The organism is Candidatus Eremiobacterota bacterium, from assembly GCA_031082125.1.
Taxonomy (GTDB): Bacteria; Vulcanimicrobiota; CADAWZ01; order CADAWZ01; family Ess09-12; genus Ess09-12.
The window spans coordinates 57,672-109,810 of sequence record JAVHLM010000029.1 but is presented as its reverse complement, the minus strand read 5'-3'; the positions used below and the strand labels follow the sequence as shown (position 1 = coordinate 109,810).

General features: G+C 56.9%; 42 protein-coding genes and 1 pseudogene (1 of these 43 only partly in view). 18 read left to right on the top strand and 25 right to left on the bottom strand.

All coding sequences use genetic code 11. The features are described 5' to 3' along the window. Nucleotides 1-130: 130 nt before the first annotated feature. From RDV48_25155 to RDV48_25135, 5 genes are read left to right on the top strand one after another with little or no spacing between them, the layout of a single operon-like run. Nucleotides 131-1,813, top strand: coding sequence for a hypothetical protein (locus tag RDV48_25155; protein MDQ7826115.1), 1,683 nt, complete (start codon nt 131-133; stop codon nt 1,811-1,813). Between the two features lie 2 nt (nt 1,814-1,815). Then, entirely contained in the window at nt 1,816-2,235 is a 420-nt protein-coding gene (locus RDV48_25150) for a prepilin-type N-terminal cleavage/methylation domain-containing protein (protein ID MDQ7826114.1), read from the top strand. Further along, nucleotides 2,213-2,875 carry a hypothetical protein gene (locus tag RDV48_25145; GenBank protein MDQ7826113.1) on the top strand — a complete coding sequence of 221 codons (663 nt, stop codon included), beginning with the start codon at nt 2,213-2,215 and terminating at the stop codon, nt 2,873-2,875. The genes RDV48_25150 and RDV48_25145 overlap by 23 nt, the downstream gene beginning before the upstream one ends. 6 nt (nt 2,876-2,881) lie before the next feature. Continuing rightward, the gene (locus RDV48_25140; protein MDQ7826112.1) at nt 2,882-4,573 is read left to right on the top strand and encodes a serine/threonine-protein kinase; all 1,692 of its coding nucleotides are present in this window, start codon (nt 2,882-2,884) and stop codon (nt 4,571-4,573) included. After that, complete coding sequence (locus tag RDV48_25135; protein MDQ7826111.1) at nt 4,570-5,652, top strand: type II secretion system F family protein; 1,083 nt, start codon at nt 4,570-4,572, stop codon at nt 5,650-5,652. The genes RDV48_25140 and RDV48_25135 overlap by 4 nt, the downstream gene beginning before the upstream one ends. A 3-nt stretch (nt 5,653-5,655) precedes the next feature. On the opposite strand, the gene RDV48_25130 is transcribed toward RDV48_25135, so the two are convergent. Next, entirely contained in the window at nt 5,656-6,042 is a 387-nt protein-coding gene (locus tag RDV48_25130) for a hypothetical protein (GenBank protein ID MDQ7826110.1), read from the bottom strand. Between the two features lie 240 nt (nt 6,043-6,282). On the opposite strand from RDV48_25130, the gene RDV48_25125 reads away from it, so the two are divergent. Further along, on the top strand, nt 6,283-7,206 hold the full coding sequence (locus RDV48_25125; GenBank protein MDQ7826109.1) for a DUF3592 domain-containing protein: 924 nt from the start codon (nt 6,283-6,285) through the stop codon (nt 7,204-7,206). On the opposite strand, the gene RDV48_25120 is transcribed toward RDV48_25125, so the two are convergent. Beyond that, nucleotides 7,203-7,904: an ElyC/SanA/YdcF family protein gene (locus RDV48_25120; GenBank protein MDQ7826108.1), complete on the bottom strand. Its 702-nt coding sequence runs from the start codon at nt 7,902-7,904 to the stop codon at nt 7,203-7,205. The two genes, RDV48_25125 and RDV48_25120, sit on opposite strands and share 4 nt — an antisense overlap. 24 nt (nt 7,905-7,928) lie before the next feature. Continuing rightward, nucleotides 7,929-8,822, bottom strand: coding sequence for a hypothetical protein (locus RDV48_25115; GenBank protein MDQ7826107.1), 894 nt, complete (start codon nt 8,820-8,822; stop codon nt 7,929-7,931). A gap of 246 nt (nt 8,823-9,068) precedes the next feature. Between RDV48_25115 and RDV48_25110 the strand changes: the two genes are divergently transcribed. Then, nucleotides 9,069-9,635: a flavin reductase family protein gene (locus tag RDV48_25110; protein ID MDQ7826106.1), complete on the top strand. Its 567-nt coding sequence runs from the start codon at nt 9,069-9,071 to the stop codon at nt 9,633-9,635. Between the two features lie 13 nt (nt 9,636-9,648). Here the strand turns inward: RDV48_25110 and RDV48_25105 are convergent, their stop codons facing one another. The 10 genes and pseudogenes from RDV48_25105 to RDV48_25060 all read right to left on the bottom strand — a co-directional run bounded on the left by RDV48_25105 (nt 9,649) and on the right by RDV48_25060 (nt 18,334). After that, a complete protein-coding gene (locus RDV48_25105) occupies nt 9,649-10,764 on the bottom strand; it encodes a cyanophycinase (GenBank protein ID MDQ7826105.1) in 1,116 nt (371 codons plus the stop codon). 91 nt (nt 10,765-10,855) lie between these two features. Then, the gene (gene era, locus RDV48_25100; protein MDQ7826104.1) at nt 10,856-11,779 is read right to left on the bottom strand and encodes a GTPase Era; all 924 of its coding nucleotides are present in this window, start codon (nt 11,777-11,779) and stop codon (nt 10,856-10,858) included. Between the two features lie 2 nt (nt 11,780-11,781). Further along, nucleotides 11,782-13,188 carry a TROVE domain-containing protein gene (locus RDV48_25095; GenBank protein MDQ7826103.1) on the bottom strand — a complete coding sequence of 469 codons (1,407 nt, stop codon included), beginning with the start codon at nt 13,186-13,188 and terminating at the stop codon, nt 11,782-11,784. Nucleotides 13,189-13,357: 169 nt separating this feature from the next. Further along, nucleotides 13,358-13,741, bottom strand: a complete 384-nt coding sequence (locus RDV48_25090; GenBank protein ID MDQ7826102.1) for a PilZ domain-containing protein — start codon at nt 13,739-13,741, stop codon at nt 13,358-13,360. Between the two features lie 131 nt (nt 13,742-13,872). After that, nucleotides 13,873-14,943 (bottom strand): DUF362 domain-containing protein, encoded by a 1,071-nt coding sequence (locus RDV48_25085; protein MDQ7826101.1) that lies wholly within the window; start codon nt 14,941-14,943, stop codon nt 13,873-13,875. Between the two features lie 216 nt (nt 14,944-15,159). Continuing rightward, nucleotides 15,160-15,384 (bottom strand): annotated as a pseudogene (locus RDV48_25080) (thioredoxin domain-containing protein). A 15-nt stretch (nt 15,385-15,399) separates the two neighbouring features. After that, nucleotides 15,400-15,711 (bottom strand): hypothetical protein, encoded by a 312-nt coding sequence (locus tag RDV48_25075; GenBank protein ID MDQ7826100.1) that lies wholly within the window; start codon nt 15,709-15,711, stop codon nt 15,400-15,402. Between the two features lie 35 nt (nt 15,712-15,746). Next, nucleotides 15,747-16,694 (bottom strand): DUF1848 domain-containing protein, encoded by a 948-nt coding sequence (locus RDV48_25070; protein MDQ7826099.1) that lies wholly within the window; start codon nt 16,692-16,694, stop codon nt 15,747-15,749. 19 nt (nt 16,695-16,713) lie between these two features. Then, complete coding sequence (locus tag RDV48_25065) at nt 16,714-17,391, bottom strand: HAD family acid phosphatase (GenBank protein MDQ7826098.1); 678 nt, start codon at nt 17,389-17,391, stop codon at nt 16,714-16,716. A gap of 25 nt (nt 17,392-17,416) precedes the next feature. Beyond that, complete coding sequence (locus RDV48_25060; GenBank protein ID MDQ7826097.1) at nt 17,417-18,334, bottom strand: exopolyphosphatase; 918 nt, start codon at nt 18,332-18,334, stop codon at nt 17,417-17,419. Nucleotides 18,335-18,608: 274 nt separating this feature from the next. Between RDV48_25060 and RDV48_25055 the strand changes: the two genes are divergently transcribed. The 3 genes from RDV48_25055 (at nt 18,609) to RDV48_25045 (ending at nt 23,740) form a co-directional block, all read left to right on the top strand. Continuing rightward, nucleotides 18,609-20,672, top strand: coding sequence for a PocR ligand-binding domain-containing protein (locus tag RDV48_25055; protein MDQ7826096.1), 2,064 nt, complete (start codon nt 18,609-18,611; stop codon nt 20,670-20,672). A gap of 30 nt (nt 20,673-20,702) precedes the next feature. After that, nucleotides 20,703-23,090 (top strand): HD domain-containing protein, encoded by a 2,388-nt coding sequence (locus tag RDV48_25050; protein ID MDQ7826095.1) that lies wholly within the window; start codon nt 20,703-20,705, stop codon nt 23,088-23,090. Nucleotides 23,091-23,263: 173 nt separating this feature from the next. Beyond that, a complete protein-coding gene (locus RDV48_25045; protein MDQ7826094.1) occupies nt 23,264-23,740 on the top strand; it encodes a hypothetical protein in 477 nt (158 codons plus the stop codon). 6 nt (nt 23,741-23,746) lie between these two features. On the opposite strand, the gene RDV48_25040 is transcribed toward RDV48_25045, so the two are convergent. Continuing rightward, on the bottom strand, nt 23,747-24,718 hold the full coding sequence (locus RDV48_25040; GenBank protein ID MDQ7826093.1) for a radical SAM protein: 972 nt from the start codon (nt 24,716-24,718) through the stop codon (nt 23,747-23,749). A gap of 396 nt (nt 24,719-25,114) precedes the next feature. Here RDV48_25040 and RDV48_25035 point away from each other — a divergent pair, with 396 nt between their 5' ends. Next, a complete protein-coding gene (locus RDV48_25035) occupies nt 25,115-27,175 on the top strand; it encodes a hypothetical protein (protein MDQ7826092.1) in 2,061 nt (686 codons plus the stop codon). Nucleotides 27,176-27,218: 43 nt separating this feature from the next. On the opposite strand, the gene RDV48_25030 is transcribed toward RDV48_25035, so the two are convergent. The 4 genes from RDV48_25030 to RDV48_25015 all read right to left on the bottom strand — a co-directional run bounded on the left by RDV48_25030 (nt 27,219) and on the right by RDV48_25015 (nt 32,362). After that, entirely contained in the window at nt 27,219-28,565 is a 1,347-nt protein-coding gene (locus RDV48_25030) for a clostripain-related cysteine peptidase (protein ID MDQ7826091.1), read from the bottom strand. Nucleotides 28,566-28,674: 109 nt separating this feature from the next. Continuing rightward, nucleotides 28,675-29,622 carry a hypothetical protein gene (locus tag RDV48_25025; GenBank protein ID MDQ7826090.1) on the bottom strand — a complete coding sequence of 316 codons (948 nt, stop codon included), beginning with the start codon at nt 29,620-29,622 and terminating at the stop codon, nt 28,675-28,677. Nucleotides 29,623-29,751: 129 nt separating this feature from the next. Then, nucleotides 29,752-31,212 carry a DHA2 family efflux MFS transporter permease subunit gene (locus tag RDV48_25020; protein ID MDQ7826089.1) on the bottom strand — a complete coding sequence of 487 codons (1,461 nt, stop codon included), beginning with the start codon at nt 31,210-31,212 and terminating at the stop codon, nt 29,752-29,754. A gap of 13 nt (nt 31,213-31,225) precedes the next feature. Then, a complete protein-coding gene (locus RDV48_25015; GenBank protein MDQ7826088.1) occupies nt 31,226-32,362 on the bottom strand; it encodes a hypothetical protein in 1,137 nt (378 codons plus the stop codon). 123 nt (nt 32,363-32,485) lie between these two features. Here RDV48_25015 and RDV48_25010 point away from each other — a divergent pair, with 123 nt between their 5' ends. From RDV48_25010 to RDV48_24980, 7 genes are all read left to right on the top strand, one after another. Continuing rightward, the gene (locus RDV48_25010; protein MDQ7826087.1) at nt 32,486-33,058 is read left to right on the top strand and encodes a hypothetical protein; all 573 of its coding nucleotides are present in this window, start codon (nt 32,486-32,488) and stop codon (nt 33,056-33,058) included. A gap of 124 nt (nt 33,059-33,182) precedes the next feature. Then, on the top strand, nt 33,183-33,341 hold the full coding sequence (locus tag RDV48_25005; GenBank protein MDQ7826086.1) for a hypothetical protein: 159 nt from the start codon (nt 33,183-33,185) through the stop codon (nt 33,339-33,341). A gap of 135 nt (nt 33,342-33,476) precedes the next feature. Continuing rightward, nucleotides 33,477-34,487 carry a response regulator gene (locus RDV48_25000; protein ID MDQ7826085.1) on the top strand — a complete coding sequence of 337 codons (1,011 nt, stop codon included), beginning with the start codon at nt 33,477-33,479 and terminating at the stop codon, nt 34,485-34,487. A gap of 73 nt (nt 34,488-34,560) precedes the next feature. Beyond that, nucleotides 34,561-35,808, top strand: coding sequence for a hybrid sensor histidine kinase/response regulator (locus RDV48_24995; GenBank protein ID MDQ7826084.1), 1,248 nt, complete (start codon nt 34,561-34,563; stop codon nt 35,806-35,808). A gap of 106 nt (nt 35,809-35,914) precedes the next feature. Then, the gene (locus tag RDV48_24990; protein MDQ7826083.1) at nt 35,915-37,375 is read left to right on the top strand and encodes a hypothetical protein; all 1,461 of its coding nucleotides are present in this window, start codon (nt 35,915-35,917) and stop codon (nt 37,373-37,375) included. Nucleotides 37,376-37,403: 28 nt separating this feature from the next. Continuing rightward, entirely contained in the window at nt 37,404-37,631 is a 228-nt protein-coding gene (locus tag RDV48_24985; GenBank protein ID MDQ7826082.1) for a hypothetical protein, read from the top strand. Next, entirely contained in the window at nt 37,621-37,881 is a 261-nt protein-coding gene (locus RDV48_24980) for a hypothetical protein (protein MDQ7826081.1), read from the top strand. The genes RDV48_24985 and RDV48_24980 overlap by 11 nt, the downstream gene beginning before the upstream one ends. Nucleotides 37,882-37,899: 18 nt before the next feature. On the opposite strand, the gene RDV48_24975 is transcribed toward RDV48_24980, so the two are convergent. The 7 genes in view from RDV48_24975 to RDV48_24945 are tightly spaced (at most 14 nt apart) and all read right to left on the bottom strand, a layout consistent with a single transcriptional unit that may run on beyond the window. After that, nucleotides 37,900-38,583 carry a 4'-phosphopantetheinyl transferase superfamily protein gene (locus tag RDV48_24975; protein MDQ7826080.1) on the bottom strand — a complete coding sequence of 228 codons (684 nt, stop codon included), beginning with the start codon at nt 38,581-38,583 and terminating at the stop codon, nt 37,900-37,902. Continuing rightward, entirely contained in the window at nt 38,570-39,568 is a 999-nt protein-coding gene (locus tag RDV48_24970) for an NAD-dependent epimerase/dehydratase family protein (GenBank protein ID MDQ7826079.1), read from the bottom strand. The genes RDV48_24975 and RDV48_24970 overlap by 14 nt, the downstream gene beginning before the upstream one ends. Then, on the bottom strand, nt 39,565-41,232 hold the full coding sequence (locus RDV48_24965) for a fatty acid CoA ligase family protein (GenBank protein ID MDQ7826078.1): 1,668 nt from the start codon (nt 41,230-41,232) through the stop codon (nt 39,565-39,567). Before RDV48_24965 ends, RDV48_24970 begins: the two co-directional genes overlap by 4 nt. Before the next feature lie 3 nt (nt 41,233-41,235). Continuing rightward, nucleotides 41,236-42,120, bottom strand: a complete 885-nt coding sequence (locus RDV48_24960) for an alpha/beta fold hydrolase (GenBank protein ID MDQ7826077.1) — start codon at nt 42,118-42,120, stop codon at nt 41,236-41,238. Further along, nucleotides 42,117-43,160, bottom strand: coding sequence for a 3-oxoacyl-ACP synthase III (locus RDV48_24955; GenBank protein ID MDQ7826076.1), 1,044 nt, complete (start codon nt 43,158-43,160; stop codon nt 42,117-42,119). Before RDV48_24955 ends, RDV48_24960 begins: the two co-directional genes overlap by 4 nt. Then, nucleotides 43,148-50,104, bottom strand: a complete 6,957-nt coding sequence (locus RDV48_24950) for a beta-ketoacyl synthase N-terminal-like domain-containing protein (protein ID MDQ7826075.1) — start codon at nt 50,102-50,104, stop codon at nt 43,148-43,150. Before RDV48_24950 ends, RDV48_24955 begins: the two co-directional genes overlap by 13 nt. Nucleotides 50,105-50,118: 14 nt before the next feature. Next, nucleotides 50,119-52,139, bottom strand: partial view of an SDR family NAD(P)-dependent oxidoreductase gene (locus tag RDV48_24945; protein ID MDQ7826074.1) — the final stretch only. 4,429 nt of this gene lie beyond the right edge of the window; only the last 2,021 of its 6,450 coding nucleotides appear in the window; its start codon lies off the right edge, out of view; the stop codon is at nt 50,119-50,121.

The window sequence follows — 52,139 nt, the reverse complement described above, 5'->3', positions numbered from 1 at the left end:
TTGTGTCCACAATCTCCCACAGGCATTTTCATTGCGAGTTATGCAGGGCTCTCTTCCCTCCGCTTTGAAATTCTGCCCTTTTTCCGCTATAATGGTAATGACCATATCTGTCAAGGGGGAGGCCGAACTGATGCCCGAAGTGAAGCGACTTCGCGCTGCGAGGGGAGCCGCGCTGGCCACGGTGCTCATGGTGGTGGCAGTAGCCCTTGTGCTTGTATTTGTTCTCGCCGGCGTGGGAATCTTTCACCTCAACGTGGCGAAGCGCCTTGAGAACCAGATCCATTCCCGGAACTGCGCTGATGCGGCAATACAGCTCGCCCTGGAAAAGATCCTTACCGCCGATGCCACAGGCGTGAGCGTCCCTGACGTGGTAGTAGTGCCGGAAACCCTGGAAGGCGCCACGGCGGTGCTCACCTTCAGCCAGTCCGAGGCAGCGACCCGCAAGATCCCTTATTCAACAAATAATATCTCCAATAAGGATTCATCGGTATTCGGGTGGAATAACACCGTGGTTCCGAGGAGCGGCATTCACCTCGTGGGCGCAGGCACATGCAGGGGCGTCACGAAGACTGTAGAGGCCGTTATTTCCGCGCCTCCCTTTACATTCTGCGTGGCCTCCTCGGGCAAGTTCAAATCCGAGGGTGATTTTCTCGTCGCTTCCACTGAGAGAGGAGCAGATCTGAGCCATGGCCTCGATCTTAACAACCTGGGCCCCGCCCACATGGTGGCAAACAGCACTGCTGATGACGCCATATCCCTTTTCGGCAAGGGGAAAATAACCGGCGATGTGAAGACCTCGGGCAACATCTCCATTGATTCAAGAGCGGAAGTGCAGGTCCTCGGCGCAGTGAGGGTCCATGAGGATCCCTATGATATCCCGTGCCTCGATTTCACCAAGTATGATCCCTCATCAAGAAGTGAGCTCCAGAACATTTCCAGCTATCTCTCAAGCCCGACGCTCGAAGGCTTCTGCAAGGTAAATGACACCCTCAATGTGAGCGGCGACCTGGGCCTGAACGGCGCCCTTCTCTACGTGACGGGAAACCTCAACGTGGCAGGGGGGATCAAGGGCTCGGGAGCCGTGGTATGCGACGGGAGGGTGACAGTAAGCAGGGGTTCCGACGTGGCGACCGATAATCTGGCCGTCACGCTGTCGAAGGGAGATATGACCATAGGCGGCGCCGGCTCAAAGGACTATTCCTATTTCCAGGGAGTGGTGTACACCGAGGGGAGCTTCAAGGCTGAGCAGGTAAATATCACGGGCGTGCTGATTTGCAGCAGGCCCGCCGGAACCTCCCCTTCAACGGACAAAACGGTGACCATCTCCAACAGCAACCTTATCGTGATGCCAAATTACGTGGTGCCCGACAATGCTCCCGGTGCGGGAATGATCACGACGGCCCAGCTTCTTGAGGCAACCATGCCCAGGATGCAGCCGGCACCGCCGCCGGAAATCACAGACTGGTTTCGCAGCGGTGATCCCTCCCTGCAGAAGCTCTTCACCATAAGGGAAAACGCTGACGGAACGATATATTACGAGATATGGAACGATACCGGGGGCGCAAGCAAGACCATCTCATCCTTCACGGATATCAACTGCTTCATTGAAGGGATCTGCACCGACGGCACGAGGACCCCCTGGTATCACAAGTTTCCTCCCATACCGCAGATAAGCGCCCCGGTGAGGGCTTTTGCCGAGAAGTACCTTGAAGGCCCTCCGGCGCCTGCCTATGTGAACCTCATCAAGAAAGATCTCTGCTCGTTCGTGAGCCTCAAGGATCGCATGAGGGTCATAGTCTGGAGGGAGCTGTGAGCATGGCGGACGCTCGCGGCGCCTTGGCGGGAAAAAAGCCCCGGGAAAAAGGCCTGAGCCTCCTCGAGGTCCTCTTTACCTTTGCACTGCTGAGCCTTATCATGATGGCCCTCTTCAATGTCTTTCCCGGCACTCTCATGGCGGTCCGCCATGCTGAGCACCGCCTCGTGGCAGCCACCTTCGCCCAGTCCATGCTTGAGGGGAAAAGGGTGCTCTCCTTCAGCACGATTGATGATCCCCCTCTTTCCGAGGACAGGCCCGGTGACGACGGCACCATATATCATCTCGTCTTCGAGGTTTTTGACGTCACAGGCGCCAACACTCTCTATCTCAAGGGGATAAGGGCAGCTGCCACCTGGCAGGAAAAAGACAAATCCTATACCATCACCGAGGAGCAGTATGTATCGGCTGTTGAGCATTAGGCGCAGGGCTTTCACCCTGCCGGAGATCATAGTCTCACTGTTCCTCACTCTGCTGCTCCTCACGCTGCTGGTGTCCTTCCTGGTGCCCTGCCTTCGCGCCACCCAGACAGGCACAATCCGCGTGGAGCTCCAGCAGGAGAGCCTTCTTGCCCTTGGCAGGGTGATGGCTGACCTGGAATCCACGGTGACAGCCGCCATCACCGTCCAGGCGTCGGGCTCAAGCCCCGAGACAGGCCCGGTGTATCTCGCCGTCATCCCTGTTGAAAGCGTAAACAGCGACGGTCTCCAGGTCTGGAAGCAGTCAATAGTGCTCTACTACTGGAAAGAGGCAGGAAGCCCCCTTATCAGAAAGGAGTGGACGCCCTCGTCGCCACCTTCCCTGGGCCTTGTATCGGGCGATATAAAGCCCACGGTGGTGACCAACGCCATGATGAGCCAGATTGCCAGCGAGACAGCCCTCAGGGGAAAAATCCTGGCCCGTGACGTAAAGGAGTTCAGGGTAAAGAGCCTCACCACTTCCCTTTCCCTCTCTTCCCCCATTGAAGTCTTCATTTCTCTCGAGAGGAGAGGGGGGACAGGAAAAAAAGATGCGGAAAAGTTCTCCCTCGCCAGGAATGTGACTCTCAGGAATGAATTATAGAAGACCATGAGGGCTCGTACCTGCCTTTTTGTCATCCCGTTCATAATGATCATCTTTGTCCTGGCCCTGTGGCACTGCCCTGGCACCCCGGCCTTCACAGCGCCTCAGGGAAGCGCTTTTTCCCTCACCGTGAATACCAGTCCTCAAGGCGCACCCCTTTTCGTGAGCTATGAAAAAGCCGGCAGCCAGATCCCCCTGGGCCTGTCAGGCGCGCCTGTGCTGCTTGATGCCGCCGCAGTAAGAGCCAGTGGTTCTGCCACCATCTCCATAAGGCACCGTGATTTCCTTGTGAAAAGCATTGAGCTTGACGCTTCCTATCTCGATACCCATGCAGTCTATCCGCCTGAGGGCGCCGAAGTGCTTGATAAGGGCATCCGCAGTGTGACTTTCCTCACAAGCCCCTCCGGGGCCCGTGTCTTCCAGCACGTTTACGGCAGCGGCGAATCCAGGCAGGCCATCGGCGTATCGGGGCATCCCCTTCCATGGGAGCTGAAGAAATACCGCGAGGGGCAGAATGTCACCATCGGTTTTGACCTCTGGGGCTACCGATATATGGAAAAGCCTGTTCCTGCCTTTGCCTTCAACGATCCCGGCCATGGGGATGCTTACCTGTACCCGAAGGACGGAGTCCCCATGAAGCTTGAGCCCAAAGTTCCCCTTCTCATCGATGCTTATTACGGTGCAGGAAAGCATCCTGTTGCCGCGGTGCTCATCGCCGCGTCGGTTGCGCTTGCGGTCTTCGGCATCATCCTCCCGTGGCGCCGCTCAGTGAAAAACAGGCTTGAAAAGGCAGCGCTGTGGGAAGCCATAGCCTCAAGGTCCCAGGTGGACGATCCCCTTTTCGGCCGGCGCCTTGGGAGATACAGGCTCGTTGAGAAAATAGGCTCGGGGGGGATGGCAGCCGTTTACAGGGCCGTGCCCGAGGGAACCCTCCGGGAGGAAGAGAGCGTGGCAATCAAGGTCATTCATGAAGAAGCCAACAGTGATGAGGAGTTCTGCGAGCGCTTCAAAAGGGAGATGCACATCACGGCAGCGATGAATCACCCCTGCATTCTCCGCGTGCTTGACTATGGCGATGAAAAGGGCACCCTTTACCTTGTCATGGATCTCCTCAGGGGCAAGGCGCTCTCGGCGTCGATCCCGGAAAAGGGGATGGACCTCGCCACCTTCGGCTCAGTGTTTGTTCCCCTTCTTGAAGCGGTGCACTATGCCCATGGGAAGGGCATCGTGCACCGCGATCTCAAGCCTGAGAATATATGGCTCGAAGATGACGGGAGAGTCATTGTCATGGATTTCGGCATCGCAAGGAGCAGAAAATTCAGCACCATCACGGTAAAGGGAAAGGTCATGGGGACACCGACCTATATGGCTCCGGAGCAGATCACGGGGAAAAAGCTTGATGCCAGGGCCGACCAGTATTCCCTCGGCATCATCGCCTACCAGCTTCTCTGCGGCAAGCCTCCCTTTGTCGATGATGAGCTTATCAACATTATCTATATGCATGTGACGGACGATCCAGTGCCAATTGCGAGCCTCTGCCCTGATCTCCCGCTCGAGGTGGCCGCTGTCGTGATGAGAATGCTGGAGAAAGACAGGGATAAGCGTTTCGAGGACCTGCAGTCTGCCGCCGATTCCCTCAGAAGAGCCCTCGGGGAGCCTGCCGGGCCTGTGCCTGAAGGGAAGAGGGCGCCTTCATGAGCAGGATAATGGAGTTCATAGATGAGTTCGCCGCTCCGGCCACTTCATCGGCAGATCTTGTAATAGCCTTCCGCGAGCTTGCCGCCCTTCACAAAGCTTCAATAAACATACAAAGGAGCTTCCAGATTCTTGCCGATCAGGGTGAGAACAGGATGCTCCGAAGGGCTTTTAACGGCTGCGCCCGCCTCGTGCAGTCCGGCCAGGGTATTGCCCGCGCAATGTCCTCGTTCCCGCTGGTCTTCCCCGAGCTCTATGTGAAAATGATCGATATCGGCGAGCGGTCTGGGAAGCTTGAGCTTATGCTGGAAAGAGTCGCGATCCACGCGGAAAAGGAGCGCGAGCTTACCATGAAAGTCCAGTCTGCCCTCATCTATCCCCTTTTTGTGGGCTTTCTCTTCCTGCTCTTCCTTGTTGTCGGGCCTGCCTTCATGTTCAAGGGGATTTATGAGTTCCTTGAGTCCCTCAAGATTCCCCTTCCTTTCCCCACAAGGCTCCTTATCATGGCCTCGTCGCTGATACGCTCCCCGGTGGTGATGATACTTTTTCCCATACTTGCCGCGGGAGCCGCAGTGTTGTTGAAGACCTTGTGGCAGGATGACCTCTGGCGCGGAAGGCTCCAGGCATTCTTTTACAGGGTTCCTGGCGTGGGCACGGCTCTGCGCACCGCCGAGACAGCCCACTTCGCCCGGACGCTTGCCATAATATTTGATGCGGGGATTCCCCTCATCAAGGGAGTCGAGATCGCGAGGCAGGGCACCACCACGGTGGCTCTTCAGCAGAGGCTTGAGATCATGAGGACAAGCCTCGTTGAGGGCGAGTCGGTCAGGGAAGCTCTCGAAAAAACGGAATTCTTCTCCCCTCTGATGCTGAACCTTGTCGAGGTGGGAGAGCAGTCGGGGAAAATGGGGCAGATGTGCACTAAAATCGCTCTCATAAGCGAGCAGAACCTGGAGCAGGCTCTTGATGTCGCCATATCGGTGATGCAGCCCTTTTTTCTGCTCGTCATGGGACTTGTGGTGGGATTTGTCGTGATTGCCACGATGGCCCCGATGGTGAAAGTCGTGGAAAGCATCCTCTGAAGGCTATATTTCCGGATCAGTCCTGGAGCGGGTCCACTCCTTGCCTCCACCCCAACCGCCGGTCTGTTTCACCAGGACCAGCCTGTCGGGATATTTTATCTCAATCACGAGAGTCCCTTTTGAGTAGGCCGTGCCCTTGGGGATATCTATCCAGTCAAGGAATACCGTCTTGTCCTGCACTTTTCCGTGGGCAATGTTGGCCCAGGTGGGCGCGATAGGGTCGTCCTCGGCATACCAGAAGAGTTCGTCATTGATCTGCCTTATGTAGAAGGTGCCGATATTTCCTGTCTCCCAGTATCCTGTGAGATCAAAGGGAGTATCGGCTGGTGCAGGCTGCGGGGCCAGGGCAGCCAGCATGATCAGGAGCGCGGCAAGAGCGGTTTTTTTCATGATATCCCTCCATTCCCTTGATTGACCTGATAGATTCACGGCTTCTGCAGTGAATACCTTCTTCTTCCTACGCCGCCTGTCTTCCCTGCGGCACACAGAGAGGGAAAATCCCTCTCTCCACGAAGTTTCATTATACTGACGCATATCATACTCTCAGGTATAATGATGCCGTCTGGTATGCTCTGTGAATATAAGCTGCTCAATGCGTTTTTGACAAGAAAGCCACCGGAGGGAGGCAGTATGGGCAAGATAGACACCTATGAGCTCGCCAGGCCGCCACGGTCTGTGCCGCTCACCATCTTCATCAAGCTGCTTTTCGGCGGCTCATTGAATATAGTCGCATGGATCATCTTCGGCTTCTCAATGATATTCTACTGGGGCCTCGTGATGAATGCCGATCTTACAAGCCTCATATATCCCTCAGGCAGCTTCAGGACGGCCAGGGGCCAGATCATGGCCATCAGGGACACAAGCTTTTCCGAGGGAGGAAGCGAATCCCATTCGGGGACTCCAATCGTGGCTTACCATTTCCGCTTCAGCGGGCCCGATGGGAAAGCCCATGAGGGCGTCTCCTATTCCCTGGGGGGACATGTCCCTCACATGGCGGAGAATCCTTCGGAAGGGAACGAGGTGACGGTTCTCTTCCAAGAGAGGAACCCTGCGGTATCGAGAATTGAGGGGCTCCGCCACAGGCCTTTCACCTGGCCCGTGGTGTTTGTGGCGCTTTTCCCTTCCCTTGGCCTTGGCCTGGTCACTTTCGGCTTTCTCAGCGGCTTGAAAGCCAACCGCCTGATGGTGGGAGGCTTCCCGGCGCTGGGAGCGCTGGTGTCAAATGAGCCTACCAATATGACAGTGAACAACAGGCCTGTCTATGCCCTTACCTTTGAATTCGAGGCGAGAAACGGCAGGAAGTACCGCGTCAACGAGAAGACCAACGAGCCTGAAAAGCTCGAGGATGACCCGTCGGAGCGGCTCCTTTACGACGGGGAGAATCCTTCATATGCCGTGATGTTTGACAGCCTGCCGGGATCACCGGCCATAGATGCCAGGGGAAATTTCGTGGACCGCAGCCCTCTCGGCGCCCTGGCGGTCCTGATCGCTCCGGGAATCACCATTGCAGGCCATGGCCTTTACGCCCTTCATGCTTGTTTTCACCTGTTTTAATCTTTCCTGTCATGGGTTACGGAGCCATCGCCCTCGATGGGGATGGGATTCCCCAGAAAGCGGGGTCTGGGCTTCACGAGGTGCACATTAAGAAAATCCTTTATCCGCGCTACCGATTCCCTCATCTGGAGTCCCTGAAGCTCCGCAGATGGATACTTTCGCCTGTCAGCCTTCACGCCATGGGCGTCAATTCCCAGCATGCGGGCATTATAAATGCTGCGGGCAAGGTGAAACTCCTGGGTCACTATAAGGGCCGTCTTGATGCCGAAGACATCCCTCGCCCTGTACATGCTGTCATAAGTGCAGAAACCCGCGTGGTCCATGAAAATATCGCGGGGAGGCACACCCAGGTCCTCAGCCATGCGGCGCATGGAGTTCACCTCGTCATAGTCATCGAGGCCATGGTCACCTGACATGACAAGCTTTTTCACCTTGCCTTTCCCGTAAAGCTCCACTCCCGTGATTATCCGGTCCTCGAGCATGGGGCAGGGCACTCCCCCGGGATCGACGTAAGCTCCCAGCACAATTGCCGCCTGGGCTGCCGGCGCACTGTCGGCGTCACAGGTGTGGTGGAGGCCCAGGCGCTTCACGCGGAAGTTTATTGCCAGGAAGGCAATGACACCGGAAAGAAGGAGAGCTCCCGTCACAAATATCCATTTCCTGTGGACAGGGATCAGTGCAATGGCTTTTTTTATCATAGTTTTTCAATGAGGCGCCGTTGATCAATAGAGAGAATCGATTATCTCCTTCTGGTCTGTTGACTCCAGCTTCCTGTACCAGGAGTTGGTGATTGTCTTGTCGCTGTTTGAGCTTTTCCATGTCACCTTGATGACATAGGTACTTCCGATGGCGGCACCGCTGCAGTAAAGCTCCTTGTAAGGGTCGCCTGTGTCGGTGTACCACTGATTCCACCAGTACTTGCTGGTATATCCCCACTCGTTCACATCGACCCGGGAGACCCAGTACCGGTGGCTTCCATTTACCACCGTATAAGCATTCACTCTCATGGTGCCCCTTCTGATATTCTGGACATTTTCCTTCGGGGGGGGCTTACTCTCAGGGGCGGCCTTTACGGCCACGGCCTGGGGCGAAGAGCATTTCCGGGCATCCTTTGTCCCTGCCTGCGGTGGCAGGTCGCTTTTCGCTTCCACAATTGATGATGAAGGCTCACTCACGGTGGGACGCACCTTGCAGGCCTGTACGGCAGTTTCGCAGGACGCGGCTGATGAGGGTGAGGGGGGAGTGGTTTCAGTGGTCCTGGAAGAAATTTCCTGTGTCTTTGCCGAGGTGAGTGATATCGTCGAAAGGGCGGCTTCCCCGGGAGGCGGCGGTGTGGATCTGACCTTTATGCTCACCAGGTCCCGTGCATTCCTGGCCGGGGCCGTTGATGAGAGCGTATCAGTAATCGCCTGCGCCGCAATTCGTGCCTTGAGCTCCCGGCTCTTCATTGAACGGTTGCCAGCATGGGAGCCGGGCATAAGGATATGGTTCACTGACGTCACCATCAGGCCCAGGAGGGCGGCAACGAGCAGTACGAGGGCTATCAAATCGTTGGATATGGTCATTTCCCCACTTGTCCGGGCTCTTCTCGCGGAGCCTTTTGTCTTCGTGTTCATCTCTCTATCCCCCATGCAGTTTTATAATGACGCACAGTATACTCTTGAGTATGGCACAGAGGTGCCTTGCCGTCCGCTTCCATGATAGGGGCGGGAGAGGCAGGAGTCATCATCATGCCGGCAAGTGGTTCCATGAGGGCCCTGAGATGATAATGGGGCCTGCAAGATGCGCTCCTGGGCCTTCCAGGGGAATTACTGGATGAGATGGAATACTGATCCCCATATTTCAAGAAAGGGGGATCTTCTGTGGACAAGATAAAACTGGGTAAGCATGCCTTTCCTTATCCTATGCCCATGGTGGTGCTTGGCACCATGGTGGGGGGGAAAGTGAACTATATGGCCGTGGGCTGGGTTTCAAGGGTGAACTACAGCCCCCCCATGATCGGCGTGGCCCTGGGCAAGGTCCATCACACCAACAAGGGCATAAAGGAGCACCGACAGTTCGGACTGAGCATTCCATCCCTCGATCTCATAAGGGAAGTGGATTACACTGGCATTGTATCAGGCGCCAAGACTGACAAGTCCGGCATGTTTCAGACATTTTTCGGTGACCTTCCTTTTGCACCCATGGTAAAGGAATGCCCCCTGGCCATGGAATGCAAGGTCGTGGAAGTGGTCGAGCTTCCCTCAAATGAGCTTTTCATCGCTGAGATCACGGAATCTTACTCCGAGGAGCGTTTTCTGTCAGAGGGGAAGCCTGATGTGAAGAAAATCAACCCCTTTGTGCTCACCATGCCAGACAATGGCTACTGGCAGGTCGGTGAATACGCGGGGAAAGCCTGGTCAATAGGCAAGGAGCTTAAAAAGCTGTAGCATGCCGGGCGGTTCAGTAAGGGTCTTTCTCGAAAAGGCCGTTCTTTATGTTGACGGGGTGGGCGCCGCCGCCCTCAAAGTCCCCGAGGGAGCCGTCATCCAGGACCCTGAAATGGCCCTGGCCCTCCTTGCTTCCCCTTATCTTATAGACCTCCAGCCTGTTCTCGCTGAAGGTGAGAGGAGTATTTTCCCTGAGGACCTGGGGCCTTCCGTGGGCGCTCAGGAAGTAGGCGCAGCCCTCCTTGTCGTTTTCGGAGCCTGACCAGATTTTTCCCGTCCCGTCGGCCTCGACGGTGACGGCAGCCTTCTCGTCAAGGGCTATCACCCTGGGCTTTTCAGGATCCTGCGGGTAACGCTCTTCAATCATCCTTGCAAGGAAAGTGGCTGACCTTCCCATCCGGTCCCTCTTGTGAAAATGAGAGTCCGTGATGACGTGGGTCATCCCGGGCATGGCGAGAAAATCCGCCCTGAGCGTCACTTTCTCGTGAAAGGGGTTCTGGAGGGCCTCGCATGAAGTGACGCCGTCGTTCTCGGCGGAGTAAAAAAGGCCGGCCATGCTGTGGCAGCCGGCGCTCGTGCCTCCTATGGGCACCTTTTTCTCCCCGGCGAGGTGGTTTATGGCATCTTCAACCTTGGTGCCGTTCCAGTACTTGTAATAGTTCCACTGGTCGCCGCCGGCGATGAACAGGGCTTCGGCATTTCTGATGGTCTCAGCCGTATAGGCAGAGTCAGCCTTTTCACGGCTGTCGATTACCAGGGTCTCTACGGAGTCCACACCGCCCAGCTCGCGGTAGATGTAATCGTTGTAGTCGCTTGAATCGGTGGCTCTTATGACCACAAAGTCGCCGCCGCCGGATTTCTTTATCATCCATCTCATTGCGCCGTCCACTTCGGTGCTCCCGCCCATCAGGCAGAGGCCCGGTTCTGCCGGCGTGGTGACGTCCTTCCTGCTCCCCGTGAGGTAAGTAGTGATGCCGTCAATCACTTTTTTTTCAGCGGGAGCCCTGGCCGAATTCTTGATCTCGACGGTATCTTTTCCCGCGAGAAGCTCATCGCCGCCGCCTGGCTGCGGGGTGGAAGCCCCTGCCTGATGCCATTGAATGCTCTGCTCTACCCTTGATATCTCCATGACTGCCTGTGTCCTCTCCGGGTCTCCCTTCAGTATACCTCCCCCTGCGGGTCCAATCAATAAAAAAATTGTTAATATACTGACGGCAGATCTATTCATAGCCCCATGATCTCAGAAGATCCCTGCGATCCTTCCATTTCTCCTTGATCTTGACCCAGAGGTCGAGATAGACTTCCTTCCCCGTGTGTTTCTCAAGCTCAGCGCGGGCAAGCGTTCCTATCACCTTGAGGAGCCTCCCCCCTTTGCCGATGATGATGCCTTTGTGGCTTTCCTTTTCAACATAGATGATGATCCGGAAATAGAGACTGCCCGCTGCTTTGCCTTCGCGGAATTCCTCGGTGTGCACAAAGACTCCATGGGGCACTTCCTGGCGGGTTTTTAAAAGAATTTTCTCCCGGGTGAGCTCTGCGGCGAAGAGCTCCATGGACTGGTCCGTCGAGGTGCCTTCGGGGAAATAGCAGGGGCCTTCGGGGAGGTGCGTGAGCAGCACTTTCTCAAGCTCCTCGAGGCCTGTTCCGGTGAGGGCGGAAACGGCGAAAGACTCCATGAAAGAGGCAAGCTCATTATATTTCTCACGGCACGCGGTGATTGCCTCGGCAGCTACCAGATCCACTTTGTTAAGCAGGAGAAAAAGCTTTTTTCCCCCTGCGGTGATGGCCTTCAGGATTCGTTTCGCCTGCCCGTCCTCATCATCGCAGGGTTTTGAGGCGTCAGCCATAAAGAGGATCACGTCGGCTTCATAGCTCTCCTGGCGGTAGATTCTCTCCATGAAGGAATCAAGCTCGCTCCTGGGCTTCCTTACGCCAGGGGTGTCCACGAAGACCATCTGCCAGCCCTTCCCGTTTTTTATCCCCATTATCCTGTGCCGTGTGGTCTGTGGCAGGGGAGAGGTGATGGCCACCTTCTGCTGGACCAGGGCGTTCACAAGCGTTGATTTCCCCACGTTGGGCTTTCCCACTACGGCGATGAAGCCCGAGTGAAAGCCTCCATAGTCAAGTCCTGCTGAAAGGTCCAAGGTTACTTTTTCTCCTTCCGGAAGCTCTCCTGCTCTCCGAGGGGAAGCTTCTCGAATTCGCCTATGTAGCGGAGCACCGCGTCGGACCAGCCATCAATGTGGTGCCATGTGCCGTAAGCTATGCCGTTCTTGTAAGAGGCTACATTGATCAGGTAGTTGCGCCTGCCGAAAGCCCTTGCTCCCGCCGGCTCATCGCCCTTGGCTATGCCGCAGTCCTGCTCGTCGGTAATCACGATTATCCTGTCGGCGTCCTTTTCTTTCTCATAGACATAGTCCATGACCTGCTTCAGAAAAATCCCGCCGCCTCCAAGGGGCTTCGTGAGGCTATAAATGGCGTCAGAGAGTGAGAAACCGCGCCTTTCAGGAACGCGCTCTGTCGCATGCACCCTTCTGCCGTCATCTCCCGCCGTGGCATAGATAACGGGCTTTTCGCAGAGCTCCCGCACAAGCACGGCAAGTGCGCAGGCAACCTTTGCCCTGTCCATTTCGGAGTGCGCCGACACCCTGCCGTAGTACATGCTTCCTGAGACATCTACGATAAGGATTGTCTTCCCAGGCAGCTTTTCGGCCCCCTCCAGGCTCCTGAGCATGGCTTTCTCGATGGAGCCCTCCCACTGGGGAGCGTGGCGCGCTGCCGAGACGAACCTGAAGGGGAGCACTCTCTCCCCATGGATATGCTCCAGGGCATCCTTCACAAGCTCTTCGTCAACTTTCGCCTCAAGCATATTCCTCAGGTTCCTGAGAAGCGCCATGGCGCCGAGCTTTTTTTCCCTGAGAAGGCGCTCCCAGCTCTCCTTTTTGTCCTTGCCTGCCGAAAGGTTCACCTCCCACGTATCAGGCGCTTCCAGGGTTTTCCCTGCCAGGCGCTTCCATATCTCCGCCTGTTCGTCATTCCGGGGCTTGGGGTGCACCAGGAACATCACGTCGCGGAGGGTCACCAGGCCGCCGCGGTTGTACTTGGCAAGCTGGTAGGCGTCAAACCTGGGGAAGGCCAGGGCGAGCCCTTTCTTTACCTGTTTTGAAAGAGGCTTTTTCCCCTCATTCCAGTAAAGGGCAAGAAACTCGCCAAGCTCATCGGCGCGCTGGATTATCTCCCCGAGGACCTTGGCGACGAAGGGCCTGTGGCGCTCGGAACGGGCCATCTCCCTCGCTATCAGGAGGGGCATATGGCGGAGCTTCATCTGAATGCGGGCTTCAATGGCAAGCGCCGCGACCTTTTCGGGCTCCACCCTGCTCACGAGGGACTGTACGCGGCTCGCGATGCTCTCGCCCTCTTCGTAGAACTGGTCTTCCCAGAGCATTGTGGCGAGGACCGAGCGGCGGAGCTCAAGTTCGGGGGAGATTTTTACCGCCCTGGCCCCTTCATGGGTCCTGGGAGGAGCGGGATCTTTCCTGTTCATCCTTGCCATTGTCCCACCTTCTTTCCCCTGAAAAGCACAGGGATATCTATATACTGATGCCGGGGAACAGGCGGAGCAGGCCGTTTTTCCGACGAAGTATCCCGCTCCTTCACCACCGGCAGCCCAATTATAACCGCCACCGGAAGCGCTGTCAATAGAGAGGGGGAAGCGGAAGGCCTCAGCTTTTCACCACTGATTTGATGTAGTTCTGTATGTGGGCCCGCTGCTTGGGGTCATTCCCGGCGAACTCGCCGCCGTAGGTGTAGCCTGCCAGGTCCTTGCGCTCCCACAATACGGTGATGATGGATTTGACGACTATGCCGCCGGCGTAAAGAGCGAGCTCAAGCTTTGAACCCGGTTTGAAGGGCTCCCGCGCTTCGAATCTCACGCCGCTCATGCTGATCTCGGTGAGCCTTATCTGGGCGGGAGGGCGGCCGGCAGAGTAAATGAAGGTGGATTCACTTATGGAAGTGCGAGGGGCCTTTCTCTTCTCGGTAAAAGCAGGCTTTTTCTCCTCTACGGCAACCTCTTTTTTCCTGAAGAGGGCATCAAGCAGTCCCATTGTGGCTCCTTCCGCGACCAGTTCTTCTTCTCGTGCTCTTTATAGGGTTTTTACCTGCACCATTGATAGTTATTTTTCAGCCCCATTATACCATATGGGCATGGCCGCGTCCATCGGCCCCCGGAGTGATATCATGAGATCTTGATGAGCTCGTAGCTCATTGAGCCCAGGCCGATTTTTTCCCCATGGGCTATCTGAATCAAGGCGTCCTGCTTGGGATGGGAGAGCTCAGCCACGCTTTTCCCGAAGGCCCTGGCGGTGAGGTCAAGCGTTGCTTTGTCTATGGCCACGGCATCTGTTGAGGCAAGTACGCCTATATCAGCGACGAATCTTTCGTCGGTGTTCATGCAGTCGCATTCCGGTGTCATACCTGTCAGGAGGTTGATGAAAAGGCACTTCTCTCTCTTGTTCAGTATGACACCCAGGGCATATTCGGCCATGCTTTTCTGCATGAAGCCCGCCTCCTTGCCCCAGTCGTACTTGATGGCGTCATAACGGCAGACGGCAAGGCATTCTCCGCAGCCGATGCAGCGGCTGAGGGCAATGAAAGCCTTTCCCCCCTTTTCGCTTACCGCCTGCCGGGGGCACCAGCGCAGGCACTTGCGGCAGAAGCGGCAGAGCTCTCTGTTGACTTCAGGCTTCATTGCCGAGTGCTGCCTCATTTTCCCCTTTCTGCTCGCCAGGCCCATTCCCAGAGTCTTGATGCAGGCGCCCAGCCCCGAGACAAGATGGCCCGTCACGTGGGCCACGGCAATGAGGCCGTCAGCACTTATAATCTCGCCGGCAATCTTCACCCTGTCAAATAGCTCGCCATTGATGGCAACCTCGGCTTCCGTGTTTCCCAGGAGCCCGTCGGCCATGATGAAGGGTGCCCCGGTCTTCTCGATACCGAAGCCATGCCGGTGGGCCAGGAGAAGGTGCTTCACGGCATTCTCGCGCTCGCCTTTGTAAAGTGTTGAGGTCTCGGTGATGAAGGGGTTTCCCTTGCACTCCCTGACCTTGTCCACCAGTTTCTTTATGATCTGGGGCCTCATGTAAGTCTTGGACATCTTTTCGCTCACATGGACCTTGATTGCCACAAAATCCCTTTCATGGAGAGCCCTGCCGAAACCTGATGCATCATAGACTTTCGCCGTGGCCTTTGCCTGCTGCACCGCCGATGCGCCATCACTGAGCGGGGCAAAATATACTTCTGAAGCCATTTCTGCACCTCACATTCCATAAGCCTGCTTGATCAATTCCAGGATTCTTTGGAGCAATGCCATAATTCTTTATACAGCAACAGTCCTTTCTCCTTTTTCCTTATGGCCCATGGCCGGTTGCCGGCAGGGGAGGGCCATGGATTCAAGGCAAAGAAAAAAGAAGCAGATATGCTTCTTTTAGAATTCTTTGATCGCCTGCTTATGAAAAAGTGAGGGTCAGCCTCTTCCCGCGAGGAACTCATCGGTGACCTTCTTAAGCTCTTCATATTTCACATAGCCGGAGAAGCGCTTCACTTCCTTTCCGTCCCTGAAAAAGAGCGTCGTGGGGGAGTGCTCCACCTGGAACTCCCCGGCCGTGGCGGGATTACCAGGCCTGTCCATCTTCCCGGCCATCAGCTTCCCTTCGTACTGCGCTGCAAGCTTTGACACCACCGGTGCGTATGCCCAGCAGTTTTTTCAGGTGGGGTGATAGAAGTTTACCACCACGGGGAGCGGCGCATTTTTTATGAAGTCCTTGAAATTCATGTCGTTGAGATCGGTCACATGCTCGTCAGGATCGGCAGGGCCTCCGGCTTTTGCCACCTTGCCTGCTTCCGAGGCATCGCGGGCTCGGGGCGATGGAATGAGCTGAGGCTCACTGGCGCCAGGTCCCATGATCTCTGCCCTGTCAATGACGGAGGGAAGCCCTCCTTCCCCTTCCTTCAGGGGGACGTGGCCATTGGGCCTGGAATGGATTCCCGCGCTTTGTTTTACTGAGATTTGTTCCATTGTGCTTCCCTCTTGCTGGTAATGGTCTTCTCCTATTATAGCCGATTGCCCTCTTCACTGCAAGGAGGCCCCGTTCTTGAAAAATCGGTATCGCCGGCACTCGCATAGCAATAGAGGCATTTATGTCCGCATGTGGAGGCGGTACCTATATCCCTGCTCACCGTACAGAGGCAGAGCTCCCGCTGACCCGGATCCTTCCTGTATATCCGCGCCCCCTTTTGATTCTCCGGGCCGTCATTATCTGCAGGGCTCCTCATGATGCTGCTTATGAGCCTGTCGTCAATGCATTTCCCAGGATCGATCCCGCACCCCTCAAGATCAAAGGATTCGCTGCAGCTTGTCATCGCTATCCCCTCACGGCGCGCCATCTCGTTAAGCTCTCTGATGAATGGAAGAAACTCAGCTTCTCTTTTCAGGCGCTCCTTGGTGAAGACCTTTATGGCAGAAGTCTTTTCCAGCATGGAGAAGCGGCGGCCCACCGTCCTGTAATGATCGACAATGCTCACTATCACCCTTTCCGTGAAGCCTGAAAGCCTCTTTGCAAGGGAGAGGAAATTCCTGCGGTGAAAATCGTATCCGGTGACAGTGCTGATGATTATGGGATCGTAGCGCCAGATGACACGGTGGCTCCCGTAGCGTCTGGAGAGCTCCGTGAAGGCCCCGGTGATCTCCTCTCTCCGGCGGGCCAGAGCGGGCTCAAAAACCTCAGGGTAGCCGTTGAGGGTGAAAAGGAAATAAAAAGAGTAACGGCTCTCGAGGAGGGGTAAAAGCTCTTTATGAGCAAGGAGAGGAAGGGGGTTCTTGGTCCAGAAGACAATGGCCTCCACCTCCGCCGGAGAGAGCGAGATCCGAAAAACCTGGCTCTTCCTGAAGGGGTTAGCCACAGTGCAGTATCCCTCTTTGAGCCTGCCGGTGAGCCATTCAGCAAAGAATGCAGGGATATCGGTCCGCCTGCTGGCGCTTATGATGGCCTTTTCGCCCATGGGTACTCCATCGGGGAAATCAGGGAATGTAATACATGGGATTGGGGAGCTTTACGTGGTGCTCTGCAAAGCCTCCTGCCAGGTCGCTCTGCTGGTCGCCTATGTTTACCACAATCGTGTAGCCCTTTTCCGCCAGTTTCTTCCTTTCGCTGGCCTTGAAGCCTGCCGCAGAGGTGCCAGAGTAATCGGGAGGGCACATGATAAGGCTCTCATAGCCGGCGTATCCCGCCTTTTCAAGGTTTCTCTCCGTATCGGCCCGCCATGCCTCGTCCCTCCCGGTGATGAAGAAGACCGCAAAGCCGCTTTCCTTCGCTTTCCTGAAGAACATGAGCGTTGCCTTCAGTGCCGGCGCCTCCGCTTTCCTCACCCAGTCAAGCCATGAGGGCTCATCGGGCAGGAAGGCGAAGTCCATGCCCGACAGATAAGGGTAATTTGTAAGGCAGGTGTCGTCAATATCAAAAACTACGGCTGGCTTTTTGCCCTTGAATGAAGCGAGGTGCTTCAGGGCCTCCGAGAGAGCTTTCTCGCTGTCCCGGTCCCATTGTCCCGAGTCATGATACAGCTTTATCTCATGTTTCAGCAGCGAGAGGTTGGGGATATCGGTCTTTACCGCCTCTGCAAAGAGGGGCTCCCCCTGGAGGATCAGCATTATTGCTGCCATGGCAAGAAAGCGATAGAAGGAGTGAAGTGTTTTCATGGGTTCTTCCCTGCGGGGCTTCTCCCTAGCCGTCGCGGACAATCTTGAGAAGGAGGTCGGCACGGACTTCTTCGCATCTGTCTGCAGGGACCTGGCACGTGCCTACCTGGTGGTGCCCTCCTCCGCCGTATTCCCTTGCAATGGCTCCCACGTCTGTCTTTGATGACCTGTTGAGAACGCTGTGCCCTATGGCAAAGGCCACGGTGTCCCTCGTCTTTCCCCATATGACCCTCATGGAGATGTTCACTTCGGGGAAGAGGGCATACTCGACGAAACGGTTCCCCACGAGAATCTTTTCCACTTCTCTCAGGTCGATGACCAGGCAGTTCCGATGAACCGTGGCGTTTTTCTTGATCATTGCCTCGTATTTCTTCTGGTGCTTCTTGTACCTGTCAATGCGCTCCTTCACGTCGGGGAGCTCGAGTATCTCTTCGATGGGCTTGTTGCGGCAGTATTCGATGAGGTCTTCCATGAGCTTGTAATTGCTGATAGTGTAATCCTTGTATCTCCCCAGCCCTGTCCGGGGGTCCATGACAAAGGAGAGGAGCATCCACCGCTGGGGGTCCAGAATATCCTCGATGGTGAGGTCACCGGAGTCGCTCTTGTCCACTGATACAAGCATCTCCTCGTACTGGGGATACTTTGCCTTGCCTCCGTAAAATTCATAAATGATCCTGGCGCAGCTTTTCTCAGGCCTGCTTTCCCCCTTGAATTCAGCGCCGAAAAGATCCATCACGTCATTTTCACTGGAGTGGTGATCAAACCACATTCCGCACCCGGGCCAGTAAGGAATATTGGCGATGACGTCATTCTCCGTGATTGCCACCTTCCCGTCCTGGACGTCCTTGGGATGGACAAACTGATAGGAGTCTATTACCCCCGACTCTTTAAGGATCACGGCGCATATGAGCCCGTCGAAGTCTGACCGCGTTACAAGTCTCATAAGGCACTCCTTTACCTCGCAAAGATACTTCACCTGGCACGTACCGACTGTGTCAGTGCCTGAAGCATGATATTTTCACCGCCGGAATCAATTTTCCTTTTCCCCGGGATCACCCTTAAAAGGCCGGGGGGCCTGAAAGTATTGATGATAAAGGATATTTCATTGAGAAAATGAATCATAAAGTGAAAAGGATGCCTTACCGGGAAACAAGAGAGGCCCTGGATCCTCCAGAGAGCCAGGCACCCGATTTATCCATTGTTCAGGGAAGATGCCTATGAAATTCAAGTTTGCCGAGCTTGTGAGCGTGGAAGAGCTTCAGCATCTGATGGAGCTTCTGCTGGAAGCGGCGGGAATCAGGATTGGCCTTCTGGATGCCGAGAATAATATCCTTGTGGCCACGGGATGGAGCGATATCTGCACGAAATTTCACCGCATCGATCCCCGCACGGAGGCGAGGTGCAGGGAGAGCGACGAGTATATCAAGGCTCATCTTATGGAAAAACCTTACATCGCCTACCGCTGCAGGAACGGCCTGTGGGACGTGGCTTTTCCCCTCATTATCAACAGCGAGCACATGGCCACCATGTTCACGGGCCAGTTCTTCTATGACGATGACCTTCCCGACAGGGAATACTTTATAGGCCAGGCAGGCGAGTTCGGCTTCGACAGGGAGGCTTACCTTGAAGCCCTTTCCAGGGTTCCTGTCTATTCCCATGAGCAGATAAAGCGGAACATTGAGTTTCTGAGCGCCTTTGTCGATCACCTTTCCCTCGAAGGCCTTGCAAACTACCGCCTCAGGGAGGACATCGCCCTCAGGAAAAAGGCCGAGGAAGCCCTCAAGGAAAGCGAGGGCAGGCTGAAGGCAATCCTGGACAGCATCACCGACTTCGCCTGGCTCAAGGATACCAAGGGCAGGATGGTCGCCGTCAACGAGGTGATGCTGAAGTTTTACGGCAAGAAAGCCGGGGACATGGTGGGGAAGAGCGATTTTCAGATTTTTCTGCCCGAGATAGCAAAACAGTTTGTCGCCGACGACGCGAAAGTCATCTCATCGCAGTCCGTTCTGGAGACAGAGGAGACATTCACCGATAATGAGGGGAAAACCCACTATTTCAGCACTATCAAGGCGCCGGTGTTTGACCACGATGGCAATATCAACGGCATTGCCGGCGTTGCCCGCGACGTGACCTCTCACAGGGCGGCAGAGGAAATAGTGGCAATGCAGCGGGATCTCGCCGTGGATCTCAGCGCCGTTGCTGATTTTGACTCTGCCTCTCTGCGCATTCTCGAAGCCGCGCTCAAGCTTGAGGGAATCGACGGCGCTGCCCTCTACCTTCACCAGGAGGATACCGGCGGTCTTGTGCTTGCCTGCCACCGCGGCTTTTCCAAAAACTTTATCCAGGCCATTTCCCAGTTTACCGGCAAAAATCCCGATCATTCATTGCTCCGCAGGGCGCAGCCTTACTACGCCAGTATTGGAGAGCCCTCATTGGATCCTTTTATGAAAAGTCTCTGTAAAGACGAAAAGCTCAGGGTGATGGCAATAATCCCGATAATTCACGAAGAGAAGCTCCAGGGCTCTTTCAATATAGGCTCAAGAAGCTCAAGGGAAATTCCCGCTCTCACCCGCGGCGCCCTTGAAGCCATCGCGGCAATGGTGGGTGGCATAATAGCGAGGATAAAAACGCAGACGCTTCTTCAAGCATCGCTCCTTGAAAAGGAAGTCCTTTTCAAGGAGATACATCACCGGGTCAAGAACAATCTCCAGCTTATCTCAAGCCTTCTGAACATTCAGGCTCTCCATGTTGACGATCCTCAGCTCCGCCAGGCTTTTAACGAGAGCAGGCATCGGGTGCGCTCCATGGCCCTGGTTCATGAAAGGCTCTACCAATCGGGCAATCTGTCCCATATTGATTTTGGCGAGTATCTCAAGAAGCTTGTCGCCAATCTTTCCAGGGCATACGAGAAGGCAAATGTCATATGTTCCGTAGATGCAGAGGCTGTCGAGCTCGGAATAGATACAGCCATCCCCTGCGGCCTCATCGTGAGCGAACTCATGACCAATGCCCTTAAGTACGCTTTCCCGGGCGACTCCGGGGGGGCTGTGACTGTCTCGTTGAAAAGGGGCCAGGGGGAAAGTCTGAAGCTTGCAGTGAAGGACGACGGCGTAGGCTTTTCCGGCGAAAAGGACTTTTCCAGAATTTCCTCCATGGGGCTCCAGCTCGTGAACGATCTCGTGCAGCAGCTTGAGGGCTCCCTGGAGCTGAAAAAGGGGAAGGGAACGGAGATTACCATCGTTTTTCCCCGCGATACTGCTGATGCTCCCCTGATCAAATAACGCTCAAGACTCATTGCAAGGGAGGAGAGTATGGACTATTTTAGCACAGGAAAGGCCCGGGTAGCGGTAATTATGTGGCTTGCCTTGCTGCTGGCAGGCCTTCCCGCTTTTCTGACCGAAGGAGGGCGGCAGAACGTTACCCTCCTGGCCTTTCTCCTTACGATTGCCCTGGCCATCTGCGTTATCCTGACCACCGCGAAGACCCGCGACAAGGTGGAGCCTTCGGTATTTTTCATAAGTATCCTCATCTTTGTGATGGATCTCTCCTGGATCTCTTCTTTTTCTCCTGTCAGGGAGCTGATGGTATTCATGATGATAGTGCTGCTCATAGGCACGGCCTTCTGCCTGCCGACTGCCGAGGTTATCGTTCTTGCCTGTGTCATGGCCGTTATGGAAGGGGTTTCCGCCTGGCTCCCTTCCAGGTCTTTTGCCTTTCTCCAGAATCCCTTCTTTATAGTGAGCGCAGCTTCATATCTTGCCGTAGGGATAGTGACGAGCATCTTTTCCCGCGTGTGCCGTCATGAACTCAGCCAGGAGCTCCGTCAGGAACTCCATCAGAAGCTCAGTCAGGAGCTCCGCCAAGAGCTCAACAAGGAGCTCCTGATAATCGACGGAGAGACGAAAATGCTCAAGAAGGCTCTCACGGAAACGGGTACAAAAAAGGAAAAGGTTGAAAAGGAGAAGCAAGAAATCGAGAAAATCAGGGAGAAGCTTAAGGAAGAGGTCGCCTTGAGGGAAACCCTTCATAAAATCACCCTCGATCTGACACAAACGCTTGACAGCAGCGTCATCGGCTTTCAGCTCATAGAGCACCTCGGGGATTCTCTCGCCTTCGAGACCGGCGGAGTTTTTCTGCTTAACAAGGAGAGGAACAGGATTTCCTGCGTGGCGGCCAAGGGGCCCTATGAAAGAGAGATGGAGGAGCAGCTCAATGACCTTGCCGGCTCTATTCCCTCCATTGTGATAACGAAGAACGAGAGTGTTATCGTTCATAATCTTGCAGGTGACCCGCGCTTTTCTGCCCTGAGCTCTTCCACCGAGGTGAAGTCCGCTCTCTATGCCCCCATTACCCTTGACGAAGAGGTCTATGGCGCTCTGTGCCTCTGGAGCTGCGAGAGGATGGCTTTCGCCGAGGAGAAGCTCGGCATATTCAAGTCTGTCATCTATGAGGCGGCGAGGGCTTTCAAGAATGCCGAGGTTTACCGCGTGCTTGATACGAGGTTCAACTTCATCGTCACCATCTGGAGTGCTACGAAGAAACTGGCCTCGGTGATAGATCTCTCCCTCTCGAGCAAGAATGTGCTCAGGCAGGTTCTTGAGACCATAAGGGTGCTTTTTGACGTGGACGGCGTGATGCATTACTTTTACGAGCCTACAAAGAAGGCCTTTATCCCTTTTGTCGTCACGTCGCAGGGAATCATCCACAACCCGGATCTTATGGCATCGGCAGGAATCGCGGCCGAGCATTTCGGGCAGCTTGTCATGAACGTGAAGAAAGTTGAGGAAGGGTGTCTCCTGGAAGCCCCGCTCCATGTGCCCGATGTGAGCTTCTCCACGCCAAAGGGTAAGGTATTCTCGACGGTGGCGAAGATTTTTGATGTCACCTCTCTTTACTGGTACCCCCTCAAGGGCAGGGAGAACGTGCTGGGCGCCCTGGTATTCCTGTTCAAGACCGCCAGGGAATGGACAAAGGAAGAGTCCCAGTGGGTTGATATCTTTTACAACCTTTATACGCTGAGCATAGAGAACCTCGAGCTTGTCCAGGACCTCGAGGGGAAGGTGAGGGACAGGACCAGGGACCTTGACAACGCTCTCAGGCAGGTCCAGAAAGCGTCGCTTGAGACAATCTACCGCCTTGCAAGGGCCTCGGAGTTCAAGGACGAGGACACGGGATTTCATGTGCTCCGCGTCGGCCACTATTCCTACACGGTGGCGCAGGCCCTGGGCCTGGACAGGGAGTTCATGGAGAAGCTTCTCCATGCCGCTCCCATGCATGACGTGGGGAAAATAGGCGTGCCTGACAGTATTCTCCTCAAGCAGGGCCCCCTGGACGAAGAGGAATGGAAGATCATGAAGGCCCATGTGACAATCGGTGCAGAGATACTTGAGGGCTCCGACTCAGATGTGATCTCCATGGCATCCATAATAGCCATGAGCCATCATGAGAAATGGAATGGTAACGGCTATCCCAAGGGGCTCAAGGGAGAGGAGATCCCTCTTGAGGGGCGTATCACTGCCATTGCCGACGTCTTTGATGCCCTTGTGTCAGTAAGACCCTATAAGAAGTCAATGCCTGTCGAAAAGGCCGTGGAGATCATAAAGAAAGACAGTGGAACCCATTTCGATCCCACCGTCGTCGAGGCTTTCATGAAATCCTTCGATACAATCCTGGAAGTACGGGAAAAGTTCAAGGACTGATGGTTTCCGCCATATGAACGGGCTCGCCCGATTATTTACAATTTTTTAGCATCTGTTACAAAATAGTCACTCACAAGCCCTTGACCAGGTGCTATAATCTTTTCAAGGGAACTGGCGAGGTACTTCAAAGTCCATGTTCCCGATGTTTTTCCCCGTGAAAGGAGAGCCACAGAATGAATATTTCCGCACAGCCGGTGCAGGTGACTTCTGGAACTGCGCAGCCTCTTCCCGCGAGAGGGGAAGAGCCGTCAAATCCCGCAGCCGCTCAGCCGAAGGACTCCTTTGAGCCTTCGCATGAGGAATCAACCCTCCACAAGGTAGGGAAGAACGTGCTCTGGGGCCTTGGCAAGACCGCCGAACTCGGTTTCAAGGGGGGAGTGCTTCTCGCCAAGGGCATCGGGATAGGCTCATACCGGCTTGCCAAGGGCTTTGTCAAAGGCGTGGCCAATGTCCAGGACAATCTTTACGGCAAGATGGCAGGAATTGCCGGCGTGACTGCGATACCCTTCGGCGTGGCAGGTGCTGTTTTCGGCGGAACAGCGCTGGGAGTGCCCGGCGCCATTGCGGGAGGGCTTGCATGCGGCTTATGGTGCCACACGGCAGGCGGTGTATACGGCGCAATGAAAGAGCTTGTGGCTCCGGGAAAATAAGCTTTATCATGCCCGATCAGGAGAGAGGGGAGAGCCGGCGGCCTCCCTCTCTTCTTCGCTTTCAAAAGGGTTGGTCTTCGTGAAGTCAGGTATAAAGAGGCGGCCTGTATTCCTCCCCTGGACATAGAGATTGGAAAACCCCATGGAAAGGGCCTTTTTTATGATCTCCCCCTTTCTTCGCCTCTCCAGGGGTTTTCCCATCAGAGGGTTCCCCCGGGCTTTGAAAAGGGGGAGATACTGGCTCATGAGGGAGAGGGGCACCTCAGTTCCCAGCTCATCCCTTATCCAGGCAAGAGTCTCTTCGGCGCCTTCAAGACGGGAGGGAAGGAGAAGAATTCTCACGAGAAGCCCTCTGGCGGCTGTGCCCCTTGCTGTGGATACAAGCGGGCCTCTCTGGCGGTACATTGCTGTTACCGCCAGCCTGTTATGAAAAATATAGTCCGCTGTGCCTGAAAGCTCCTGCGCCTGCAAGCCGCATGCATATTTCATATCGGGAAGGTACACATCCACAATACCTTCAAGGAGTTCAAGGCTCTCCGCGGAGAGATAGCCGTTGGTGTTGTAGACCACGGGCAGGCTGAGTCCCATGCCACGGGCTTCTGCAAGCGCTTCAATGAGGGCGGGGATATGGGGCGTGGGGCTCACCCATTCGATACAGTGGCATCCCTGCCCCTCGAGGTCAAGAAAACCGGCGGCAAGGTCACGGGGAGGCATTTCGTGGCAGGTCCCGCCGTAATGGCTTATCTGATAATTCTGGCAGAAGATGCACGCCATGGTGCATCCTCCCAGAAATACCGTCCCCGCCCCGCCGCTTCCCGAAAGGGGCGGCTCTTCACCGCGATGGGCCACAATCGCCGCAACCGCCGCTTTTTCACTCTGCCGGCAGAACCCCCTTTCGCCGGAAAGCCTGTTCTTTCCGCACCTTCTCGGGCAGAGCCGGCAGGAGCGAAGTATTTCCTTTGCCCCCGAGATTTTCAAGGAGAAATCTTCGGCCGAAAGGCCTAGATATGAAGGCCTCTGCAAGAGCCTCACTCTGAGAGATTGAAAACGCCTGCGCATCGCCTTTCCTTCTTTGTCAGAAGAGATAAGCATCAAGCCATGGTGAAGAGTTACGGGGGGCTCGATTGCTCCAAAGGTGATTCTTTTATGCCATAGTCTCTTCTCCCTCTTTTTCTTGGAAAGGGAAGGCTATCCATGAACGCTCCTCATTGCGGGATGAGGGGACGTGGAGGAAAATGGCCTTCAGTGGAAAAGCATGTGATCCTTGATATTTCTCCAGCAGTGCAGAGATGAAGGGATTCTCGGCAGAAGGGTCCGGGGGGCTTATGAGAGTGCCGGCATCAATGCCCATCAAAAGATTGTGAGGTTCGTTCCATGAATCAGAGAGCTTCGTTCAGGCAATTGAGAGGGACTCTTGCCGCATTTGCCGCTTTTTTTTGCATGCTTGCGCCTCCGGGATGGTGCAGTGACTCGCAGGCTTTCATCACTCAGCCTGTCATCGAGAGTACCGTGAAGAGCCTTGCCGCCAAGGCGGAAGGCGAATCGCCGCGCGTGAGGAAAGGCGTTGCTGCCGCTGCCCGTCTCTGGCGCCATGATGACGGCGATTCCGGTGCTTTCACGCAGTTCTGCCTGGATAATTTCGTGACCGATGAAAAGGAGAGAGAGCGTTTCCTGGCCCGCTGCGAGCAGAACCTTGAAACCCTTGACGGCTGTCTTCATGAGATCTCAAGGCAGTTCAACGAGGCCGTGCAGCTCGACAAGGGCCCTATCATGGCCATAGACAGGCTTTTTTCCTCCTATTCCACGACGGCACACCTGAGTGATGACTTTTTTTCCACGAAGACAGCCTTTTCCATTCTCCTCAACTTCCCGCCGGTGGCCTTTGAAGAGCTGCAGCGCGAGGGGCCGCGGTGGTCAAGGCGGCAGTGGGCGGAGGCGAGGCTCTCTGACCGTTATATGACCCGCGTGCCGGCGTCGGTGAGCGCCAAGGTAAGCCTTGCTTATACCAAGGCTCAGGATTATGTCTACAATTACAAGATTTATATGGGGAAGCTCAGGATGCCGGGGGGAAGCCATCCCTTCCCTGAAGACCTCAGGCTTATAAGCCACTGGGGCCTCCGCGACGAGCTGAAGTCGCTTTACGGCGATAAAGACGGCATGGCGCGCCAGGAGCTCATCGTGAAAGTGATGGAGCGCATCATAAGACAGGAGATCCCCGGGGCCATCGTCAACAGCGAAGCCTTCGAATGGGATCCTTACGGCAATATCCTTTACAAGGACGGCCGGGCAGTTGAGGGAAAACCCGAAGCGAAAGGGAGGTATCACCACCTGCGTGAAATCTTCAAGTCCGCAGAGCTCGTGGATCCCTTCGTGCCGGAAAGGCCCACCCTCATCAAGAGAACTTTCGAGGTGGAGATGGAGATCCCCGAGAGCGTTGTGGAGTCTTACCTGGTGCAGGTCCTCTCATCGCCTCAGGTAAAGAGAACGGCCCGTCTTATAGAAAAGCGCCTTGGGAGGAAGCTCAGGCCTTTCGACATATGGTATCCCGGCCTGAGGCCCGTGAGCTCCACAGGGGCCGAAGAGCTCGACGGGATTGTCGAGGCACGCTATCCCACGGTGGCCTCATTCCAGGCCGATCTTCCCCACCTGCTCCGTAAGCTGGGCTTCACCAGGGACAAGGCCGAGTTTCTGGCCTCCCATATCGTGGTGGACCCGGCCCGCGGGGCGGGCCACTCCTCGGGGGCCGAAAGGCGCTCCGACTGCGCCCACCTTCGCACGCCCTTTGTCGCGGGGAAGATGAACTACGAGGGTTTCAACACGGCCATGCATGAACTGGGCCACTCTGTCGAACAGGTCTTTTCCCTCAACGGGATAGATCACACGCTCCTTGCGGGCGTGCCGAACACCGCCTTCACCGAGGCCTTTGCCTTTCTGTTCGAAACCCATGACCGCGAGCTGCTGGGGCAGGCTCCCCCGCCGGCGGGAGCGGGAGCCCTTGCCACCCTCGACACGCTGTGGTCCACCTATGAGATAGCAGGCGTCTCCCTGGTCTCGATGAAGGCCTGGCACTGGATGTACGACCATCCCTCGGCAACGGAGGCCGAGATCGGCGAAGCCGTCATTGCCATAGCAAGGGAAGTATGGAACACCTATTTTGCCCCTGTGCTGGGCGAGAGGGATTCAATCCTGCTTGCCGTCTATTCCCACATGATATACAGGGATCTCTATCTTCCCAACTACCCCATAGGCTACCTGATCCAGTTCCAGCTCGGGCAGTATCTCGAAGGGAAAGACCTTGCCGCCGAGATGGAGCGCATGTGCATCCAGGGCTGCCTCACGCCCGATCTCTGGATGCGCCTGGCCGTGGGGGCGCCCATTTCGCCTGAGCCTCTCCTCTCAGCCTCGGAGAAAGCCCTGCATGAGCTGGGGGAATAAAAAAAGAGGGCTTTTGCCCTCTTTTTTTATGTCGTGCACCTGGTTACTTGTTGTGGGGTCTCATTGAGCCGTCAGGCCAGATGGTGACCTCTTCGGGCTGCTGCATGGCCCCGGTGTCGCCCTTGAGCGACGAGAGCATCTCGTCCCACTTGGTGTCCTTGGCGAATCCGAGGTTCTTGTATCCGTAGCCCGGGCCGGAGGCGCCTACCGTGGTGGGCGTGTAGATTGATATGCCGTGGGAATCGGGGTAACTCTGGGGGTTGCTCTCGTTGGCAATGACCATGGTATTTACCGCTTCCATCATCCCCTTGGCGGCGTTCTTGACGTTTTCATCGGTGATGGACTTGGATTTCACAATTTTGTCGGCCATATCGTAGGCATCGCGGAGATCCTTATAGGGAGTGTAGCCGCTCCCGTAGTTCTCAGCGGTCTTGATTGCGCTCTTGATGGCGGTCTTGTCCTTGGAGGCGATGATGGCCTCGGCAAGGGTGTTGGCCGAGCCTGTGAACTCGTTCATTTTGGTGAGATCGAGGGCAGAGAACGTCGGGATGTCATCGTTGTGCTGCTTATTCACATCGACAACGATCTTCGCGAACTCTGCGGGTGTGGCATCGAGCTTCATCAGGCGCATCCTCTCGAGGGCCTCGGTGAGGGTCTTGCCGCCGAGCATGGGGCTGTAGGTCCAGCCCGGGCCCGATTCGCTCTCTTCCGATGCAAGGAGGATGTTGGCATTGTCCTTGAGCTCGTGGGCTACCTCGGCCTCGGCCATCAGGCACGCGTCAAAGCCCACGATGTCAATCTTCTTGCCGGTGATCGCCTCGGCATCTGCAAGGGCCTGCTTGAGCTGAGGCGTGCTCATGAATCCGCCGTCGCTGTCGTCGGCCATGGCTCCCGTGAAGCCGCCGCCATGATCGTTCAGAATAAGGGCCACGTTCTGGGCGGGGTAGTTTTTCACGCCCCACACGATAAAATCGGTAAGGGTCTTGGGGTTGGACATGTCAACGGCGCCCATGTCCTGGAGCGTTTTGGAGCCGAGCTGATCAGGCACCTCGTCCTTGGTGACATAGAGCCGGCGGCAGTTTGCCCATCCCCCGTCTATGTCGCTGGGATTGCGGCCCCTGTCCAGCTGCGTGAGGATATGCGTGGTGGGATCGGAGCCTGCAAGCTCCATGTTGTCCACATTGCGCACCTGGTAAGGCTCCAGGTTGCAGTCGGCGGCGACATAGTTCATGATGAGCCATTTCGCCTTGGGCTGCTCATTCTGCCGGGACTTGCCGAGCTGTACGCTGTCCCCTGCCTGAGCCGGCTGCTCTTCCTTCTTTTCCACCTGAGACGGGGTCCCCAGATTCACCATTGGCTGACTTGCTGCTGCTCTTTGAATGCTGTCCATACTATTCCTCCTTGTAATTATACCCCTGTACCTCTATGAAATATTATACCAGAACAGGAGCCCCTGGAGATATTGCCAAATTGTTAACAAATGGTGAAAGCAGGTCTTCCTACCCTGTTTTCAAGATCGTCCTGAGGCTCCTGATGAAGCCCTTTCTGAAGAAAAACCTCACGAGAGCCTCAATCCCCCTCAAGTGCATCCTCATTTCAAAGTTGAGATGCTTCAGGCGTCTTGTCCGGCCCCACTGGCGCTCCAGTTCCTTGATCATCCCCTCAAAATGCCGAAAATGTGCTCCATGCTCCTCCTCGACAGCCAGGAGGGCCTCTTCTGCCGCTTCCGGGTGAGCGCCCCTGAAGGGCATGGCAGCAGCCGCGTCCTTCCTGAAGTAATAATCAGGGTTCTCGAAGACTCCGGAACCTCCCTGATCACCCAGGACGGCATAGAGTGACCATTTGCCCATGATCTCTCCGGGGTCGGCAAGGTAGCCATAATGGAAGTAGCGGTAGGGCAGGGCGAGGCGCGTCCCCCGGAGGTTCACTGGCTTTTCATGGACCTTTCCCTCCCATGTGATGTCGGTATTGAAGCGGAAAAGCATGTTATGGCGGCGGTCAAGTGACAGATAATGGCGGGGGGTGAGGTAGAACTGGTAGAAATAGCCGTCCACGATGCCTATGTGGCGGGGAAGGGCGGGGAGGATGCCCCTGGTGAGGGCTTCAATAGAGGGCGGGTGCACCTCGTCGGAATCAAGGTACAGCACCCATGTCCCCTCAGGATGGTGCTCCCTCAGGTAGTCAAGGCAGAGGGTCCTGCAGGGGCCGAATCCAAGGAACTCCGAGGGGATCACCCGGACCCTGTTCTCGCTGAAGAGCATTGAGCGGCGCACCGTCTCCATGTTGGGGGAGTCCCCGAGAGCGCTGTTGTCGTTGAGCACGAGCAGATCGATGCCCTTCGAGACGCTCTCCATGCATGCACCCAGGAAGGGCTCGGTTTTTTTCCCTATTATCATCACCGCGGCGACAAAGGGCCTGTCTATCGGCGGAGTCACTTCAACCTCCACAGGAATATGCCTCATAAGCCTGAATGGCACTCTGCTCCAGTGAAGCATCTTCATCGCCGCAGGGGCATTTTCCTCTGCATGGGCCTCCGGCTGAGGTAAGGCCGCCTGCCTGCCTCTGCCTGGAAGGCTTCACGGGGCGGGCTCCTGCAAAGGCTTCACTTCCTCGGGTTCGTCCCTGACCGTAAGGAACGTGGTGAGAAAGGCGAGGGCGACGACGAGCATCCCCCATGTATAAGCGTTCCTGATGCCGTCCAGAAGGTATTCCCTGGGGATCTGCAGATGCTTGAGGGATTCCCCGTTTTTCATGAGAGCACCGGGGATGGAGAGGGCGAAGAGAGTCTCAAAGAGGCACACGCCTATTGCAGAGCCAAGGTTGGTGACGGTTTTCATCAGTGCCGAGGCGGTGCCCTGTTTGTCAAGGGGGGCGGCGCTCATGATCTGGTTGTTGTTCGGCGAGGTGAAGAGCCCCATGGAGGCACCGAGCCACAGCAGAAAGAGTATGGCGGGGAAGAGGCTCTCCTGCCCCAGGCTCCGTGAAAAGTAGAAGAAAGCCGAGAATGCCAGCAGCATTCCCGCGCTGCAGAGGATACGCGGCGAGATGGTGTCGGAGGCCTTTCCTGCCAGCGGGGCCACTATCATCATAGTCACGGAGCTGCACATGATGATGAGCCCCGCCTTGTCGGGATGGAGGCCTTTCACCAGCACGAGGTAGAAGGGAATGAGGAAAGAATTTCCCGCCATGAACACGAACAGGAAGAAATTGGCAAGATTGCCGAGGGTGTAGTTTCTCACAGCGAAGATTCTGAGGTCCAGAAGGGGATCGGCGCACCTGGTCTCCCAGACCGCAAAGGAGACAAGCATGACGAGCGAAAAAGCGAAGCACGCAATGATTGGAAGCGAGTTCCATCCCATCTCCTGGCCCATGTTGAGGCTGTAAAGAAGGGCCGCGATTCCGGAAAAAGAGAGAAGCACGCCCGGGATATCAAAGTAATGAGAGGTGGTTCCTGCCGGTGATTCCCAGGGGAAGTGCCTCCTCACCATAATGATGGCGGCTATTCCTACGGGGATGTTGATGAGAAAGATGCCCTGCCACGATAGATGGGTCGTTATCAGGCCTCCAACAGGGGCCCCCAGGCTCAGCCCGAGGGCAGCGGCTGTCGTAAGGGCTCCGAAAGAAGCGCCTCTTATATTATGGGGCAGGAAGCGCGGAATGAGGGCCGGCGGCACCGAGTAGAGCATGGCTCCCCCCAGGCCCTGGATGATTCTTGAAAAAACAAGCATGGGTATGGAGCTTGAGATTCCGCAGAGAAGAGATCCTGCAGTAAAGCAGATGAAGCCCCAGAAAAAGACCCTGGTGAGCCCCAGCCTGTCTCCCAGTTTCCCAAAAAGAGGTATGGTGCTCGTGAGCACGAGGAGGTAGACGATGACAATCCGGGCTACGATGCTGGTGCTCACGTTGAATGAGTGGGCGATGACGGGCAGCGAGATATTCACGATGGTGCTGTCAAGGACGCACATGAAGGCGGCAAAGGTGGTAGTGAAGATTATCCAGCGCTGCCTGGTCCTGTCCTGAACGATGAGATCTTCCATCGGGTGGGCTCCTTCAGTGCGTCTTCTGGAATTCTTCACTGAGACGCTTCCGGGCCAGCTGTTCCAGGTGGAGGCCAAGGCCCAGGCTCTTGCCTGGAATCAGGCCATAGGGGTAATTCATAAGGCTGTTCTTTGTGGAGCGGTAGATGTGCTTCTCTCTGCCCCTTCCCCCTTCAAAGATGCCTATCTCCAGGTCCATCAAGGGCTCATGGCTTCCCCTGGGGATGAATTTCCTCCCGGTGCGGTAAGCCTCCTCGTCAATGCTGTCCATCACGCCGGGTGCGCCGTAGCCGTTTCCCATAAGGTGCCTCCAGGGGCAGTTGCGTTTTACGTAATCATACTGGGCGGCGGGGGAGAGCCTGATGAATCTCTCTTTTGTAATGCCTCCCCTGTCGCCCGCGCTTCCAGGAATAAAGAACTGTCCTTTCCCATCGGCGGTGCTCCATGAGGTGTCGTCATAAATGCTCCCGGGACCGCTGATCTCGTCATAGAACTCAGGTATGGAATGCATGAGCTCATGCACATGGGTGACTATCATGTCATCCCACGAGAACCAGGGATGGAGCGTGTGCCAGACGGTGAAGGTGGCCGTCCTTCCAAAGGAGCCGCCTCCATAGCCGTAGCGGGGATTCTCCCTTGGATCGACGTTGGCGAGAAGAACCGCGCAGATATCCCTGTCGCCCCTGGTGAACCTTCTCCCTGACTCCCTGGAGAAGTCTTCCATCACCGTGTTGAGGGTGCCGCTCAGGCACTGCCAGACATCTTCATTGGTGATGGTCTGCGGTGATTTGCCGATCCTCGGCACCGTATCATAGATCCAGAAGTTGAAGTAATATCGGCAGCCAGGATCATTGTAAGGCTTCATCTGCAGAAGCCCCCGTGCGTTCTCTCCCTTGAGGGCGATGAGTTCGCAGGCGATCCTTCTGAACTCCTTGAGATCGTGGTACCGGGCGCCGACAAAAATGAGGTTCAGCCTCTTCTTTGTCACGTCGTTGTGACCCTCGTACAGCTCCTGGACTTTTCGCGTGCTTTCCCCCGGGGCCGAAGCGGCACAGGCCACCCCGGAGCCTGCAGTATATGCGGGCAAGGTCGTGAGGAACACTGCCGCCAGGATAAGGGCATGGAGAAATGAGGGGGCTTTTGCATTCATAGAATCTCTATTGGTGTTCAGGAGGTTTTTTCCTTCTCGGGAGAAAGGTTAGCCACCGCCTTCAGAGAACTTATCAATGGGACCGGCTACTTGCATATTGTTGCAGAGAAAGAGGGGTTCTTCTTGGAGAGAGAGCGCAGGCACCTGCCTTCCGGCATCCAGAGGCTCATCAGCGAGGCCGCTCTTGACGAAGCCTTCATGGAGCGCTTCTTCGCCGACAGGACCGCTGGAGCCATTGAGTGCGGCGTGAAGCTCACTCCCTCGGAGGAAGCAGTGCTCAGGGCAGTGCCTGATTCGCAGCTCAGCGCCATGATAACCGAGGTGAGGGCTTTTTCCATTGAATCGTTTCCGGACGGGACATGGCAGACAGCGGAAGGCCCATCTCATGATGAGCCCGGGTTTTTTATCACCGGCATCGATGCAGAGTATCCCGGTGAGGATGAATTTGAGAGAGCGAGATCTTTCGGCCTGACGGCAGAGGTGGCAGAATTCAGCGACCCTGCGAGAATACCATTGCCCGGGTTCAGTGATGATGAGCTCAAAGAGCTGTTCAAGGAGCCTTCCCCCGAGCTCCAGGCATTTTTCAGGGATCTTACCGCTGATTCCGCTCAAAAGGAGAGCCGGTCCCCCCAAGACCTCCTCTCTGCCCCTGATACTGAGTTGAGGAGCCCCTTTCCGGATGAGGGCCTTTCTTAGGGAAAACCGCTTTGTCCGCCGCTCCCTGCGAAGGATGCGGTTCCTGCCGCTCAATGAAGAGCGTAAAATAATTCTCCCGGGGGGCCTGAGGCTTAAGAAACCTGGAAAATAAAGGAGGGATATCATGGCTTTTGGACCTTTCAATGATTTTGAAGTGAGCGAGGAGACACTTGCAGAGTTCAAGCGGATGCTTGCGGAAGATCCCCTGAAGAGCCTGGTGGGGAGGTTCATGTATTTTGTCAAGCAGAATCCGGATGCTGCCCAGCAAGGCCTCACTCAATGAGGACCGGTGTGGGGGTGAGATAGAGAGTGAGGCCCGGGCCGAGTTCGACGGGATTTTCGACAGCATAAAGCTGTTGAAGCGTTGAGAGAGCAATGATGTTGTATTAAGTACTCTTTTTCAGGTAAAATATAGGTGATGGATAAAATCAGATTCCCTTTCCATGGAACAATTGAAAAGATTGTCCACATAGACGATGATCCCGACATCCTCACGATGATGGAGCTTCTTCTGTCCGTCAGGGGATTTACCGTCTTCACTGCTCCCAATGCTGTCGCTGGCCTCGAGAGGATCAAGGCCAAGGAGCCCGACCTGGTGCTGCTTGACATCATGATGCCGGGAGGCGACGGTTTCAAAGCTGCCCAGAGCATCACCGACGGCTATGACGTGCCTGTCATTGTACTCTCTGGTCTCAGCGATGAAAAATATATAGAAAGGGCGAAGCTTCTCGGAGTAAAGCATTTCATGACCAAACCGGTTGATATGGATGCGTTTGTGAGGATAATCAGGGAGATCGAGCGCGAGCGCCGGGAAGGGGAAAGAGGCCAGACGCCCCCGGAGCAGGCAGCGCCCCCCGGGGCGGATGAAGTTCCCCGGAAGGCAGGGCAGGCGGTGTCTCCTGTGCCGCCTGCACCATCGGTGCAGCAGGTGCAAGAGGTTCCACAGAGGAAACCTGAACTGCCGCGGGAAGCCGAACCACTTTTCATATCACGGGGGCTTGAAAAAACTGAGGTCCCTCTTAAAGCAGAGCCATTACAGAAGAGCGCACCGCCTCCCGGGAGGCCGGGCAAAACGGTTCTTGTAATTGATGACGATGAGGAGGTTCTCAGATCCCTGAGACAGTCTCTTGAGCGGGAAGGATATGTTCTGGCAGGGGTTTCCGACGAAGAGCAGGCCCTCAGGGAGGCAGCCGCTCGGAAGCCCAGCCTTATTATCCTGGAAGCAGCCCTGCGTCATGAAAAGGGATTCCAGGTGCTTGAGCGCCTGCAAAGCATCCATGGCAGCATTCCTGTAATTATTCTCTCAAGACTGCAATTCAGCGATTATGAGGATGAAGCCCGCAAGAGGGGCATCCTTTATATGCTCCAGAAGCCTTATGACAGGGACCTGCTGCTGGAGTTCATAGATATGGCCTGTGTAAGCTTTTGAGCCCGGGCAGGGAAGCATTGGTGCCCTTTGTTCCGGCGTAGAAAAAATCACTTGAGTGCACTGGGAGAGAGCAATGAAAAAGATCCTCGTGGCAGACTGTGAATTGGTGAGGCAACTGGTGAAGAGAACCTTCCCCCCCGGTGATTACCTGGTCCTGGAGGCCGGTGACAATGTAACTGCCCTGGAAATCACGAAGAAGGAAATTCCCGAGCTCATGCTCGTGGCAATGGATGATTCACAGGTGGACGGGAAAGAGTTATGCCGTGCAATAAGGGATGATCCGGCCTTGATTGGCGCCGTCATAATAATGCTGACAGCCGATTTCACTGATGAGGAGAGAGAAAAGGCACTGGATATGGAAGCTGATGACTGTATAGCAAAGCCTTTCAGCCCCCTGGTCCTTCTTGAAGTGGTACAGGCCTGTCTGCAGAAAGGAGGAGCCCCTCGCGGCGAGGGCTCTGAGGTTTCATCCCCGCGACATGCACTGACAGGGAAAGAGGCAGATTTTCAAGATTATGAAAGAAGCCAGCTATTACTCTATGCCGACGATTTCGCCAAGGTCTATAAGGAAAAGACCCATGAGCTCAAGAAGGCCGGCAGGCGCATCAAGGAACTGGAGCATATAAAGGACGCCTTTGTCGCCACGGTCTCCCACGAAATCAGGACCCCCCTCAGCCTGATCCTGGGCTATATCAACCTTATCAATGAGCTCAAGAAGGTCCACCCCCTTGACAATGCCCTCGCGGATTATATAAGCAGGATTGAGACGGCTTCAAACAAGCTTGACGACATGGTAAAGCAGATCCTTGAATTCTTCAAGCTGAGAGCAGGACTTGTCCGGTATCAGAAACTGGATATTTCCATTCAGAACCTCCTTGAGTCCGTTATTGACGATTTTCGTCGTGACGCCGAGGCCAAGGAGCTTCACCTTGAGCTTAAGGTCCTCTCTGAGATGAACCCCCTCCTGGCAAGCTGGGAGCGCCTCAATATCGCCTTTTCCCACCTTGTGAGAAATGCCATCATTTTCACACCGGCGGGGGAAAAAGTCTGGATTGAAGCATGTGACAGCCGCGAAGGGATAACCGTCAAGGTCTGCGACACGGGAAGCGGTATCCATCCCGATGAGCAGGAGAACATCTTTTCGCCCTTTTACCAGGTGACCGATTTTCTAGAACGGGAAGTGGGCGGCCTGGGCCTGGGGCTCCCTGTGGCAAAGCACATCGTTGAGGACCACGGGGGGACCATTACCGTTGAAAGCTCCGTGGGAGAGGGAGCCGTCTTTACCGTGTTCCTGCCCCGCGCCCATGTAAGAGAAATCTGAAAATGGGGAGATTGACCCCGGAAGTGCCTTTCTGGTATAATCTTCTGAGGGGTCCGTAATAAACTTATCTCGACTGATTTTTTCATCACAGACCGGGAGGTGTTCTATGATTTTTCGCATCAGGCAGTCCTTCAGCATCTGGGCCTTGCTTCTCCTCTCAATTTTCACCGTATTCCTGTTCGCAAGCTGCGGCGGAGGCGGGAGCTCCGGGGGAGGATATTACTGGGGGGACGGCGGCTCAGGCACCGCTGCGACACCCCAGATATCGGGAGTGACAAACCTCAACAGCACCGGCCAGCCTGTACGTTCAGGCGACTGGTGCGAGATAACGGGGAGCGGCTTCGGGAGCTCGCAGGTTGAGAGCGGCGCCACAAGCTATGCCCTCTTCACTTTTTCGGGGGGCGGCCAGGCGCAGGCCCAGAGCTACGGCGCCTGGAGCGACACGAGCGTCACCTGCCTCGTGCCCGCTTCTAAGAACGTGATGACTGCAAGAGATTCCATAAGCATTGCCATAGTGAGTGCAAGCGGGAGCTCATCGGGAACCAGCCCTGCCGTGCAGATACTCTATAATCCCACGCCCAATCCGTCACCGGCACCCACGCCGCCCACGCCGACAATTTCACCCTCTCCGACTCAGAGTGTCTCTCCCACCCCGTCACCGACTGCCAGTGTGTCGCCAACGCCTTCACCGAGCGCCACTCCTGCCAGTGAGACATGGATACTGCAGGGTTATGCGCTGGGGAAGGATGCCGGCAATGAGACCGGCGGCGCGGGCATGGCCGATATAGTGTATTTCAGCAGTGGTGTGTACCGTATGTATTACGGGCATTCTGCCACACGCTCGATTAAATATGCCGAATCTACCAATGCTATCAACTGGACGGTGAAGGGCACCTGCGTGACACCCACCGATGATGCCTCGGCAAGAGATTACACGGTGTCGGGGCCGAGTGTCCTCAAGCTCACTGACGGCAGGTACAGGATGTATTACCAGGCGGGCGCTTATATGGCTCCGGGGGGTACTGCGAAATACCAGGTAAGGAGCGCCATATCAAATGACGGCGTCACCTTCACGAAGGAGGGAGTGAGAATAGATATTTCCCCCTATGATTCATCAGCAGTCCTGCAGCTTGCAGGCCATGGCACTTACTTTTACGCCACGAACGGAAAGGTTGTGGGCATTTTCTCCGGGGAGTTCACGGGAACGTCAGGACCGAGCGACCTGATCATGAGCACATCGTCTGACGGCCTCACCTTCGGAAACTTCACGAAGCTCTACGATGACTGGCACGATCCCATAGTGATCCTTGCCAACGGTCAGTACCAGATGTATTCCACGTATCTCCTCGAGAAGCAGGGGCTTGCTTACTCTACAGATGGAGTTACCTGGCCTTCCCAGCAGCCCACCACCATCTATATGAAGAACTCAAGCGGCACTGTCCTCACTGAGGGAAACTCAGGAGTGGGAGACATCGCCGGTGTCCTGCTTACTACGGGCTCTGTAATGCTTTATACAAATTACGGAGCGCTCTCTTCTGAGAATATCGTCTATTTTCAAAAACAATAGGATTCAGAATCCAAGGAGGAAAAAAAAGGTGAAAGTCGATGAAAATGTCAAGGAAACCAAGACCTGGCCTGATTTTGCAATAGGGCTGTATGATTTGCTCACAGGTCGCGGGGCAGAGATCTCCTACGAGCTCGCCAACATGGAGGTCCTCGTTCCCAGTCGCTCAGGTGACAATCCCGAGTACTACCACTGGCGGTTCAACGGGACCCTGAAGATCCGCACCAGGGACCAGAAAAGCCAGGGCGATGCAAGCTGAGCTTGATATTTTCGGGGAGATTGAGTTTACCGTAGACGGTGAGGAAGGCCTCATATCAGCCGAAGGTGACTGTGTCACCTTTCAGGTGGCGAATTTTAAAGGCCTTTACCGCATTGCGCAGATGACCGCAAGGTATCTTGCCGATCCTCGTATTCTCATAGCACTCCAGAAGATTATCAAGGCTCTTGAGCTCTCGGTGGCTCTCAAGGTGGGCAATCAGACCATTTTCGTGCTGGACGGCAGAGGGTAGGGGCCTGACTGGAGGTGCCTAGGGCCCCTGAAAGGTGTGCCAGGCAATTGGCGCTTCTTTCCCAGGCGAAGCGAGGGCCCCCGCGAGTGTCTCCCCAAGAGGAAGGGCGGCAAGAAACCATTCTTCCAGAGGCTCCCTGCCGTGGATGATTGCGGGAGGCTCTGAGAGATCAAGGGATACCTCCACCTTTTCCATGAGCTCCCACATGGTGCTTCCCAATGCTTTTACGTAGGCTTCCTTGAAGGTCCAGCAGCGGTAAAAGGCCTTGAGCCTCAGGTCTTCCGGCAGGGCCATGAGGGCTTCATATTCCCCCAAGGTGAAGAAACGCTCTGCGATTTTCTCTAATTCAATGTCGGGCTTTATGGTTTCCACGTCTATACCCACGGGCCTTGACCGGGAGACGGCAATAAGACATGTGTCCTGCGAGTGGGATACATTGAAATGCACCACGGCGCTCCTGCCCGCAAGCTCCGGCTTCCCTGCCTGAGTGGCGGTAAGGAGGAGGTCGGCAGGCTTCTCCCCTGTGTAATGCGAAAGGATAGCTCGAAGGGCACCGCGGGAAGCGCTATAGCGCCTCCTCCCGTCGGGGAACCTGAAAGCTGCCGCGCGGGCGCTCTCATCAGGTGAAAGAAGCCTCTCCAGGGCCTCAAGCCCTGTGTCTTCGAGATAAAGCGGGACCTTCCAGATTTCAATTGTCTCCATGATTTTTCAGCCACTCCCTGAGCCTTTCTATTCCCTCCCTTATAGTGATTGCCGGTGAGTAGCCGATATCCCTGCGGGCTGCCGAGATGTCGAACCAGTGGGCGCATGCGAGCTCCCTGGCAAGAAATCTCGTCATAAGGGGCTCCTCCTTCTTCCGCAGAATGCCGTAGCCAAGCTCCATGAGGGCGCCGGCGGCGTAGGCAAGGCCTGCGGGAATTTTCCTGGTGACGGGGGGGAGATCGGCGGCGGAAAGGATCGCATTCATGAGGTCCGCCAGGGGCATGGGCTCCCCATTGGTGATGAAATAAGCCTTTCCCCCTGCGGGCGAGGCCGGCTCAAGCTTGAGGAGCGCCAGGATATGGGCTTCCACGGCATTGTCGATATAGACGGAGTCCACAAGGTTCTTTCCCGTTCCCACGATGCGGAGCTTCCCTGCTTTTGCCCGGCTGATGAGGCGGGGGACCAGGTGCCTGTCACCGGGGCCCCAGATAAGGTGGGGCCTCAGGCTCACCGTGGAAAGGCTTGCACCGTGCGCCCCCAGGACCATGCGCTCGGCGATTGCCTTCGTCGCGGGGTAGTGAGCCAGGAAGCTGCGGGGATAAGGCTCATTCTCCGTCACGCCGCTTTGATCGCTGTTGCTGAAAACCACGCTCGGCGAGCTGGTGAAGACAAGCTTTTTTATCCCATGGCGCCGGCACCCCTCGAGCACATGCTCTGTGCCTTTCACGTTCGCATTGTAATAATCTTTGTAGGGTCCCCAGACTCCCGGCTTTGCCGCCACGTGGCAGACGGCGTCACAGCCTCTGAGGGCCTCGGACACGGCCTCTTCGCTGGTGAGATCGCCGCCATATACCTCGATTCCGGCTTCTTCAAGCGGGGAGGCCTTTGACCGTGCCAGAGTCCTGACGGCGAAACCCCTTTGGACAAGCGTTCTCGCAAGGGCGCCTCCCAGGAAGCCCGTGGCGCCTGTCACCATAATCTTCATGGCATGGTCCTTTCAGCCCACAGGGCGAGCTTCTCGCGGAATATCTTGGCGTTGTGCCTTATGTCCACGGGGAACGAGGGGTGAAAAAGCAGGGTGGTGATCCCTTTCGTGTGGGGATAACGGGCGCCGCGGGCAAGAAGCTCTTCCCGGATTTTCCCCTCTTTCTCCCCCGGCGTCCCCTTTTCAAGCTCGATGCACATCACGGGGACCGTGGCGCCATTTCTCTTCACGCCCACGAGGGCCGAGCGGAATACGGCGGGGTGGGCATTGAAGATGGCCTCGCAGGGGATGGTGAAGAGGGTCCTTTCGGCGGTGACGACGCGGTGGGATTTCCTTCCGCAGAACCATATCCTTCCCCTCTCGTCCTCGTAGCCCACGTCGCCCATGCGGTGCCAGAACTCCCCGCCGTTACCTTCGGCGATCTTCGCAAGCCTTGTGGACTCTGGACGCTGGTAATACTCCCTTGTCACGATAGGCCCTTTCACGGCCAGCTCGCCGATTTCGCCCCTCGGCGAGACAAGGGTTTCCGACCACGCGGCAATGGGCTCATCGGTTATTTTTATGATCTTCAGCGTGATGTCCCTGACGGGCTTTCCGATGCAGGCACCTTTCCCTTCGTCGCTCTCCTTTCTTGTCTCGCCGAGGATCTCCCTGCTCCCGATGTTGCAGACGGGGAGGGCTTCCGTGGCGCCGTAAGGAGTGAAAATCTCCACGCCCTCCCCCAGCATCTTTGAAAAGCGCTCCAGGGCGTCGGGCCTTGCGGGGGCCCCTGCCGATATGACGCGCCTGAGTGAGGGAAGGGTGATGGCCCGCGACTCGCCGTACCGCCCCACCTTGTTGATGAGGGCCGGCGAAGCGAACATATTGGTGGCGCCGAAGTCCTCGATGGCCTCGATGAGCCTGCCGGCGTCGGCCGAGGCAGGACGCGAGGCGTCCATGTCGGGGATGATGGCTGTCATTCCCAGGGCGGGGCCGAAGAGGGCGAAAAGAGGAAAGGTGGCAAGGTCCATCTCACCGGGCTCGATGCCATAGATCTCCCTGAGGTACTTCACCTGGCTGTCAAAGATGCCGTGAGTATATACGGCTCCCTTGGAGACACCGGTGCTCCCGCTGGTGAAAAGAATGGCGGCAATGTCGCCGGCGCCCGTTTCAGCCATCCTGTAAGGGCCTTTCCCCAGTCCCCTCTCTCTTATCTCTTTGAGAGTAAATCCGCCCCAAAAGAGGCGTTTTCCCACAGTGATGGAGATTTTTACCGTCGATGAGGCCCACTTGAAGAGCAGGCGGGCCGCCTGTGCCTTGGGAATCCCTATGAAAGCAGAAGGCTCCGCCTCGGCAAGGCACTGCCCGAGGCCTTTGATGCCTATGCCGGGATCGACCATCACCGGAATGGCGCCTGTCTTGAAAAGGGCGAAGGTGAGGGCGAAAAAGGGAAGGGAGGGTGATACCATCAGCACCGTGCGCGTGCCGCGCCTGATGCCTGCAGACTCAATGCCCCATGCGAGGGTGTCGCTCTCGTCGTTGAGCTGTTTCAGGGTAAGGTGGCTGTATGTCACCCTGCCCCCGCCGTCACGCCCCTGGGGGCAGACTACGGCAATGGAGTGGGGTTTCTGCCGGGCCATCTCTGGAAGGTGCATGGCCACGTTGACTATGGCGGGTGGTGTCATGGCTTACCTCTTGAGAGGATTGGCTGCAAGGAATTCTTTTACGAGGGCCGCAATCTCAATTCCTCTATCTTCCAGCACATAATGGCCGGCACCGGGGAAGCGGTGAACGAGGGCCTTCGGGAAGCGCTGCGCCCATCCCTCGAGGAAATGGCCGTCGAAGACGAAATCGCCCATCCCCCACAGGATGAGCATGGGATGGTCTCTGAAAAGGCCCAGGTGCTCCTCGGTGGAGACCACTGTATCGTAGGAGTCGTCGCCTGGCCTGAGGGGGATGTCCTGGACAAAGCGCAGCACTGCTATACGGTGCTCCCAGGTGTCATAGGGGGCGAGGTATGCCTCCTTTTCTTCACGGGAGAGCTTTTTCTCCTTTGCACAAAAGGCGAGAGCTCCCAGGCAGAAGGCATTGAGGCCCTGCACGAGAAAGGCTCCCAGGGGAGTGTTTCTTATAAGGGCAAGCATCCATGGGAAGGGCCTTCCTGCGGGAAGTCGGAAGGCAGAGGTGTTGAGCACCACGAACCGCTTCACGGCCTCGGGATGGCGGACGGCGTACGTCATCCCGATCATCCCTCCCCAGTCATGGACCACGAGGGTAAGGTCTTTTTCTGCGCCGCACAAGGCGAGGAGGTTTTCAAGATCATCGACGCGCCGGGAAAGAGTATAAGGGTAGGTCTGGCGGCCGGGCTTGTCGGAAAGCCCGCACCCGATATGATCGAGCACGATGACGCGGTATGAGCCCCTGAGAGCCTCAACGAGGGATCGGTAATAAAAGGACCATGTGGGATTGCCGTGGATCATCACGACAGGATCGCCCTTACCCTCGTCAAGATAATGGAGCTTCAGGCCGCCGATGTCGTGGTGGTGGCCTATGAAAGGATAGTATGCTTTCACCACTCCCACCCCAGCATGAGGCAGTTGAGGCCGCTTCCTATGCCGAGGAATCCCGTGCGGTGGCCTTTCCTGAGGTGGCCCCGCTCGTCGGCAAGAGCTGCCGTGAGGGGGAGGGAGACGGTGCCCATGTTTCCGAGGTACGGATAGGTGACGAAATCTTTTTCGGGCGCGATGCCCAGGGCTTTCAGGATGGCCTCCTGGTGGCTTGAGCCCACCTGGTGGCATATGGTCCTGTCCACGTCGCCGGCATTCCACCCCATTATCCGGAGAAAGCGCTTCCAGGTTCTTTTCCCGAGCTCCACGCCGTTTTTCAGCACCGCCACCGAGTCGGTGCACATGGTCATGATGTAATGCTCTCCGGCCGCCCTTTCCATGCCCCAGCGGCAGAGGCTGTGAAACTCGGGATCAGCGCAAGCCGCACTTCCCACAAGCCTGTGGCCTGGAGTGCCGGTGAAAGACCCGTCGGTGACGAGGACCGCCACGGCCCCTGAGCCCCCCGTAAGAGTAGCCAGGGCTCCCACAAAGTATTCCATGGTACCCTTCCTGAGCATGCGCTCTATGGCAAACTCGTTGATTTCCCTCGCCGATTCGGCGGAGACTACGAGCCCCGCCCTTATATGCCCGAGCTCTATGCGGTTTGCCACCTCCACGATGCCGTTGAGCACACCCAGGCATGCGTTGCTTATATCAAAAATCTCCGCATCGGGGCTGATGCCGAGCTGTGATGCCACCCTGCATGCCGTGGCGGGCTCAAACTGCTCGCGGCACACGCCGCCGTAAATAAGGATTTCGATGTCGCGGGGGCTTATGCCGGACTGCCTGATTGCCTTCCTTGCAGCTTCCACGGCGCCCTGGGAGAGGGGATAGCCGGCCTCCCACCATCGTCTCTCGCGGATCCCTGTCCATTCCTCGACCTGTCCCTCGGGGATGTGGAGCTTCGCAAAGAGGGGCGCCAGACGCTCTTCCAGCTCCCCGGTGGTCACCACCAGGGGAGGGAGCTCGTAGCCGATTGCCTCGAGATATACCTTCATGTAGCGCATGTCCCGATATTCTCCATGGCGAGGGTAAAATCTTTCATTCCATAGATAAGCCTCCCGTCCACGGTGAGGAAGCCGTCGGCGGTGATGAAGCGGTGCAGGTCGTCGCGGGAGGTGATCCAGCACTCTACGGTGACGAGCCTGTCGGGGGGAATGACCTGCCCGCGGTAAAGCCATGAGTGGCGGTACCCGGGGACCATCGGCACGAAGGGTGCGGAGCCGCCCTTCTCCTCTTTGCCCCACCTTGTGTGGGCCATGAATTTCATGAGCTGGATCATTGACTCAAGGCCAAGGGACCCCGGAATGACGGGATCCTGGTAAAAGTGGGCATTGAAGAACCAGGCCGAGGGGTCCACCTTGAGGGTGCCCCTTATGTAGCCGAGGCCGGCAGGACCTCCGGAAGGTGCAAGGCACTCGACAGTGTCTATCATGGCAAGCTGCGGACCGGGGAATGGCGACATGGTGGGGAAGGGAGAGGCTGCCCATCCCGAAAGATCTGTGGAACCTGGCTCGTATTTTTTTGCATCGCGGATTCCCACCTGGTTTCTCAGTGCCTCTTTGGAGAAGAAGCCGAAGTAAGTGCTCCCCCTGTAGACGATGTCTTCACGGTCTTTCATCTCGAACTCATAGTGCTGGATAATCATCCCCCCCGAGGTGGAGACCCTGGCAAGCTTTACCCCCGTCGTGAGAAGGCCCGTCCTTTCTGTCACGGGCTTATACGCAGTTGCCTCGCCGCCAAGGTTCCTGAAGGAGAGATCAATGTCACTCGTGAGTGCAGAGCCCACATAAGCGGCAAGCCACCCGCAGGGCTGGAGGGCTACTTCCAGGAGGACCGAGAAAGGCATGAGGCGGGTTCTCTCCTCGCTGAAATACCATTCGCCGGGGGGCACGTCATACTGCGCCTCTATGATGCCCCCGGGAGCCATCTTCCAGGGCTCAGCCTCAAGGGAGGTGATCCTGTCCAGGAACTTATAGGGCGGGCCGGGGAGGCGTGCGATAATGCGCTCACTGTCGAATATCCTGTAAGGCTCGCCGAAGGCCTCCGAGGGCTTCCCGACGGCAAAGGCCAGTATCCTGTCATTGTCATAAAGGGCTTTCTTGCTGCCCGGCGGTGTGGCAGGGCGGGTCCTCTTCTCCCAGAGGGAGGTAATCTGCTCCTTTGAAGAGCCGCTGAGTCTCATGGACATATTGCTTATCTCCACCACAGGCTTGCCGTCGGCATACATGAGCGCGTCAGCTATGGCATAGGGCTCGGGGCGGAAGCCCATCTCCTTGATGGAAACCTCGTAGCAGGCCTTTCTTGTGCTCTCGATGACCTGCCCGCGGCACTTGAGGCCGCTTGCCACGCCGGGGACAGGTTCCCATGCGGCCTGGCCTTCCTCGGCTATCCATCCCATGCGCAGCAGGAAAATCCGGAATGTGTGCATGCAGCACTCGTACATGAGGGTCCCCGGCATGACATTATCATCGGAGAAATGGCACGTGAGGAACCAGTCGTCGGGGTGAATGTCAGCTTCGGCACGGATGATGCCGAGGGAGAACCTTCCCCCGCGGGGATCGAGGTGCTGCACCCGGTCCACGAGCCTCATGAGCTTTCCACCGGGAATAGTAAGGGGTTTTTTCACCGGGAGGCCTTCAAAGCGAGGGCCGAAGGCCCCGGCGAGATCCCCTTTGCGGAGAGCCTCAACCTGGGCATCACTGTATGCCTCGTAACCCATGGGCACGGGATATGACCATCCGGGCGGGACTGCTCCCTCCAGGGGCCTCGTGTCAAGGGAGGTATGGACAATCCCCTTCCCGGCCTCGAGCTCCTCCCTGGTGAAGAAGCCGGCGCAGCCCTCCCGCATGGTGAGGAGGGGCCTGCCTCCCACCGTGCTGTCAAACCTGAACCTGAAGAGCCAGGTGTCACCCTGGGTGAAGAACCTGTCGATGGAGATATCGTAATGAATCACTTCGCCTGGTCCCGGGAGGGGGCCGTGGAAGGTGACGACGGCATCAAGGAGGCGGTACACGGCGAGTCCCCTGGTGATGGAATCGATTCCCAGGTAGCCTGAAAGGAAAAGGTCGGCCTGGCCGGCCTCAACGGCTATGCATGTGGGAATACGTCCCCCGTCGAGGTACCAGGCCCCTGGAAGAATGTCATGCTCGGTGATGACACGGCCGCTTTTAAGGGACTGGCTTTCTCCTTCAACGGCGATAATGCGATCCACGAGCATGAGGGGCTCATCGGGGAGGCGGACCCTCGTGGGGTGGCTGTCCACCTGGCGATAAGAAGGGCCGAGAACCTTGGCGATGCTTCCCACGGCAAATTCCATGCATGCAGTCCTGTCCATGAAAGGCCTCTTCCCGGGCGCCGCCGGCGCGGCAGGCAGGACCTGAGGCAATGGTGAAACTGCTTTAAGAGTATCGGGCATTGCTTTTGGCAAAAGCTCAGTAACCTTGAGAGCAGCTCCGGCGGGACAGGCTTTCGAGGGGGCGGGACTGTCCAGAAGGCCATGGATATCTTCCAGGCCGGCAAGCTCCCCGCCGCATTCCTCAAGGAGCGCCATCTGGAGTGTCATCTGCTGCGCCATGGCATCCGTCAGATTTCTGGTGAAGGTGAGGTAGCTTTCATGAGCCTGGAGCTTGGCCTGCTCCATGGCATAAAACATGCTCATGACCGGGTCCGGCTCGGGATTGGGAGGGGTGTCTCTCTTTACCGTGCTGCGGGAAGGTTCCGGCGCACTCTTTTCGGAGAGGGGGCGGGGCAGATCCGGGGTTTTGAAAGGGCCGCCTCCCGTATCAAGCCTGATTGCCCTGGGCGCTGAAGGGGCGCTTTCCGGCACCTTCAATGACTCAAGGGGGGAAAAAAGCTTCTCAAGGTTGATATCCAGGCCTTCAGTAAAGAGGCGCGCCGCAAGCCTCAGAACCGAAGAGACCTCAGAATGCCCCTCCCTGCAGGCTGCAAGGGCGGTATGCTCCCTGCCTTCAAGGATCCTTCCAATCATCCTTGTGCAGGAGGGGCCGGGACCTATCTCTATGAAGGTGCGCACGCCATCATGGTAGGCGGCTTCTATGACGCGGGGGAAATCGACAGTGTCAAGAGCCTGGGCCAGTATGGCATCGGCAGCCCTCTCCATCGTCATGTCGTAGCACTTACCCCACCCGGTGCTGTAAAAGCTGATGCCATCGGGCGCTGTGACAGGGAAGAGGTGAAAGTCCCGGTAAATGTCCGCCACGGGCTTTACTACCTCGCAGTGTACAGTAGTGACGCCGCTTACCGGGAGGTAGGAGCAGCCAAGGTCTCTGACGAGTATTGAAACTTCACGCTCGTCACCGCCGATAACGCAGTCTGACTGAGTGTTTATGATGAGGAGGTACACGCGGCTTCTTCCCCTGAGGGCTTCTTTGACCACGACGGCCGGGGCATCGATGACACCGATGGCCCAGCGGACCTCTTCGGAAGCATTGAGGCCCCAGGCTGCCCTGGCAGCATTACAGGGACCGGCAAGCTCATCGGTGAAGAGGCGGGATTCCTCCATCCGCCTGTGCATCTCGTCCCTTGCGCGCCAGGCCCTCAGGGCAAAGAGGCCTGCCATCTCGCCGAGGCTGTAGCCGATGGCAGCTTCAGGCCTGATGCCGAGGTGCCCCAGGAGATCCGCCATGAGAGTCCCCATGGCAACCTGCCCTTCCATGAGAGCCCTGTGATTGCCGGATATTCCGTCTAGGGATTCAAGGCTCCAGAACAGGTGCGGCATGACCTGGCTCCTGAGGGAGAGGTTTTCCCTGTCCTGCTTCTCGGCAATAAAAGACCAGGCGGCGGTAAGCTCCCTTCCCATGCCGGGATAATGGTTCCCAGAGCCTGGGAACACGTATGCGGTCTTTCCCCGGGGCTTTTCGGATAGGGGAGCATAGAAAAGGGCATCACCTTCTCTTTCGTTTCCCGCGGGCCTCATCCTGAGCGGAACGCCAGGCTTCCGGGAGATGGCCTGCCGCGCCTGCCCGATGAGACGGGCGGCCTCGTCATGATCTCTCGCGATGATGGCCAGCCTGTGACTCCCTCCTTTCTCCTCCATTTGCCGCGACAGCCATTGTGAAGAGCTCCAGGCCAGTGGCTGCCCTCCTTTCCCTTCCAGGAAGCTTTCCATGCGGTCCAGCTCTGCGAGGAGCTCGTGATCAGTGCCGGCCCTGAGGGCGAAAAGGGCTTCCTGCACAGTGACGGGAGGGGCCGGCAGGGCTCTCCCTGCTTGCGGCTCATATTCTTCCAGGATCACATGGGCGCAGGTGCCGTCTACTGAGGAACAGGTCACCGAGCCCTTCCGGGGGCCCTCAGCCCTGTTCCTGAGCCAGTGCTGCGCCTTCCCCGGGGGGCAGAAAGGCCATTCCGGAGCGCCTTCCACCAGGGCTCTCACGTCCTGCGAAGGGGGGATCAGGTGATGGGAGAGCATCAGGCAGAGCTTCACCACCGATGCGAATGCCGTAGCAGCCCCCGCATCGCCGGTCCATTCAGCAACTTCACCAATTGCGACAGGTTCATTCCACCTGCTTTCAGAAAAGAGCTCTCCGGCCCATGCCGCTCCAGATTCAGCGCTGATGATACCTGCAAAATCCATTGATCCCGGGGGGTGCCTCTCTTCGCTGCAGGCTCTCCTGAGGGCCCGCAGCACGGTGTCTTTCCCGGGGCCATCGCAGCCGGGCTTCCCTCCCCCTGCAAGCCCTGTGGCCCTTATCACGGCATATATCCGGTCGCCGTCGCGCTCGGCGTCTTCGAGCCTCTTGAGCACCACTGCCGCCGCCCCTTCGCCGAAAAGAGGCCATGGCTTTTCCCCGGCCCGGCGCCTTGCGATCAGGGCCCGGATATCGCCGGCAAAATCGACGGCGCCGGCCAGGGCGCAGTCAATTTCTCCCGACGAGAGCTTCGTGATCGCCACCTCAAGGGCGGCAAGCCCTGAGCACTCCTCAGACGAGACGGTGAAAGAGGGGCCGCCGAAGCGGAATTCCCTTGCTATCCTGCTCGCCACGATGCTCCCCAGGGCCCCCATGGTCCTGTTGGCGTTCAGGGGAGGGCCCACTGTGTCACGGAGCGCTCCTGCGAAGTCCTGGAGGTCCTTTTCACTGCCGGGGACTCCTGGGGGGAGCCACAGGGGAGCCTTGTTCGCCATGTCCCAGCGCACGCTGAATGTGGTGGTGCTGAAATCAAAGGATATCCCTATGAAGACGCCCGCAGTGTCATGATCTGCAGGGGCTGTCGCGGCGTCCTTCAAGGCCCCTGCTGCCACGAGCAGCATGAGGAGCTGCTGGGGGAGCATCTCGCTTATCTCCACGGGAGGAATCCTGAACTGGCCGGGGAGGACCTTGATGTCGTCAATTCCAAAGCCCTCGGGCTCTGATTCTCCCATCTCACTGTGAAACCATGACGAAGAGGGCACGCCGTACCAGCCCTTTTTTGCCCCGGGCTCCTCTCTTGCGGTACTGTCGAAGAGGGCATGCCTGAATTTCTCAAGGGTGTCATAGGGGCCGAAGCGGGCGTCAATTCCCACGATCGCCACGGGCCTGCCCTCCTTCAGGGAGGAGGCCTTCACGGCAGAGATCTTTTTCCCCGTACCCTGCCATTCCTCGATGAGCACATGGGCATTGATGCCCCCGAAGCCGAAAGCGCTCACGGCTGCACGCCGAGGGGCTCCTCCGGCTCTCTCAGGCCATGGCTCGCTTTTCCTGAGAACTCTGAAAGGGCTTCCGGGGAGGTCAAAGGAAGGCGGGGAGACGGTGTAGTTGGCTGTAGGCGGCAGCACTTTCTCCCTGAGAGCCAGGAGGACCTTGATAAGGCCTGCAGCGCCGGCGCCCGTGAGGAGATGGCCCACATTGGACTTCACCGAGCCGATGACGCACTGCCCCTCCCGGAAGGATGATCCGTTCCTCTCCCAGAGCTTCCTGAGGCTCTGGTACTCCACGGCATCACCGACGGGAGTCCCTGTAGCATGGCATTCCAGGAGGTCTACGTCGGAAGGAAGCCACCGGGCCTGGCGGTAGGCTGCCTCCATGGAACGGAGCTGCCCTTCGCTGTCAGGCGCGAGGAGAGAGCCTTCAATGTCGTTTGAAAGGCCGATGCCTTTAATCACTGCAAGAATGTCATCACCTTGGGCGAGGGCATCTTCAAGGCGCTTGAGGACAAGGATGCCCGCACCTTCTCCTATCACGAGGCCATTGGCTTTCACATCGAAAGGGGCGCACAGGCCGTCAGGCGAGAGGGCCGAGAGCTGCGAGAAGCCCATTGCCGTGTAAAGACAGTCGGGGCGGCAGATGCCTCCCGAGAGCATCATATCGGCTTTCCCGGAGAGCAGCCTGTCGCAGGCCAGTTTCACGGCGTAAAGCGATGACGCGCAGGCCGCGTCAATGGTGAAGCTTCCCCCGCCAAGGCCCAGGGCGTGGGCGATGAAACCGGCAGGGAGGCCGTTCACCCACGCATTGAGGGGATCGGTGAAGGTGAGGGGAGCTCTGCCCCTGGCCCCGGTGACGAGCTCCTCGATGGCAGGCTCCAGGATCTCCCTTGAGATGGCCGACGAGGTCTCTGTAGGGAGGGCGATATTCCCTATTATGACGCCTGTCCTGGAGCGGTGCACCGATCCAGTGGAGGCGCTCCTGAAGGCCTCCACCGCCGCCATGAGGGCAATGTGAAAGAGGGGATCAAGCCTGGAGAGAGTACCCTGATCAACGGCAAGCCCTGTGAAGTCGAGCTTTTCAGAGATGGAGAAGTCATCAAGGAAGCATCCCTTTGAGGAATAAGTCCTGTCAGGCCTTATGGCACCGGGGGAATAACCCTCTGAGGGCTGCAGAATCCAGCGCCCCGGCGGTACTTCACGCGAGGCGCTTTTTCCCTCCCTGATGAGGGTCCAGAAAGACTCAAGCGAAGGCGCTCCGGGGAACAGTCCGCCTGCTCCCACGATGGCAATGGGGGTGGTGAATTCCATGGGGATAGCTTCCTTTAGCGCATGGCTTCCTGGGTGAGCCTGTTGTTTTCGAAGGCTTTCTTCAGCGAGGGGAGAATGGTGCACTCGTAGCCTTTCATCCTTGCGATGAGCATTCCTTTCTGATCGACGAATTCTATGGTGGCAAGGGCTTTGTGCTCATTTCCACCGGTGATGCCTATGACAATGCTCACGACCCCCCTGGGAAAGGACCTGAACTGGCGGTAGCTGCCGGCATAGCAGGGCAGTGACCCTGACTGGTATTTCTGGAAGCTCCACAGAATCATCATCTGGAAGCTGCAGTCAATGACAAGGGGATCGGTGATCCACCTGTTCCTGAGGGGCTCTTTTATCCATGCTGAAGGCTTCGGCGCGGTGCGGGCCGTAGCCCTGATTCCCTGCGCCGACGAGCCCTCGACTTTCTCTATGCCCTGGAAATCGCTTCCATGGAAAAGGAACTCCCTGTAAAGAGCCTCCCTGTCGAAGGGATAGGCCGGAAGATCGGTGCCGGTAAGGCTTCTCTCACCTTTTGGGATATTCGCCGCAAGCACTATCTCACCGCGGGCATGGATTACCGGCGGGGTGCCCTTTTCATCGCTCTGGAGTTCTGCGGTGACAGTGAAGAAATCTCCTGCGGTCTTCGCTTTTCCCGTGACGACCCTGATGGTCCTGGACTCCGATTTTATGATCCTGAGGCCTTTGAGCACTCGAAGATTGTCGGCCCCGTAAAAGGTGAGACCCGGATTTGCCACGAGGGCGCCATGGGAGAGCCATTCGAGCATCATTGCCACGGGGAGCACGGCCTGCCCGTCAAGAATATGGGAATTCAGGAAAGGAAAGGCTTCAATGGTCAGGAGGCTCTCGAAAGCCGTGGTGTACTCGGCCGGAGCGCAGCCCGTTCCGGTGTCGCTTCCCAGTATCACTACTTCCACGGGGGCATCAGGTGAGGAACAGAGCTCCCTGATGAAGATCTCCGTGCCCTGCTCGAGGGCGATAAGGCCTACCCCCTCTTTTTCAAAGATTTTCTTCAGGGAAGTCGTCACCATGCCGCCGTCCCAGGGACCCCAGTTGAGGGCCACGACGCGGCATCGCGGCCGCAGCCTTGACTGCCAAAGCGCCAGCTTGTTGAGCACCTCGTTGGCAACGGCGTAATCAGCCTGGCCGACCCTGCCGAACCTCCCGGTGAATGAGCTGAAGAGCACGAGGATCTTCAGCTCGTCGTCACTGAGAAGGGCGAGGAGATTCCTGAGGCCTTCGACCTTGGTGGAGTATACGCGCTCAAACTCCTCGTCGGTCTTGTCCTCGATGAGCCTGTCAGCAATGACGCCGGCGCCATGGACCAGCCCCCTTATGGGGCCTGCAGTGGCGCGGATATCTTCCACGGCTGCCCTGAGCTCCCCAGGATTCCTGATGTCAACTGAGCGGTAGAAGACCCTGCCGCCGGCTTCCCTTATCCGGGAGAGCGTCGAGGCAATCTCCCTCTGCGCCTCGATCCTGCCGTACTCCTCGCGGATAGAGGCGGGCGTGGCCTTTCCTCCACTGTGGACCATGAGGGCTCTCTTGATCTCGGCATCGCCGGTGAGCCCGCCGAGCCATTCAGGCTCAGGCTTCGGCTCGGGACTTCTTCCCAGGAGCACCAGTGCTGGTTTCTCATCATGGGAGAGGCGGTTTATGAGCTGCACGGCGCATTCAGCCGTGACGCCCCGCGCGCCGCCTGTGACGATAACCACGTCATCGCGGGAGAAGGGCGGGACACAGCCCGTGCCGTTGCGGCCTGTGAGAGAAAGCTCCAGGGTGCAGCGGCCCTTCGGAGAGATGCCCACCTCAATCGGGCCCTTCAGGAAAAGCTCCTCGATGAGCTCCAAAGCAACTTCCCTGGAGGAATGAAGGTGCGCCGGCACGTCAAAAGCCTTGCAGCAGATCTGGGGCCATTCATGGCGCACAGTCTTTGTAAGGCCCGCCAGGCCTCCCGAGAGCGGCTCACCCTTAAGGTCCATGCCGCCCAGGCCGAAGCAGCCGTCCATTCTGGACACGGTGG

Excerpts from the sequence above, each read along its gene's own strand:
- RDV48_25155 (MDQ7826115.1), top strand. The coding sequence starts at position 131 with ATGCCCGAAGTGAAGCGACTTCGCGCTGCGAGGGGAGCCGCGCTGGCC.
- RDV48_25150 (MDQ7826114.1), top strand. The coding sequence starts at position 1,816 with ATGGCGGACGCTCGCGGCGCCTTGGCGGGAAAAAAGCCCCGGGAAAAA.
- RDV48_25145 (MDQ7826113.1), top strand. The coding sequence starts at position 2,213 with ATGTATCGGCTGTTGAGCATTAGGCGCAGGGCTTTCACCCTGCCGGAG.
- RDV48_25140 (MDQ7826112.1), top strand. The coding sequence starts at position 2,882 with ATGAGGGCTCGTACCTGCCTTTTTGTCATCCCGTTCATAATGATCATC.
- RDV48_25135 (MDQ7826111.1), top strand. The coding sequence starts at position 4,570 with ATGAGCAGGATAATGGAGTTCATAGATGAGTTCGCCGCTCCGGCCACT.
- RDV48_25130 (MDQ7826110.1), bottom strand. The coding sequence starts at position 6,042 with ATGAAAAAAACCGCTCTTGCCGCGCTCCTGATCATGCTGGCTGCCCTG.
- RDV48_25125 (MDQ7826109.1), top strand. The coding sequence starts at position 6,283 with ATGGGCAAGATAGACACCTATGAGCTCGCCAGGCCGCCACGGTCTGTG.
- RDV48_25120 (MDQ7826108.1), bottom strand. The coding sequence starts at position 7,904 with ATGATAAAAAAAGCCATTGCACTGATCCCTGTCCACAGGAAATGGATA.
- RDV48_25115 (MDQ7826107.1), bottom strand. The coding sequence starts at position 8,822 with ATGAACACGAAGACAAAAGGCTCCGCGAGAAGAGCCCGGACAAGTGGG.
- RDV48_25105 (MDQ7826105.1), bottom strand. The coding sequence starts at position 10,764 with ATGGAGATATCAAGGGTAGAGCAGAGCATTCAATGGCATCAGGCAGGG.
- RDV48_25095 (MDQ7826103.1), bottom strand. The coding sequence starts at position 13,188 with ATGGCAAGGATGAACAGGAAAGATCCCGCTCCTCCCAGGACCCATGAA.
- RDV48_25090 (MDQ7826102.1), bottom strand. The coding sequence starts at position 13,741 with ATGGGACTGCTTGATGCCCTCTTCAGGAAAAAAGAGGTTGCCGTAGAG.
- RDV48_25085 (MDQ7826101.1), bottom strand. The coding sequence starts at position 14,943 with ATGGCTTCAGAAGTATATTTTGCCCCGCTCAGTGATGGCGCATCGGCG.
- RDV48_25075 (MDQ7826100.1), bottom strand. The coding sequence starts at position 15,711 with ATGGAACAAATCTCAGTAAAACAAAGCGCGGGAATCCATTCCAGGCCC.
- RDV48_25070 (MDQ7826099.1), bottom strand. The coding sequence starts at position 16,694 with ATGGGCGAAAAGGCCATCATAAGCGCCAGCAGGCGGACCGATATCCCT.
- RDV48_25065 (MDQ7826098.1), bottom strand. The coding sequence starts at position 17,391 with ATGAAAACACTTCACTCCTTCTATCGCTTTCTTGCCATGGCAGCAATA.
- RDV48_25060 (MDQ7826097.1), bottom strand. The coding sequence starts at position 18,334 with ATGAGACTTGTAACGCGGTCAGACTTCGACGGGCTCATATGCGCCGTG.
- RDV48_25055 (MDQ7826096.1), top strand. The coding sequence starts at position 18,609 with ATGAAATTCAAGTTTGCCGAGCTTGTGAGCGTGGAAGAGCTTCAGCAT.
- RDV48_25050 (MDQ7826095.1), top strand. The coding sequence starts at position 20,703 with ATGGACTATTTTAGCACAGGAAAGGCCCGGGTAGCGGTAATTATGTGG.
- RDV48_25045 (MDQ7826094.1), top strand. The coding sequence starts at position 23,264 with ATGAATATTTCCGCACAGCCGGTGCAGGTGACTTCTGGAACTGCGCAG.
- RDV48_25035 (MDQ7826092.1), top strand. The coding sequence starts at position 25,115 with ATGAATCAGAGAGCTTCGTTCAGGCAATTGAGAGGGACTCTTGCCGCA.
- RDV48_25030 (MDQ7826091.1), bottom strand. The coding sequence starts at position 28,565 with ATGGACAGCATTCAAAGAGCAGCAGCAAGTCAGCCAATGGTGAATCTG.
- RDV48_25020 (MDQ7826089.1), bottom strand. The coding sequence starts at position 31,212 with ATGGAAGATCTCATCGTTCAGGACAGGACCAGGCAGCGCTGGATAATC.
- RDV48_25015 (MDQ7826088.1), bottom strand. The coding sequence starts at position 32,362 with ATGAATGCAAAAGCCCCCTCATTTCTCCATGCCCTTATCCTGGCGGCA.
- RDV48_25005 (MDQ7826086.1), top strand. The coding sequence starts at position 33,183 with ATGGCTTTTGGACCTTTCAATGATTTTGAAGTGAGCGAGGAGACACTT.
- RDV48_25000 (MDQ7826085.1), top strand. The coding sequence starts at position 33,477 with ATGGATAAAATCAGATTCCCTTTCCATGGAACAATTGAAAAGATTGTC.
- RDV48_24995 (MDQ7826084.1), top strand. The coding sequence starts at position 34,561 with ATGAAAAAGATCCTCGTGGCAGACTGTGAATTGGTGAGGCAACTGGTG.
- RDV48_24990 (MDQ7826083.1), top strand. The coding sequence starts at position 35,915 with ATGATTTTTCGCATCAGGCAGTCCTTCAGCATCTGGGCCTTGCTTCTC.
- RDV48_24980 (MDQ7826081.1), top strand. The coding sequence starts at position 37,621 with ATGCAAGCTGAGCTTGATATTTTCGGGGAGATTGAGTTTACCGTAGAC.
- RDV48_24975 (MDQ7826080.1), bottom strand. The coding sequence starts at position 38,583 with ATGGAGACAATTGAAATCTGGAAGGTCCCGCTTTATCTCGAAGACACA.
- RDV48_24970 (MDQ7826079.1), bottom strand. The coding sequence starts at position 39,568 with ATGAAGATTATGGTGACAGGCGCCACGGGCTTCCTGGGAGGCGCCCTT.
- RDV48_24965 (MDQ7826078.1), bottom strand. The coding sequence starts at position 41,232 with ATGACACCACCCGCCATAGTCAACGTGGCCATGCACCTTCCAGAGATG.
- RDV48_24955 (MDQ7826076.1), bottom strand. The coding sequence starts at position 43,160 with ATGCGCTACATGAAGGTATATCTCGAGGCAATCGGCTACGAGCTCCCT.
- RDV48_24950 (MDQ7826075.1), bottom strand. The coding sequence starts at position 50,104 with ATGGAATTCACCACCCCCATTGCCATCGTGGGAGCAGGCGGACTGTTC.